Genomic DNA, 57,671 nt, shown 5'->3' with positions numbered 1-57,671 from the left:
GAGCAATCTAGTTATTATGAGGAAGCGAGGCTGGAGCAGTACCGTTTGGCTTTCGCGCCGAATAGATTTGCCTAAGTTGCTGTTCAAGTCCCCCGGAGGTCGGAGTACCACGAGGCGTTCCTTTTCCAAATTAAATGAGTTAATAGACTATCTTGCTACTAATCTGTAAGTAGATTAAGCAAATTTGGCGGCCGCTTCTGAGAGAGCCAGTGTTTCTATGGGTTATTTGAGCGGAATTGGAGATTTTTTTGGAATAGCCATTTTTCCTATTGGTTATTTTTATGATTTCGGCAATAATCGGATCAACTCACAAGAATAAGGGATAGCTGGATTGGCTATTTGGGCGCAATGAAACCGAATTATTCAAATAACCTGTAGTAACATGGCTTATCCGTAACAAGTGACGTTCGATTTAAGCCCGAACCTGGTAAACATACCTCGATCGCAGAAAACGAACCGTCAACAACGTCAAACTTAGAAGGAGTCTGGTGTGTGATGATGAGCCCAGCAAACCCAACCATTCCAACAGAACATATTCCCAGAGCGCTTACGATTGCCGGCTCGGATTCTGGCGGCGGGGCTGGTATTCAAGCCGATTTAAAAACGTTCCAGGAGCTTGGGGTGTTCGGAATGAGCGCCATTACCGCCATTACCGCTCAGAACACATTGGGTGTTCAGCATGTATTGGCAATCCCTGTAGAAACCATAGCGCAACAGCTAGATTCTGTTCTGTCTGATATTGGGACTGATGCTGTGAAGACGGGTATGCTGTTCTCTGCAGATATTATCCTTCTAGTAGCGCAAAAAGTACGTGAATATGGGGTCGAAGGCAATCTTGTCGTAGACCCTGTAATGATTGCCAAAGGCGGCGCCTCCTTGCTGCAAATCGAAGCCATACAAGCACTCCGCACTGAGCTGCTCCCGCTAGCGGCAGTGGTAACCCCGAACTTGCCTGAGGCTTGCGCCCTGCTCGGCTTGCCTGGCATAGACAGCATCGATGCGATGATTGATGCAGCTCGGCAGCTGCATACGCTTGGTCCCCGCTTCGTGCTGCTCAAAGGCGGTCACCTCGAAGGTGACGAAGCCGTTGACGTGCTGTTCGACGGGTCGGAAGCGGCTCTGTTCCGCTCCCCTCGCATCAACACCCGTCACACGCACGGCACAGGCTGCACGACCGCGTCGGCCATAGCCGCCGGTCTTGCCAAGGGGCTGCCGATGGCTGCCGCTGTGAGCGAAGCCAAGCGCTTCGTCACGGCGGCCATCGGCGCAGCCCTGCCACTCGGGCGCGGGATCGGCCCGACGAACCATGCCGCGTACCGCCTGCAGGCGTCAGCGGACGAGGGCCGCTCATCAAGGCGATGATACATCAAATAGTTTTATATCGTCTTTATACACCTTAAAAGTGAACTCAGCTGCAGAATGTTTCTGTAGAACGGAAATTCCGCTTTGGAGATGAACTCAGCTACCGAAAGTTGCTATAGCGCGGAAAATCCGCTTTAGAGATGATCTCAGATGCAGAAAGTTTGCAGTAGCGCGGAAAATCCGCTTTAAAAAAGTGAATTCAGCTGTCGGAAGTTTGCAAGAAGGACCTGGCCATTGGCCAGGTCCTTCTTACATCTGTTCTATACTCGCGTCCATCCCTTACACACGAAACAAGGCACATCCATCAATTGGCACACATGGCTCATTGTCCAGGTTTAATCCAACTGAACGGCCGTTGTTTGCCACATCGAGGAGCCAACGAGTAAAGTTAGCTACCTTCATTCCTTCTATCTCTTCCATACTGAAAAATCCGGCTGCATCGACTTCCACATTGTCTGGTCTAGGCTCACCACCGACGTATTCCATAGAGAAAGCGACGTAAAGGTTATGAATACTTCTCGGTTGATCGCGAACAGCTACGATATTAGTTACAACTGCTTCAACGCCAGCCTCCTCCAACACTTCACGCTCGATCGTTTTGGTAAACAGCTCTAGCTGCTCAATGTAACCGCCTGGATTCGTCCAATTCCCTTTTCCCGGATCTTGTGCCCTGCGTACAAGCAAATATTTGCCGTCTCTCTCCACCAAAGCGCCTACACCGATACTATAATTGCCCCAGTGCACGTAACTGCACTCCGTACATGCTTTGCGCTCCTCGCCATCAACAACTCTTAGCTCTAAAGCTGCACCGCATGACATACAAAATTTCGCATCCATCTACTTTCACCTTCGTCTCGATGTGATCAGAACCTTGACCTATTATACACCGAACGAGCCGTTTGGGCAGTAAAAATGTAAGGCCATTCCCCAGTAAAAGCAATCTAATACAGATCAACTGACAATTGATGTGCAGCCTCACCAAAGTATAACGCTCATCACTGTTAGACAACTTTTTCCATAGGTGTTTCATCCAACTGTGAATACACCAGCTTTTTATAAATGGTGTCTCCCCTCATGAGTTCGCTATGGGTTCCTTGCTCGGCGACTCGCCCCTCATGCATCACATAGATCAAGTCCGCATTCTGTACGGTCGAGAGCCGGTGGGCAATAATAATCGTTGTAAGGCCGCGGCGAAGCTCGTCGATTTGCTTTTGAACCTGCCGTTCGGTCTCGAGATCAAGCGAAGAGGTGGATTCGTCTAGAATAAGTATTTCGGTTCTGGCGAGTAATGCCCGTGCAAGCGCAAGCCGTTGCTTCTGTCCGCCTGACAAATTGATGCCGCGCTCGCCCAGCTCTGTATCATAGCCCTTGCTAAGAGACCGCACGAATGGATCAATGCTGGCCAGCTCGCATGCTGCTCGCATCTCTTCCTCGGACTTCTCCCTTCCCATCAATACGTTGTTGCGTATCGTATCCGGGAAAAGATAGGGCTCCTGGAATACGACCGACAGTCTATCCATCCACGATGTTCGGTGAACCTGCTGCAGCGGCATCCCATTCACCCTGATACAACCGCTGTCAGGCTCATAAAACTGAATCAGCAGTTGAGCAATGGTCGACTTGCCCCCGCCGCTCGTCCCCACGAAGGCAACCTTTTGGCCGATCGGGATTTGGAGTGACAATCGGTCAAGCACAAGCTTGGAATCATCGGAGTACCGAAAGGTTACCTGATCCAGCTCCAAGCTAGTAATGGGCCCTTGGAGCTCTGTCTCTCCATCATCGATTTGAGGTCCTTCGATGATGCCGCGAATTCGGTCAACCATGGCAAGCCGGCTCTGGGCTTCCATGGCAAATCCGTACAGATCATGAATTGCCGTCATAAGCTGAGCGGTGAATTGATAAATGACGATGTACATCCCAATGGACAATTCACCCTTCATGACCGCATATCCTCCATAACCGAGCACAATCAGTGTAGCGCCCCATTTCAGCGGATCACTCCAGAACAGCTTGCGGTTCTCGAGCTTCCCCTCCTTCATCGCTTTATCATAGAAGATGGAAAAGTTGTCATTATACTTCTTCCGCTCCCAATCCTCCCTGTGAAAGGCTATCACCTCTCTTGTTGAAGAGACGCCTTCCTCCACATGAACTAGAAAATTGGATCTGGCTTCATGGTGCTCACGGGAGGCATCGCGGAGAGCATTTCCGAATTTACGCCCCAGGAACAGATAAAGGATACTGAATACGAGAATACTGCCTAGCAGGATTGGGCTATTCCAGCCGATAATTATGGATACGAGGACTACTGTCAGCACATTGGATATCCCGTTCGGGACAAATTGCGTCAATGCGACCGTTATCCAGTTGATATCATTGGTGAAATAGCTGACATACTTGCCAATCCGCTCATTGTTGTACACTTTCGTTGGCGTCCTATAAATGGCTTTCATCACATCCCGTGTCATGTGGCTGAACACTTTATAGGCGTTGACCCGCCCAATATGCGTCCACAGAACGGCGAACAAGGAAGAGCTTACAAGTGCAGCAGCAAACCAGGATAAGGTTGGAACGAGCAGATCATATCGGGATTGAATAAATATATCATCGATGATGATTTTCTGTACCGCTGTTACGGCAATCTGCGCTGTGGTGGCAATAAGCAGGAAAACAAGCCCGAGCAGAAACCCAGAACGGCACTGCCACACATAGGATGTCATTAATCGGATGCTTTTCAACTTGTCTGCCCCCCTGGAATTGTTATGCTTGCCGATGCGGACGCTATTTGCTGCTTCGCATGAAGGGCCCGATTCTCTTCCTCTTCCTGGAAATGCCTGACGGCGAGCCGATAGAAGCTGCCTCGTTGCTCCATCAGCTCATCATAAGTCCCAGTTTCAGCCGAGCGCCCCTCTTCCATAAGGACGATCCGATCATAATCCTTCACCGTGGACAGCCTGTGAGCAACGGCGACGGTTGTTCGGCCAACCAGCAGCCGGTCCAACGCATCCTGCACATCTTTCTCACTCACATTATCTAGCGCAGAGGTCGCTTCATCCAGCAGAACGATGGAAGGATCCTTCAAAAACATCCGGGCAATCGCTACCCGCTGCCGCTGGCCTCCCGACAGCTTGATGCCGCGTTCACCCACCAGTGAATCGTATCCGTTCGGAAACTGCATAATGAACTCATGAGCGTTGGCTGCTTGGGCAGCTGCTACGATATGCTCCTCAGAAGCATCAGGATTCCCGAAACGGATGTTCTCCCGAATCGATGTGCCGAACAGGTACGTGTCCTGAAACACAAAACCTATGGAATTGCGCAGCTGCCTGAAGGAAAGCTCCTGGAGCGGAGTTCCGTCCAGCAACACCTGTCCCTCTTGCGGATCATAAAACCTTCCGATCAGCTTCAGCACCGTTGTCTTGCCGTTCCCGCTCGTACCGACGAGAGCGACCCGTTCTCCTTTACGGATATGTAAGTCGAAATGCTTCAGAACAGATGGCTGATTCCCATAGCCGAAGCTTACGTCTCGAAAAGTGATTTCCCCTTTTACCTCGGGAAGCTCACGAGTCTCATCCGCCTCTACCACCTCAGGTGTCTGCTGCAGGAATTCATATAGTGACTCTGCTTGCGAAATCACCACACGCTGTTCCGTAAACACCATGACCAGAGAAGTAACAGCCCGCATGAAAAGTAGATAATAGAGTACAAACGCGATGAACGCCCCAAGGGTCAATTGGCCGTCTTGAATATCTCTCGCTCCAAACCAGAATACAAGCAGAAGCCCCATGTAGGTCGTCAAGTTCCGCAAATTCACGCACAGATTCATATGAAAATAATATTTCACAATGAGACCTACAATGTGGCGAGTTCCATCCATCAGCCTGTTCAAATCCCATCTCTCAGTCGAGTGGGCCCTTAACTCCGATACGGCGGACACGCTGTCGTATATTTTTTTGTTGTAATGCATCCGGTATGACTTCGTTTCGTTCAAATATTTGATGCCAATGTGCTGGAAGTAGGGACTGATGATGTAGTAGGAGAGAAAGCACGGGATCGTGAGCAAGCTCAGCTTGGCATTAGAGAGCAGCATAATAACGGAATATAACACCAGGATAAGGATGCGCTGAATCATCTCTGGAAAAGCGAATCGGTACATCCCAATGACCGCATTGACCTCGGTATTAAGCAACGACAGCGTCTTCCCGGCTGGATTCTGCTCATAGTACGAGAAACCAAGCTGCCGCAAATGCCGGAACAGGGTGTATTGCAAATCTCGTCCAGCCTTCATGGAGAAAACCCGCTGCAGCAAATTTCGGGCAGCAGTCAGCGCGATCATTACCGCTATAAAGGCGATTACCAGCAAAAACAGATTGCGCAAGAGGCGGTAGTCTTGGTTCGGAATTACATCGTCTACCACCAACTGCAGAAATTTCGGTATAGCCAGCTCGGTAAATGAAATGATGAGTCCACATACAATAAATAGAGAAAGCTGCAGGCGGTAACGCGTCAAATAAGATATTGTCCATCGGTATACCCTTAATGCATGAGAAGTTCTCTGGAGAAAAGAGAGCGATGGGGGTTCGGTAGAGAGCTTGGACATAGTAACCTGCCTTTCTGGGATATAGTACCTGTATTTCAACTGTATGCCTAATGTTTAACATATTATGGAACACCTGTACGCTTGTCAACGGAAAAATTAATTAGATGAGTATATAGTCAAAACAAATAGGCTGCCGAGCGGAAAAGCTGCAGCCCGAGTATATTTTAAGTTGAAAGTTCTAAGATAAGGGAATAAATAATCTCTCTATTCCTTTACCCTATTATGGACTGGCGAATATAAACTACCCAGTGAGCTTAGCCATACAACAGCAGAAGCACGATCCTTTTCCGCGCCAAGCTGCTCGAACAAACTATAAGCATGGGAGGCTGTTATGGGTACACCATTCCAGCTGTCCACCACCAATTTCCGAATGCCGCCCAGACGATAGATGGCTCTTACTATGGAGCTCATACTGCTAGCGAGGAACGCCCTCTGTTCAGCTGAGTTATTCGGCTTGAACGAGTTCACTTCATAGAATCGCTTCCCATTTTGTTCAATCCACAAACACAGCCGTCCTTGATACAGGACCAGGAAATTGCTTGCTTTTCTTGCATAAGATATCCCATCGCTTTCTGGCCACGAAACTAACGTTCCATATGGATTGGCTGGGTCCACCGCACAAAGCACCACAACCTCGTCTTGATCCCTGTTCTGAAAAGATGCCTGTCTTAAAGCCTCGACCTCAGGAGGCGTGGAAAACTGCAGAGGCGTAATACCTCGTACCCACAAGCCCCTTGTTAACAATCCCCAAGATTCTAGTCTTCGGATAGGTTCCGACAGCACCTCGGTAGGAACATCCAGACGCTCAGACAGCATATCCCTGGTGAATATCCCGTAGCTGTTCAGTAAATGTTGGATCCACACGGTTAGCGATGCATCGGACGATGGTAGTTCTTTCACTTCTGATGAAGGATTGACTGCTTCGCGGTCTTCTTGCAAGTTATCGAGCAAATACCATCGACCCAGACCAGATTGAAACTTACGGGATGAATTGGAGGAGCTGCTCTTGGTGGATGATGGACGGCCTTGACCATGCATTCGAATCGGTGCAAATTGATCATTTGAGACATAGCCGCCCCACACCAGCTCCAACAGCTTATCCAATAACTCAGAAGGTGTAAGACCCGCGTCTCGGCTGAGTGCGGTCAGGAAGCTGGCGCCTTTCCTGCACATCATCTCGAGGAGCTGCTGCTGATCCTCGCTCACCGGATCGCTTTTCATAAGAAAAGGTCGGTACAAGTCTTTGGATTCGGTTAAGAAAAAAGCAATTCTGCCTTCTTTCTCCCCTTCCTGCTTGCGGCCAAACCACAGCACCTCTCCCATGGCGCACAGCTGATCCAGTGTTTCTTTTCGATAATCAGGCAGCCTTGATGGAAACACAAAAGACTCCCAGTGCGTCATGGGTAGGAACACGCCCTGCAGCTTCTCTATCACGAGCCTTAAACCGTCACTGCCCTTCTCGATTGTAATCGGCTGTAGCAACTGCAGCTTGAGTATATGCTCTATTAACCTCGAAGGGTCAACCGGCTCAGCATGATCCCTAAGCTGCTTTGCGGATAGTCGAATGATTTGCTCGGCCGCTTTACGACTAGTCCATAATGGCTCCGAATGATCCTGTTCCTGGTCAGAGAATGGGGATGGTTCCAGAATACGGTCAGCCGCCCACTTGTTGATTAAGGCTTGAACAAATGGTGCAGATAAGCCGAATCGTTCACTTAATTGAGTTGCCGTTACATATAACTGTTGGTCCACATATCGTCCCATAATGAATGTTACGGCTTGGGATTCCTCCGGGAAACTAGCATAAGTCGGGGCTTCATCTGCACAAATCCATCTGAGTTGACCGTGAACGGTGATCTGGATGACGCGCCCTGACTTTCTCAGATTCTCCAGCCATTCCGAGGCTTGTCGGCCGACGTGCTTGACCAGTTCAGCCTCACTGCTGTCACCCCGCTGTTTCAGCAGTCGGTACAGTTCCTCCTCATCTTCTGGTCTTGGCGCACGAGTTGCCCATTCTCCGCTTCCTTCGGGATCGAGCTGTTCCATAAGCTGCTTCAAAGCTGTCGTTCCGAATGTGCGTACTGCTGCATCTCGATTGATGGTCATCAATTGAAGTTGGATGTCCTTGGCTAACGCATCCGATTCGTACATCTGATTATTCGTATATTCAGCAAGAAATTGAAAGGCATAAGGAGAAGGAGCCAAGTTCTTGTGCACGGAGACGTGAATAGTCCCCTTCTCTATCTCTTCTAAAGTGTGGATCAACTGCTTCGTCCCCAGCAGCTCCTCCAGACAGATTTCTAATGTTTCCTGCACAAGCGGGAACTGATCTGCGAACGGCAGCGCATCTCTGAGCAGAGACTCACTGCGGATTCGCTTCACCCAGAGCGGGGTTCGCCCGTAACCCCGAGCAAGCAGCAAGGAGGTTTCGGCCAGACGCCGGAATGTCGCTCCGAATAGAGGTGAACCCGCTATCGATTCCCGAAGAAGCGGCTCGACTCGATCCGAAGTCACGCTGCGAATCAAGTCCACCCAGCTATCGTCCCATTCAGGGAAGACGAATTCGATCCCATTCTCCTTAGCATTCGAATAGAAGCGGTAAGGCAGCAGCTGGTCGAAGGTGCGCTGCAGGACAAGCTGCCATGTGCGATTCAACCGTCGCCCGAACAAGCTGTGAATGATGAGGTGAATTCGGCCCGCATCGTCCTTGTACTGTTCAATCACGATATGTTTGTCAGTCGGAACCGCACATACGCTTCGCTGCCTGATTACATTAGCCGCAAGACGTTCAGCCGCTGATTCATCCAGATAAAAGTTCCTGGTCAGCCAAGCTTCTGCAGCCGCTTCCGAATTATCATGCAAACGATCGAGCAGCTCCCCTAAAAAAGCTCCAACTCTTCTGGAAACATCATATGTGCGCCCTGGTCCTTCACCTTGCCAGAAAGGGATTTCACTGAAAGCATTGGTTGATTCCTTGACAAGCACCCGATCGTTCTGGATGGACTGGATTCTCCACGAAGCGGTGCCAAGCATGAATACGTCTCCTACACGGCTTTCATGGATATACACTTCATCCAGCTCGCCTAGTTGGGTGCGTGTCTCGTGATGATAGATGGGGTAGGCAGAGCTTTGTGGGATCGTTCCCGCACCGAGGATCGCCGCCATCTTGGTATTGCTGCGGGGCATCAGACTGCCCCAGTCAGCCTGGCTGTCGTCCGTATCGCGGGCGACATCAAGCTTGGCAGCGGCTTCCTGTTCTGTGCTGCTGCGGGCCCAATCAAGCAAAGGTTTGCTGAACGGGTAATACCCGGACAGCACCTGCAGCACGCCCTCGAACCGCGCCCGGCTAAGCGCGCGGTATCCATAACTGCGCCGCAGCAGCGCATACGCGCGATCTGCGGCCATCGGGCCCGCGGCGGCCATCGCCGCCAGCTGCTGCGCGAGGACATCCCAATCCCCAGTGGGGATGCGGATGTCCTCTATGGCGCGCGCCGCGATGTCGCGGGCCAGCAGCGCGCACTCGGCGAGCGCGCCCGGGACGCGCGCGACGATGACGCCGCGGCTAACGTCGCCGACGCTGTGGCCCGCGCGTCCGATGCGCTGGATGCCGGCCGCCGCGCTCTGCGGCGAATCGATCTGGATGACCAGATCGATGTGGCCGACATCTATGCCAAGCTCCAGCGTTGCCGTCGCCACTAGGCAGCGCAGCTCGCCCGACTTGAGCGCACGCTCGACGTCGAGCCGCTTCTCACGCGATACGCTGCCGTGATGGGACCTGGCCATCTCGTAGCCGACATGGTCATTCAAACGCAACGTGATCCGCTCGCATAATCGTCGATTGTTCACGAAGATCAATACCGATCGGCTGCCCTCCATCCGCTCCATCAACAGCTCCAGGAGCGGAGTCCATACGGATTCTTCATCATTCTTATGCTGCTTGCGATGAGAACTGGGCATTGTGACACTGATCTCGAAACGCTTATCCATGCTGCTCTCTACGATGACGGACTCACGCGGAGTTCCATCTTCCTCGAAGCCTGTCAGAAACGAGCTTACCCGCTCCAAAGGACGTATAGTAGCCGATACACCTATTCGCTGAGCCTCTCGTCCGCACCATTCTGTCAATCGTTCCAAAGTGACACTTAGATGGAGTCCACGCTTGTCTGCGGCAAGCTGGTGAATCTCATCGATTATAATCTGCTCGACCGATTGCAGCATGCTTCTTGCCTTTTCGGAAGCCAGCAGCAAATATAGCGATTCAGGTGTGGTAACCAACACATCAGGCGGATTCTTGATCATGGAAGCCCGTGTACTCTGAGATGTATCCCCTGTGCGAATGCCTACACGAATACCTGGCCAATGTAAGCCATGCTTCGCGGCATAAGCTTCCATCTCTCCGACAAAGGCGAACAAATGATGGTGAATATCATTATTAAGAGCCTTGAGCGGGGTTACATACAATAGACGGACTCCACTGTTGCGATTGGAACGTCTAGCCCCATCCTTTTCCCGATCCGAATCATTCTCCTCTTCCCATTTTCGGCTCACAATCCGGTCCAGACAAGGAAGGATAGCTGCTAACGTCTTCCCAGATCCTGTTGGCGCAGCGATGAGCACATCTTGACCATCGCGAATAGCGGGCCAAGCGCTCCGCTGAACTTCAGTCGGCTGTCCGAAGGATTCGCGGAACCATCCACGTACAACAGGATTATCAATCAGACCCTTAAGTTTGGATTCCTCATTGGTCATCAGCTGTCTCTCCTTTCGGCACCAATTATGATAGAATAATAGGGACATTTATATGATATCCATAGTTGAAAGGAATCCATTCTTCCATGACCATTCTGCATAATGATTGGGCCCCTTTACTGGAGCCCGAATTCGATAAGCCCTATTATAAGCAGCTTCGCCAATTCCTGGCTGACGAATACCGCACCCAAACGATTTACCCTGATATGCATCATATTTTTAATGCCTTACATACGACGGGTTACAAGGATACCAAGGTCTTGATCCTCGGACAAGACCCGTATCACGGCCCAGGACAAGCGCATGGCCTGAGCTTCTCTGTGCAACCTGGGATTCCTGCTCCTCCCTCATTGAAAAACATGTTCAAAGAGCTTCAATCCGATTTAGGCTTGCCCATCCCTCGTCATGGCTATTTGTTAGACTGGGCCAAGCAAGGTGTAATGCTGCTTAACACGGTACTCACCGTCAGAGAAAGCACACCAAATTCGCATAAGGGTAAAGGCTGGGAAGCGTTTACAGATCGCATTATTACGTTATTGAATGATCGTCCTGAACCCGTTGTTTTTGTTCTCTGGGGAAGTCATGCCCAGCAGAAGCTTCAACAAATCGATACAACGAGGCATTTCGTCATTCAATCCGTTCATCCCAGTCCTCTATCTGCTCATCGGGGATACTTCGGAAGTCGTCCTTTTTCTAGAATTAATCAATATCTCAAACAGCTCGGCAGCGTCGAAATTGATTGGAAGCTGTCTGAACACGAAACCGATGCGTTAACCAGCTAGTCGTATAGCTGCTTACCTGCAACCTAGAATCACTTAGTTACATGCGCTTTCAGCAGATCCACAATCCCCTGATCGCCGCTCTCACCCGCCATAGTCATCACAGAGACACCTGCTTCGTTAACCGCCTCCGGATTGGCTCCATATTCAAGCAGCAAACGAATCATGTCCGCTTGTTTGTTGTGCACTGCACCATGTAAAGGAGTCCAGTCCGATTGCTGCCTCGCGTTCACATCCGCTCCATGCTGCAGTAATAAGGCAGCGATCGTCAGTTTGTTGGTTGCAACAGCGCTATGCAGCGGTGCTACGTGCATTGCATTATAAGAATGCGTGCGCAGATCCGCTCCTTCCCTCACTAGGAAAGCAACAACATCCTCATGCCCAAAAAACGCGGCTAGACCAACAGGTGTAAAACCATCGTGCGCAAAGCTGTTCAGCAGCTCCGGTCTCTGCGCGAGTAAAGCTCTTACGGTTTCCAACTTGCCGATTGCGCAAGCTTCATACAAATTAAGCATAGCTCCTGATTCCAATAAATAGCGGACAATTTCTTTTGCCCCGTAGTAAGCGGATAGCATAATGGGGCTGTTCCCTTGCATATCCCGACTATTCACAAGCTCCGGGCGCCCCTTGCACAGCATGGTCACGGTTTCTAGATCTTTACGCTTGACCGCATCGAATATGGATTGCTGCATGCTTACGCCTCCTAAGCTACTAACACCTGCTTTAAATTAGTATAACGGATAAAGGCGGACAACAACAAACAAAACTACCGTTTGAGATCAACGGTAGTCATCCTTCTCATGCGGGTGCCGACGTCCGATTCGCCTGCTCCTTATTCCTTTAGCGATCCGAGCATTGAGCCCTTGACGAAGTATTTTTGCAAAAACGGATAAACGATTAGAATCGGCAGCGTCGTGATGTACATAACGGTGATGGGTACCCTCCTGTGTATCCTTTTAACTTCTGCTCTCGCCTTCACTCTCACCAGGCCGATGATGCCGGGAAGGAAAATGATTTTAAACCATTTGCTGTGCAGCAGCCCTGCAAACATGTTGTAATCCTGAAACGCCTCGGCAAATTTCAGGAACTACTCCAGCGTCTTCGGCACGTCCATTTTTAACTGATCCAGCATGTCTTGGCGATAGAAGATGACTCGATCGGCGGGCTCTCCAGTGAGTACGGGAATGCCGTAAACTTTGCCGTTTTTCATTACTTTAGGGCTGTTCCAGGCGACCTCAGGGACTTTCTTCTTAAGGTTCGGACCGTATATAATGGGTCCTTCTGTAAATGATTATTGAGACATGGATGTCGCCTTAACATGGAATAATCAACGAAAGCTTGTAGTTTTCCATACCGGTTCGGAAGGACCCTCTAGGCTTTCATATTTTCGGTACTCTGATGGCGTCGTTCCGGTATATTTCTTAAATGTTTTTGAGAAATAGGCATAGTCCTCGAATCCGACGGCCTCGCCCGCTTCATACACTTTCACAAACGGATTTTGCAAATACAATTTGGCTTTCTCCATTCGAAGTTGGGTTAAATATTGGTTAAATGAAACCCCCGTCTCTCTCTTGAATGTAATACCAAAGTGATTGGGAGAGATCTCAAAATGAGCAGCGGCATCCTTCAAGGAAAGCTCTGCTTTCATATAGTTTTCTTCGATATACGCAGTAACGCTCTTGATCATGCGATTGTAGCCCCACCAGTTCCGGGAAGACCGGATATGATCGACTGAGCCAGTTAGGCTGGTACGCAGCGACTCGTAAAGGTCCGCGTTGTTCAGCGGATTCTCCGGCAATCGTATTGCCGGAAGCGGCAGACCGCTCTGATTCAACTCCTGCAGCTCCCCGTTTAGAACCACCATATAATAAACGAATTGTTCCATGACTTCAGGTGGTGTTTTTCCCGAATCGGGGATCAGGAGGGTTCGGATCCGCTCCAGTTCGGACCTCAGTTCCTCTTCATTTAAATGCCACAACCAGCTTGCCATTTGTTCGGCATAATTTTTCCATGGCCACATCCAGTCCTTCGATTTAGAGCGATTATCTGCCTTTTGGAAAATACGGCTGCGGATCTTAATCATGACTGATAAAAAATAGTCCGGATCTATCGGCTTCAGCAGGTAATCGGTAACTCCGCTGCGCAGCGCGCTTTGGGCATATTCGAAATCGCCGTAGCCGGAAACGACTAGGAATTCGGACCCCGAGGTTTGGGCAGAAAGGTTGCGGATTAGTTCCAAACCGTCCACACCCGGCATGCGAATATCGGTTATTAGCAGATCGGGCTTCAGCTCTAGGAACATTTGCAAGGCTTGCTCCCCATCTTTGGCCTCCCCTACAACCATGAAACCATTGGAATCTCTCTCGATCAACGTTTTCAAATTAAGCCGGACCATCCGTTCGTCATCTGCGATCAGCACTTTGTACATCCTTCACCACTCCTTTCAAGTAGGGGAGCATCATTTGGATCTTAGAGCCTTGTTCTCCTGATTGGGAAATCCGGATCCCGTACGGGTGTCCAAAAGCGAGTCGCAGTCGGGTATGCACATTCCATAAGCCGATCTTCTGGAAAGGACTGAACCCGGCTCTCATCATCTTGGCTTCCGTCACAGTTTCGAAAGCCTCATTGTATTTTCGCATCAGCTCTGATGGCATCCCAACACCATCATCTTGGATATACAGTGAGAAAAGGCCTTCTTCCGCTACACCGTTGATACATATTTTCCCGGGTGTTATTCCGTGCTTTTCATAGGCGTGCTTAAAAGCATTTTCAACGAGAGGCTGCACGGTAAGACGAAACAGATAGACATTGTCCAGCTTGTTCTCGTCCACGTTTATTTCAAATTTAAAATCTTCGAACCGCAACTCCTGAACTTTGATATAACTGATAATATGTTCAAGTTCCTCCCGCAAGCTGACAACTTGATTCGGATTGCTTACGCTGTATCGGAATATATTGGAAAGATAGACTGTCATCCGGCTGATTGGCTTTACATCAGCCATCACAGCGTACGAGTTGATGATTTCCAAAGTGTTATAAAGAAAATGCGGGTTGATCCGGGATTGCAAGGCCGACATCAGCGCATCGCTGTGCTTCAGTTCAAGCTCTTTCTCCCGTACCCTAGTCGCATGGATCTCCTCTATTAATTTTTTGATTTCATGGAACATCCGATAGAATACGACAAATGCCAGAACAAGGATGAGAGCCCCGATGAAAACAGTGAGGAGTTGAAGACGCCGTAGGCCTCCTAACATTTCGAATTTGGATGTTTCCGAGATAATTTTGAACTTCGTCAGACTTGAGACCTGGTATACCATCATTTTTTTGCCCTCGGGATCGTCTTGAATGAACCGCCCGCCACTAGATTCCATCCTTCGGGACCAAGCTTCAGGCAGAAAGGTGCCCCATTTCTCTCGGTCCGTATGATAGATGATCTGGCCGTCCTCGTCTGCTATTGCTATGTATCCGTTTTTTCCGTAAGGTTTGATATCAGCGATTTTCAGCATTTGATCCAAAGACAAGGCCATCAGAAGAGCTCCGGCTGGTTGGTACGTCACATTGTCGATCACTTTCCGATATACCGTTATAACCGGTACACCGCTTTTTTCGGCTACCCCGAGAATTTTAAAGCTATCGTCCATCAAGGGCATATCTGTCGGAACCGATACCCAGGGATGCAAGATGGATTCGCCAAAATAAGCGCCTTTTTCTGAAATGATGGCAAATCCGTATATGTCTCTCCGTAGATGGGGTACCAGCTCGTTCGAAATTCGTGCTTTTAACCGGTACATTTCGTACGGATTGTACGGATCTGACTTGATGAATTCCTGGATAAGGGGATGGCCCGGAAGGGGCAGTGAGTCCGCCTTAATACCGGCAAAGTATTCATCTAATTGAGTATTAACCCGCCGTGTCAACTGCTCGTTGTAATAGATCCCGCTCTCCTCAACGGTCTTAGCCGACTTTGCGTACCAGACTAGACAGGCGGACAAAAAAGGAATACAAAATAAAACTACAAAAAAAATAAGTAGATTTTTCTTGATGGATAAGGGCTGGCGAAACTTATTCACAGCAACCTCACTTTCTTAGGACCAAGGTAGAATCACCCGTACGGTTTTGTTTACACAATCTTCACAAAAAGAAAGCGTTTACTAGTTTAAAAGACTTAAAAACATGTGATATCGCTATCACATGTTCCGCACGTTAAATCGACCAGTTGGACTTCTGAATGGTCATACTTAGCATGCTACCTATTCGAGAAATGTTTATATAAACTCGTTTTTGTTTGTTTCGGTGATATTAGAGTATTAGAAGGGAATCAGGTTGTCAACTGTTCGACGGTTCTTAGAGCACTACATTACATTATCTTAACTTTATATAACAAGCTTTTTTACAGAAGTTTAATATGCATTCTGTAGAATTCGTATTGACAATACAACAGATGCATTTTACATTTTAAGTACAAAACGAGCATTTCCGAATACATTATTTATCCATTTGAGCATTTATCTAAGGAGGTATGGAGAATGAGCACCAATATCGAGCCCCCTCATCGTGACTCTGCAGCAGACCGTATAATCACTGGCTACGATGGGAATGGCAGGCGCGGCCGTAATGCTGTTAGCCTTCCACTTCCTTCGCTTACTACATAACAGATTCCGAGCAGGAAGGGTTTTTCCTATACGACCCAGCCGATTCACATTCCGAAGACAACACTGGAACGGTACTTGTAAGTGCGTCAGGTATGAGATACAAGCGCGTCGTGGACAATTATACGGTTAACGCTAAGTGGTACGGGGCAAATGGTGACGCCAACGCAGATGATACGATTGCTCTTCAATCCGCTTTAAACGAGGCCCTGCGCTGACAGCAAATGGAAACCTGCAGGATTTATCCGTAAACCCGAACACTTCGTTTGAAGATTTGACTTGATGCAAAAAGACTGCCGCCAAGACAGAGGTCTTGGCGGCAGTCTAAGTTATACGGTTCTAATCGCGAGTTGAGTTGAAACGTGCGGAATGTCCTTGTTCACTCATCTTGCGTTCTTTACCCCCGTATAGTCTTAATCTGTAATTACGCTGAATAAATTTGCGGGTTCTGACGGCGGCATTCTTCCATAACGGCCATTTGCTGACGAACTTGTTGAGGTGTAATCTCGGACTCAGCACCCTCAGTCAACGAAGAATAAAGCTTGGAATATAACGTAATGGTCATGTATTCGAATGCTGCCACTCCCTCTGGCAAGCTGAGCTCCCAGGAGTCTTCATACCAAGTCAATTTCTCATTGCAGTAAGCAGGGTTTCCATTAGCGTCCATCAGCGGCGTCTTTGTAAGCACCTGTTCAGGAGCTTCGTCGGACTTGAAATACTTCCAAGTCAGCTTCTGCGTGTTACCTGTTAATCCGCCGTTCGTGCCTTGAATCGTGAATTGTGCTCTCGGGAATGCAGAGCAAGATGAAATTTCCAAGTCAATTACAGGACGGCCTGGACCTCTAAGTATTATTTTTACATAATCCTCAGCATCTCCATATGTGTTGGCGCGATCCATAATACAAGTCACCTGAGGCATAAGATCCGTTCCGAACAATTGCAAGGCTTGGTCAACTGGGTGAGGGCCTGTATTCAACAAGTTGCCTCCGTTGTTGCTCTGAAGGGTTTGCCAATCCCAACGGCGAGCGAATCCATTGCTTGTGAAATCCACTTGCACAATGCGTCCCAATGCGCCTGATGCAATCAATTCACGCATTTTCACAAAAGCAGGCATGTATCTCGATTGTTGGAATACAGCCAGCGTTGCTCCTGATTTCTCGGAGGCTGCGATCAATTGATCCACTTCTTCAGGAGTCTTGGCTAGCGGCTTCTCGCACAGTACGTTAACTCCACGGTTAAGCAAATCAAGCGTAATCGGGAAATGCAGGTCGCTAGGAGAAGCATTAACAACCAGATCCAATTGCTCGGATTCAACCATTTCCTCCCAAGTCGGGTAGGCGTTGCAGCTGAATTCTTCGACCGCGCGCTTTCGGCGATCCTCCAGACCGTCTGCTACTGCAACAATCGTATACTTATCTTTCAGACGAGCCAAACCAAGTCCGTGAATATTACGCCCGCTTCGGCCTTGTCCGATGATTCCTACTTTAAGGAGTTGATTGCTCATAATGTGTTGTCCTCTTTTCACAATTAGGATGAGTGCATGCAGTAAATCCATTCAAACTTAACAACTAAGACTTCTACATGTTACTATACCCCTCAGCAGCCTACGCTTCTTGCACTATTTTTGTACTTGCTTTGCTTTATTTTACGGTCATAACAGATGGGTTAGGCACGGGTGCGAACAACTTTTTGTACTCCGTCGGGGTCAATCCTGTCCGCTTTTTAAATGTGCGTATGAAATGGCTAAGATGGCGGAATCCAACCTGAAAACATACTTGTGTCATCGTGTGGACGTCATGCCGAATTAACTCCATCGCTCTTTCAATTCGAACCTCATGGACAAATTCCACGAACGATTGTCCCGACTCTTTCTTGAAGGCGTGACTAAAGTAAGCGGGGGTCATATTCACCAATTCCGCTGCTTTCTCTAACGGTATATCTTCACTATAATTGTCACAAATATATTTAATGACGGAGCCGAACGGTCTTTGGTTAAGACGCACTGGGTTCGTACTGTGCCGTTTTGGTGCTTTCCTTGATTCCCTGTCAATAATGATCAACAGCTTCATTAAATTAATTCTTGTGGAAAATTCGTAACCAACCTCTTGATGCTCAAATTCATCCTGAATATCCATTAATAGATGCTCCACAAGAAGCTGCTTATCCTTACTAATGTGCAGCCAAGGCAGCAAGGCTTCGGAGCTGTCATCCTCTTGCCGGTGATCGCGTGTATACCATGCAATCGAATCCGAGAATGATTTCAATTCATCATGGACCAGAAGAGGCATAAAATCGACAAGCACAATCTCAAATTCTTTACCCTCAAAAGCATTCAAGCTATGCTCGATACCCGGCGGAATAATGAAAATGTCACCTTTACCAACCGTAAGCGACTTCCCGCGAAAGCGGTGGCAGCAGACGCCTTTCATTACATAGGCAATTTGAATGTAATCGTGCTTATGCAGCGGCTGACGCAAATCCTGCCTGTTGTAGCGTATGAATTTGAAAGGAAATCCTTCTACTTTCTGGTTTTTATACTCGTACAGCTGAGTACCCAAAGCGATAATCCTCCCATTCTAGAGCGGTTCTCACTATCTAGCATAGTACATATCCGCCTACGGAACAACCGCTAAATTGTAACCGATGGTACTATTCTGATGTTTATGAAAACCCTTTATAGGGTTAACATTACTACAAGTAGACATTAATGAATAGGAGGGATATACGATGCAGCAAGTTCGAGTAAAAACTTATTATTTTCGAGATGACGGCAATATTCCTAACCATCCAAAATGGCCTGTAATACTATATCCAGGAGTGTGGAAAGACTCGCCCGAGCAAACGGAATCCAGGTTCAACGGTAATAGCTGGACGAACAGCTGGACGAATGGAGTTTATGACTACCATCACTACCATAGCAACACGCATGAAGTTTTGGGTGTCATAAGCGGTACTGCAGTTATTCAACTTGGCGGTAAACTCGGAAGGAAATTCGAAATCGAGACAGGAGATGTTCTTCTGCTTCCCGCTGGAACTGGGCATAAACGAGTATCAGCCAGTGAAGATTTTCGAATAGTAGGTGCTTACCCAAAGGGACTGGATTACAATCTTCACACGGGAAAGGAAGATGAGCGTCCTGAAGTACTGGATGAGATCAAACAAGTGCCAAGCCCGCAGAAAGATCCGATCTATGGGGATGATGGTCCTGTACATGAGTATTATATTTAAGACAATATGGATTACATTAAAAGATGAGACCCTTACAAGAGAAAGTATGCGGGTCTCATTTTGTTTTGCTTAAATAGTGGTGTATACTAAAAAATACTTACTTACAAATAAGTCGGTACTTGTTATTCATCCTGTTTATCATGGAGGCTATATAGATGAAGCAAATACAAGAAATCCCCCTTTCTGTCCTGGATTTATCCCCAGTTGTTACGGGCAGCACTCCGGAACAATCGTTCCGCAACACATTAGATCTTGCCCAACACGCTGAGAAGTGGGGGTACAATCGGTATTGGCTGGCTGAGCATCATAATATGCCAGGTATTGCTAGTGCTGCTACCTCCGTTGTTATCGGTTATGTGGCTGGCGGAACTAGTAGAATCAGGGTTGGCTCGGGCGGGATTATGCTGCCTAACCATGCCCCATTAGTCATTGCCGAGCAGTTCGGCACATTGGAATCGATGTATCCCGGCCGCATTGATCTTGGACTTGGACGAGCTCCAGGCTCAGATCAGCCAGCTGCTCGTGCGCTTCGACGCGGCTTAGGCAGCGATGGCAATGATTTTCCCGAGCTGTTGAGCGAGCTTCGCGCTTATTTCAAGCCAGGCTCGCCAGGTCGTCCATTGGGTGTGCGCGCAATCCCTGGAGAAGGACTGAATGTGCCGATCTGGCTGCTCGGTTCAAGCGGGTTCAGTGCCGAATTAGCCGGAAAGCTTGGCCTGCCTTTCGCCTTTGCCAGCCACTTCGCTCCAGACTATATCATGCAAGCCCTGCAGATCTACCATAGCAATTTCAGTCCATCGGAAGTACTTGACAAGCCTTACGTCATGATCGGAGTTAACGTGTTTGCAGCCGATACGAATAAAGAGGCGCAACTGCTCGCGACTACTATGCAGCAGCAATTTCTCAATATCGTCCGGGGACGCACCGGCCAGCTGCTCCCTCCAGTACCTGATTTCGACAAGCAATTATCCGATCAAGAGCGAGCGGTTCTAAATAGTTATCTGCGTTACAGCGCTGTTGGGAATCGCGATACCGTGAGGGAAAAGCTGCAATCGATCTTGGACGAGACCCAAGCCGATGAGCTCATCATCTCCGGGATGATGTATGAGCATCAAGCACGATTGAGGTCGTATGAGATTGTGGCCGAGATCGCGCTTGGGAAGTAGAAGCATTCAAATATAAAGCACTCAAATAAAAAGCACTCAAATATTAAGGACTCAAATAAAAATGACCAGAAATTCATCAATCAGGTCCTTGGAGTTGGATTGATATCAGATTGATAAGCACAGATGGTATTAACTGGAATTTTCTAGGCATTCGCAAGGAATCCGCTGTTTTTCTGGTATTCCCTGGCATACACCGGTATTCGCTGGTATTCGCTGGTATTCGCTGGAATTTGCAGGGAATACGATGGAATTCGCTGGGATTCGCTGGGGATTCGCTGGGGATTCGCTGGGGATTCGCTGGGGATTCGCTGGGGATTCGCTGGGGATTCGCTGGGATTCGCTGGAATGTGCAGGGCATTACATGGAATTTACTATAGTTGTTTGGAGTTTACTGGAGCCAGCGGCATTCATTCCCATTTTTAGGTCCCGCGCGAGGGCCGTTAGCCAATCCAGCTATAGGCTATTTTGACGGAACAGACGGATTCTTATGAGATAGCCAGTCTTACTATGGGTTATTAACCTGGTTTCAGCGAAAGTGAGCTCATTTCACGGAAATAGAGGATAGTTGGACTGGCTATTTGAAGAAAAACGCCAAAAAGATCAAAATAGCCAGTGGTAAGATGGCTTATTCTCTATCTTTACTCGGGCTGCTGAGTCTTATGCTGGCGCTTGTCGGAAGAGGTTCATCTAACATGCTGAATAACTTGTTACAATGTTCTACTAATCCCGTATGAGATTCCTTTCCTATCTGCTCCCTGGATCATACTTCAGGGCCCTCCGCGACCAGAACCATTCACAAAGGTGGATCTTTGGTTGGACCGTCGTCATGTAACACCACCACGCGCAATGGGAACTGCGCGCGTGAATCTGTGGTCGAACCGCCGTCATGTAACACCACCACGCGCAATGGGAACTGCGCGCGTGGATCTTTGGTCGAACCGCCGCCATTTAACTCCCACCGTCGCAATGGGAACTGCGCGCGTGGATCTGTGGTCGAACCGCCGTCATTTAACTCCACACCGCCGCACTGGGAGCTGCGCGCGTGGTGCGAAAAGAGCCTCGCTCTTCTACTAAAAACTTATGCTTTCCACTGAAACAACATAAAGATGACCCTAGTCACATGCGGACTAAGGTCATTCTTTCTTTTTATGGAATAAGGGGCAGCTCCAGCTTCGCATTCGGATCATAGATCGTATACGTAAAAGGGTAGATGATTACATCTTCTTCTCCCAGACCCGCGTATCTTTCTAAACTGCTATTGCCGCTCATCCCTACCGGGCCCTGCTTCTCACGTTCGCCAGTATCGACTTTCTTGCCATTCACCAAGATTACCGTTTGAACGATCCCGCCAAAATTAGCGGCATCACTTGAGGTTTCTACAAGTAGATCATTTCCATCCCGATAATAAGTGTAGCGAACATTATATCCATCCAAGACGGTGGTCACCATTTGTTTAGCAACGCTGGGACTGACGAGCTTAACCTGGTAATCCATTCCTCCCCTTTTTTGAATGCTCACGCCACTTAAGATCATTTTCATTGGCTCTCCAGTTACCTTAAGTCTAGTTGGAACTTCAAACCTGTAGCTATGCCCTTTCTCCTCGATGAACATTCCGCCATTTATGAGCTGATCTCCCACTTGAAGTTGACGTTTACTATAGGTGAACAACTCCACCCAGTTGCCATCAAAGCCCTCTGCTACAGTATTTACTTTGATCATAGATGGAGTAACTACAAGCTCATCCAACTGCTGCCTGCCAGGACCATCATCAAATTTCCCTGTTAAGGAATGCTTGTATGTGTTTTTGCTCGCAACAGCTGTGTCTAGCTTAAATGGGACCGTCCATTCCCCCTCCACTCGACCAGCAGTTTCTAGATAACTTATAACGAATTCAAGATCGTCACCCATTGATTCATTCAGTAAAAAAACTTCTTGTTTCTCCGATTGGGACTTGCTTGGGGGAGGGAACACCGTACCGAAAGAAGCCAAGATGGATTGTCCGCCAGACTTAATTATTAAATGAGGGTTAAGTCTAGAAAATTTCTCCGGTGCAAGGGGCATCGTGTAACGAATTGTTAGCCTGTCCTTCTCCCTTTTGAAGGAGGTTACAGTTAGTGACGGAATCTCACTAGCAATCTCGCTGATCTTCTGTGGGAATGCCAACTGGGCATCAATTGCTACACTTCGTTCAGAGCGTCTTAATAGTTCGATGTCTTTAACGGTAAAAGTTAGCTGCTGGTTCTCTCCCTTAGGAGGAGTGTTCGTCTCATAATAACCGACTAATCTCCCACTAGCTGGATCACGTACGTTAATCGCATTTCCAACAAATTTTTTTCCATTGGCGCTGCTTAATTCTACGTGGCCGAAGGCTGCTGTCTCAAATAACGGGCTTTCCGGCAAGGAATAACTATAATTAATAGTAAGTCGATTGTCATCCGTTACGGCTGTATGTACGGTTAGCCCCGCCCCTTTATCAAGTGCCGACTTCTCAATCTGTTGACCGAAACCTCGCTCTAATGCCGTGATTACTCCAGTACTATTGAAGCTCTTCGTCCATTCCCACGAGACATTCTGGGCCATTACGGGTACAGCAACCGCAAGTACAGCTGCAGCAGTAATCGCAATGGTCGTCGTTCGAGTTCTTTTTCTCACTTGAATACCGGATGGGTTCATCCTCTTGGCTTCAATCCGATTCCACATGATCTCAAAATCGGGATAACGTATCCCATCCTTATCTGCCAACGATTTAACGTACTGCTCCATGCTCTCGTTCAAGAATTATTCCTCCTTCTTTATAGAAAAAGTTATTTTTCTCAGCAAACAGTTTCATCTGTTTTAATCCGCTATGAATTCTCGATTTGACCGTTCCAAGAGGTACATTCAAAATTTCTGCAATTTCATTATTTTTCAGTTCATTGCCATATTTCAGTGTAAGAACGATACGGGTCTTTTCAGGCAACTTGGCGAGCATCCTGGATAACTGCTCCGTATACTCCTTGAGTTCCACCACTTCTTCAGCCTTTCTATCAGGACTACTGGATCGTTCTAGCCAAAACAACACCGTTTCTTTGAATTGTCTACGTCTCATTCTACGAAGGGAGTCACTGCAACAGCGAATCGCAATTCGAAATAACCACGGTTTAAGATGTTCGATTTGCGATCTCTCTGCCCTGAAAGCTTTCATGAACACTTCTTGACAAACGTCCTCAGCCTCAGAGTAATCATGGAGAATGTAATAACATATTCGGTATACATCCTGTCTGTAGGCTTCGAATAGTTGTCGATCTGTCAATCCGATTCACCTCTTTCTTTTTCTGCATCTATCATATAAACCGTTCTGCTAAGAAAAAGGTTCATTTTTGTATATTCTCGCCATCATCTACTCGTTAAAATAACGCTCCAATGCTCTTTCTGCGCGATATCGGGATAAATTAAACGAGGGCCATGCCCGATTATCTCGTGACAGATTAGCCAAGTTCCTGCGCAGTCCACTTTCCATTGCCGGGTGTTCATCCTTACTAAACCGAATGAGTAAAGCAGTTGCATCCGTTGATAAATCCCGTAGATAGGCGGTATCGATTTTTCCACTGTCCCTGAAGCGCTCGATGTTCTTCGCCGCAATGATACGATCCATCCCCACATAGTTCATAATTACATAGGCAACCAGACTGATTACAATATAAGCCTTTGCAATAGGAACCGATTGGAGTCGGATTCGAAGCCCTGCGATGATTAACAATAGACCAAGGTAAAGCATAAATGCATGCACTAGAAATCGGATATAGGTATACCCGTATACTTGTTCATATAGGACTAGACGCATATAAGCGGAATAAAGCATAATCCCCGAGCATCCAACCAAAATGTATAACATCCCGTTGTTGAATTTCTTCAGCAAGCCATGAGCATCTCCGGCACAGACTAGGGTCACCAGCATGATGATAAAGTTAATAAGCGATACAACGACTAGCTCGAAAAAACCGCTTCTTGCATACTCCGCATAGGAGCTTCCTTCTGGCAAAACCCCATCAAGCCCGCCGAATAAATAGGAGAATTGTACAACTACGAACATGACATATACCAGATTGATCGAAATAAGCACAGTGACGATGATGATGGGATCTATCTTCCCTATCTTGTTGCTACCAGTAACGACTGACTCCATTTGCCCATCTTGATCGCTCTCTACCTTCCTTGGTTCCATAAAACCCCACAAGTACCCGAAGAGGAATAAGCCTATGAGACAAGTCCAAATGAGTCGGGCTATTCCTTCGCCAAAAGATAGATTGCCCATCCAATCGGGGATCGTCGACATCAACTGGTTGAAAACCCCGTCTGCTGAAGCAAGCAGCTTAGTTATTATTATTAATAACGGTAGTGCTATCGCTAATCCGATCATTACTTTTCCCAATACATGTTTATGGCGATCCCCCATCTGTCGTAAAAGCGAAGATTTCAGAATCGTAATAGCAGTCGGCCAATGGCGAAATGTTTGAGGAATGAGATGATCTAACGCATAAGCGGCGATCCTGATGCTCCCCCATTCCAAATGTCTGTCGCTTAATAGAAGCGTCATATGTAAGAATATTAATGCCGGAATTACAACCAGGTTAAGGGCATGAAAGAATGGATTATTGAACAACAAATACGTCATGGCAAGCAGCAGGATCGTCCCGAGTAACAACCATGTAAACCGCGATTGATTGTTCATTTGGTCTTTGGCATAGATCCACATATACACGTATAACAAAATAACAAAAATGGGGTAAGATACTCCAGGTTCATTTCCATAAAATAAATACTGATGAATAACAGCCAAAACAAACGCTGCAAGCAGTACGATAAGGGGTCGATTTGTTGCGGGTGCGGATTTCAACTTTATCTCCATTCCAAATACCTCCAACTTCTTATTCACTAATTCCTATTGTAGATGCTAAAATAAGAAAATAAAGAGAAACAATTCAGTTATAAATTTCGTATTTTAGGGGTTGATCTTACCTTGAAGCTGCATAGTCAATTCCTGCGGCTGTATTCACAGCATGGGAGCAAAGAGACGATTGAGATTACTTTACAGGAATTAGCAGCTTCCCTGGAATGCACGCATAGAAATGCTATGATCCTTGTCTCGAATATGGTCAACCATGGGTGGATCTCCTGGACTCCCAGGCGTGGACGAGGACGCCGTTCCCTCTTGCAATTCCTCGTGCAGCCGGATGAAATTGCTGTGCAATCCATGATGCAAGCGATAAACCGTACCGACATCACTCGTGTATTCAATGAAATACGAACCCATGCACGATCAACCACAATCCATGAACATTTGCAGGGGTGGTTGCTTTCTTACTTTGGCCATCATTCGGAGATTAGAAAAGACAAACAAATAGACACTCTTCGAATTCCAATCCGCCAACAAATTCACACCATTGACCCTTTATATACGAATCTATTAGTTGAATCCTTTGTGGCAAGTCATCTATTCGATGGTCTGGTTAGAAGATCAAGCGAGACTCATGAGATCCTTCCCCATCTTGCTCATGCTTGGGAGGTAGACGGCAGCCGGAAACAATGGACGTTCTTTTTGCGAAAAGAAGTGCTGTTTCATACGGGACGAGTTATGACGGCTGAGGATGTAGTTTATACACTGGAACGATTAGTCCAAACATCACGAAGAACGTTGTATAGCTTTATTTTCAAACAAATCAAATCCGTGCGAGCCGTCCATTCCAACTTGGTGACGATCGAGCTGAAGGAGCCAAACGAGCTATTCCTCCCCTTCCTGTGTACAAGCCGAGCCGCTATAGTCCCGAGAGACTTAGAGCAGCTGGGAGATATTAAATTCGGGACGAATCCGATTGGGACAGGTCCTTTTAAGATTGCGGAATTGAATGAGAACATCTGCAGTCTGGAAGTATTCACCCCTTACTTCAAAGGGAGAGCGCATCTGGATCGTGTGGAGATCGTACATGTGCCTCTAGATATGCAGCATGATTCTTCTGAGCCTCTTGCTCCCTTTCATGTCGTTCATAATCCCCCTTCTTCAGAAGGAGAGGAATGGAGTCAGATCCATTCAAAGACGTCTGTCATGAAATTTCTCACTTGCAATACGAAGAAACAAGGCTTGCTAAACGACCCCGTTGTTAGAGCTCGCATTTTAGCGTGTATATTGGGCGATAATGAGCCAACATGTGGAATAGCATCGGGGAATGAGAATGAGAACGATCATGCCGATCCATTTACATTGCAAATCTCAACGATTCCGCAGTATAAGCAGGATGCGGATCTCGTTGCCCAGAAGCTAATTCGCAGCGGATACTCTTGTATGGTTAAGTCAACACCACTGGAGGAATTCAAAGGGCCTGTGCGATTGGAATCCGATCTGATTCTGTTCTCATTATTGCGTGATCAGGATGAACAGCTTCGCTTGTTCGATCTTTATCTGACGATAGCAGAGCATGTGCAAGCCCATGTGAGGGTAGATATAGAGAACACCCTTAGAGCAATAACTCAACAATCCGATTCGCTAGCAAGAGCGGTGTTATTCGCGCGAATCGAAGGGCAACTCATCCGTGAGCATCAATTGTGCATCTTGCACGAAAAACCAGTTCAAACCGCCTACCTCCCCTCTGTCCGCGGAGTTACATTTAATTCGCAAGGCTGGGTAGATCTAAGAAATATTTGGTTCCCCATCAGAGAGAAAGAACAGAGATAGGTCAGATGAGGACATTAAAAAAACCATGAACCCGGATATACACTGGATTCATGGTTTACAGATAGGTTTTAGAATAAAGATTAAAGCACGAGACCTTTTTTGAGAATGATATTTGCATACTTGGATAGCTCACCCGTAGCGACAATGGCATAAGCGTGTTTAGCGCGCTCGTAGAAAGCAAAACGTTCAACAAACTCCATTTGATAGTCATTACCTGATGCAGCCATTACAGACTGATACGTTTCCCATATTGCAGGTATAGGTGGATCTCCTGGGACAACTTGCATAAGGGCAACCGGTGCAGGCACGTACATGTCAAGAGGCAACAGCTCCATAACGGCAGTCAGCAAAGGGGGAACCGCATGTCCATCGCAACGGATTAGCCGCTGTGCATGACTTGCAGCTGGAAAATGAGCATCGGCCAATACGATCTCATCCCCGTGACCCATCTCCATCATCACTTTTACTAATTCTGGGGGGAGAATCTTGGGAATGTTCTTCAGCATTTTCTCATAGCTCCTATCGTTCCATATGATCGTCTGGCTGAGCTGCTTTCACAGAAAGCCCGCCATCAACCATCAACAGATGGCCGTTAATCTGCATCGCTTCTTCTGACGCAAGGAATACAACAGCATCACCGATCTGCCTGGATGTTCCCAGACGTTTCATCGGATTAGCCTGCACTTCCTTAAGTCGAATCGAATCGTCTTTCAAATAATCGGTGCACATATCGGTATCCACGGTACTCGGACCGACGGCATTGACATTCACATTGAATTTGCCCAGCTCTATCGCCATCCCTTTAGTCAGCATGTTGGCAGCCGCTTTGGAGGATTGATAGTGAGGAATAACCGGGCTTGTGACAACTAAGCTGGCTGTCGAGAGAATATTGATTATTTTACCGTAAGCCCGTTCGATCATCCCCTTCGCTGCTCGTTGAGAACACAGGAAGATCGATTTCACATTCGTGTTATAGGTTCGATCCCAAGTCTCTTCGGTTACATTCAAGAACGACTCGAATGGAGCAACCCCTGCGTTATTCACTAATATGTCAACAGGACCAAGCTCCTTCTCGACTTGCTCGAACATTCCGAGGACATCCGATTTCTTCCCAACATCAGCTTGCACGACAATAGCTCGTGCTCCTAGCAGCTCAACTTGAGACTTAACAGCCTCAGCCAATATTCGAGAGCTATTCGATGTATAATTAATCGCCACATCGGCGCCTTCCTCAGCAAGCCGCAGCACGATTGCTTCTCCGATCCCTCGGCTTCCTCCTGTTACAAGGGCAATGCGACTCTGCAATCTTTTCATCCAGACTTCCCTCTCTCTCTCTATAGGCTAGGTCCGATCCGATTAATACTGAATTCAATATGGCCAAGAATCTCCGCTTTCGTCTGTTTCCCATTACTGACCTCTTGGATCTCCTGCCAAATCCGCTCGCCTGCCGCTTCCATGCTAAGAGTACCGTCCAATAGCTCGCTCACATCAACATCCATATTGTCGGTCATGCGCTCATACATTTTCTTATTGCCTGTAATTTTGATGACCGGAACGACTGCGGCACCTGTCGGGGTACCGCGCCCGGTTGTAAAACAAACGATATGCACGCCGCCTGCCGCCATCCCGGATACACATTCAATATCATTTCCCGGCGAGTCCATGAAATAAAGCCCGCTTGCAGGTATGAATTCGGCGTATTCAATAATGCCTTCGATTGGAGCAGTACCGCATTTACTAATACAGCCAAGCGATTTCTCCTCTATCGTCGTAAGTCCTCCGGCAATATTCCCCGGACTAGGATTGCCTCCGCGCATATCAGCACCCATTCGTTCCACTTCCTTCTCGAAGCGATCAACGATGGAATACAGCTTCTCAGAAACTTCCGGTGTGCGGCATCGTTCTGCGAGCACGTGCTCAGCTCCAATAATTTCCGTAGTCTCACTGATGACAATACCGCCGCCTGCTGCGATTAACGAATCTGCAGCAGCCCCAAGCGCCGGATTGGATGCAAGGCCAGATGTAGCATCTGAACCGCCGCATTTAACCCCCACCTTTAGTTCATGGAAAGGGATGGCTACCTTCTGCTCCTGATCCAGCTCAGCTCGCATCTTCCTTGCTAGCTCCGCTCCGTGTTGGATCGCTTTCACAGATCCGCCGATCGATTGAATATCGAACACCTCTATTTTCTTGCCAGTAACCCTAATGGCTTCAGCTAGCGCAGTCGGATCGATCACCTCACAGCCAAGACTTATAATAATAACACCGCCGACATTCGGATTCTTCCCTGTCCCTGCGAGAACGTCAAAGGTCCGATCCTTATCGGCTCCGATCTGGGAACAGCCATGCTGATGCGGAATCGGAATCGTATCTGCCACAAGCTGAGAAATTCGGTTCACGACTTGATTCGCACAGATTACGGTCGGGATAAGCAGGAGATGATTGCGAATGCCTACCTCCCCATTCGGTCTGCGATAGCCTTGGAATGTATTCATACCGGATCCGCTCCTTTCGCTGACTTCGCTGATTTGTCTGATGCAGCCTGGTCTCCTCGACCGCGGATACCTTCCACGTTATGCACATGCACATGGGTACCTTTCGGTATCGGAGCGGTTGCTCGTCCAATGACTTCCCCGTACTTACGAATCGAGACGCCTTCCTCGATCGACTCAATCGCAATTTTATGGCCAAATGGAATTGCTTCCACCACGAACAGCTCGAATAACACGCCCTGCCTCATACAAGAAATCCTAGAACCCGCCTGCAAATCCTGAATTGCTGTAGCTACATGATCTTTCCCGTCCATGACAAGCGCCTCAGCGCCTGAATGAATATGCTCTGCCATAGTCATTCCTCCATGATCTTAAATAAATGTTACCGATAACATAAACATAAACCGCTTTAGTGTTGCTGTCAATGCTTTTATTCGGTAAGATGATGAGGTAACTTTTCTAGTAAAGGACGATAATATGGTCACCATTTACGATATCGCCAAGAGAGCCCAAGTATCCGCTATGACCGTCTCCAGAGTTATCAATAACTCTGGCAGAATAAGCGATAAGACCAAAGTGAAGGTCAAGAAAATTATGGAGGAATTAAACTATGTGCCGAACTCTACCGCCCGTAGTCTGGTGACTCAAGAAACGAAAATGCTCACGCTGCTTATTACGGATATTACGAATCCGTTCTATACTACGCTTGCCCGAGGAGCAGAAGATGCTGCCATGCAGCTGGGCTACAAGCTGTTGTTCGGCAATAGTGACGAGAACCTGCAGAAGGAGAAGGAGTATGTAGACACCATTCTGTCTACCCGTGTGGATGGAGTGTTATTCGCGCCTGCCGGGGATGCTTCTTCCGATCATCTCGCATCACTCAAGCGTCATCGCATACCATTTGTTCTGCTTGATCGTGAAGTACCTGGCATTGAATCGGATATGGTAATTGGTGAGAGCAAGGAAGGCGCGCGTCAGCTAGTAGAGCATCTAATCTCGCTTGGACATAAGCGGATCGGACTCGTCAATGGTTCTAGCGATGTATCGACGGCTAGGCAGCGTTATGCTGGTTATTGGGAGGCTTTGAAGTTAAATGATATTCCTTTTGATGAACGTTTAGTGATTGAGCTAGGTTATAAGCAGCAACACGATACTGCCCTCCTCGATCCGCTGCTTCGATTGGAACATCCGCCTACGGCCATTTTTGCTGCGAACAATTTCCTCGCGGTTAGCATCGTGACAGCGCTCCGGAGCAAACATATCCGTGTACCCGAAGATATGTCGATCGCTTGCTTCGATGACTTCGGGATCGTCTCCCAGTTGAATCCCTTCTTAACAGTTGTCGCTCAGCCCGCTTATCAATTCGGCTATCTGGGTATTCAACTGCTCGTGGATCGGATACAGAATAAGTCGACGGCAGAATGGAAGAAAATTATTCTGCCGACCGAGCTTATTTGTCGGGAGTCAACGAAGCCGTTGGTTCGTTGAGATCGTTGGTAGGTGCACGACAACTTAATTCGCTTGTTCGGCTTAGATGCCTTGTTGAATCAAACGTTTAATCAAGCGTTCTTTCCGAAAACGACCCCTCCGTCTATGTAAAGCGGAGAGCCCATCATAAATTTGCTATCATCTGAAGCTAGGAACAAAGCGGCTTTGGCTACATCGTCAGGTCGCCCTAGATCCCCGCTCAGTTGGCGTGTTTTCAAGGATGCAATCGCTGCTTCTGGATCATCGTAGGAAGTTTTCAAGTAATTTTCAACAAAAGGTGTAAGAATAGTGCCAGGCAATAGTGCGTTAACACGAATGTTATAGGGTGCATAATCGACTTGCATCGATTTGGTCAGGGACAGAACGGCTCCCTTCGTTGCTGCGTAGGATGCACGTCTTGCTAATCCAATCTCGGCAATGCAGGAGGACATGTTGATGATCGATCCGAATTTCTGTTCCATCATGTGAGGAAGCACGTATTTACTAGGCAAATACACCCCTTTGATATTAATGGACATGATCCGGTCCCATGCATCCGGCTCCAGCTCATGCAAGGCCCCGACACCGCTGATCCCAGCGTTGTTGAACAGAACATCGATACGGCCATACTTGGTAATCACTTCTTGCACAAGCTGGGATACTTCCTCCGGGTTCGTTACATCTGCGCGAATGAAATCTGCCTGTCCGCCAGCTGCACGGATCAGATCGACAGTTTCGTTGCCTTTATTCGTATCCAGATCATTAACAATGACCGTTGCGCCCTCTTGAGCGAATAATAGGGCCGAGCTTTGACCAATCCCTGAGCCTGATCCCGTAATGATACATATTTTGTTAGCTAAACGCATGTTTCTAACCTCGCTTTATAGTATGGTTGTCATACATTCAACGCTGTGATACCGATAACATAACAACAATAGGGCAAAAGTGTCAACCATACTTTTCTTGATCATCCAGCCAACAATGAAGCAGTACTTCATGCCGTACATGGCAAGCAGCCCCACCGAGATGAGGCTGCTTGTTAGTGTTTGGCGTCCTGGAGCCAGATGCATTATAATAGTCAAGACAAGCTATTATATTTTGAAAGGGTGCTGAATTTGGGTCTCGTAGACATAGGCGGTATTGAAAAAGATTTTTTCATTACCTCTGCACTTTTTATTTTGCTTATTCTAACCTTTCTCGGACTTGGGATTCTTCGGTTTTTCCAGCAAAAGGTCCGGCAAGGCGTCGTCCTGATCGCGCTAGGAGGAGTGAGCATCGGCTTATTCGTCTGGATCATGAACAAGTGGATCCTATAGAAGATCCGCTCACGAGATTATGATGTCTTATGGTAAATTGCTGGCCCCCATTAAGTAACGGTCGCATTCCCTTGCGGCTTCTCGGCCTTCATTAATGGCCCACACCACAAGACTTTGCCCGCGTCTCATATCTCCAGCCGCGAACACGCCATCCACGTTGGTGGCGTATTTGCCGTACTCTGCCTTGGCATTGGATCGTTCATCCTGCACAACCCCCAGCTGCTCCAGAAGCGGGTTCTCCGGCCCCATGAAACCCATTGCAAGCAATACGAGCTGTGCCGGATACACTTTCTCGCTGCCAGGCACTTCGACTGGCGAGAATCGACCCTGCGCATCTTTTTGCCATTCGATTCGGACCGTATGCAATTCCTTGAGACGCCCCTCTTCATCGCCAACGAATCGTTTCGTCGAAATCATATACTCGCGAGGATCAGCCCCATATAAGGCTGCAGCTTCCTCTTGCCCATAGTCCAGCTTATAGACTTTGGGCCATTCTGGCCAAGGATTATTGGCGGCCCGCTTCTCAGGAGGCTTGCCCATAATCTCGAACTGTGTGATACTATTGCAGCCATGGCGAATCGAAGTTCCTACACAGTCTGTTCCCGTATCACCGCCGCCGATTACAATCACATCTTTGCCCGCAGCGGAGATGTAATCTCCATCCTCATGATTGGAATCCAATAAGCTCTTCGTATTGCGTCTCAGAAATTCCATGGCCGGATAGATGCCTTCTAATTGTCTGCCTTCAATCGGCAAATCCCGTGCTTTGGTAGCTCCCCCGCATAATACAACGGAGTCGAACTCGCTTAACAGCACCTTCGCATCGCTGTTTACACCTACCTCAATACCTGTTCGGAATAAAACTCCCTCCGCTGCCATCAGATCAACCCGACGCTGCACAATAGCTTTATCCAGCTTCATGTTAGGGATCCCGTACATAAGCAGTCCGCCTATGCGGTCCGCCCTCTCGAACACCGTAACGGTGTGCCCGGCTTTGTTCAATTGGGCAGCGCAAGCGAGACCGGATGGTCCAGAGCCAATGACCGCTACCTTCTTACCCGTTCGAACGGCTGGAGGCTGCGGCACAATCCAACCTTCGTCGAAGCCTTTGTCCACAATGGCCTTCTCGATGTTCTTGATCGTAACCGGGGAGCCGTTCAAGCCTACCGTACATGATCCTTCACACGGTGCCGGGCATACGCGGCCCGTAAATTCCGGGAAGTTATTCGTCTTGTGCAGCCGGTCGAGCGCTTCTCTCCACAATCCCCGATAGACAAGATCATTCCATTCCGGGATCAGATTGTTTACCGGACAGCCTGATGCCATCCCGGCAATCAACTTGCCTGTGTGGCAGAACGGAATGCCGCAATCCATGCAGCGTCCCCCTTGGGTCTGCAGGTTCTCCACAGGCAGCTTCGTAATAAATTCCTTCCAATCCTGTTTCCTTAGAAGGGGCGGTCGTTCCGCCGCCGTCTCGCGCTCGTATTCGATAAATCCGGTCGGTTTACCCATCGTTGTTACCGTCCCCTCCTTTAGTTCCCGCTCACTCGGGATAAGTCGTCACGATTCTCTTCGAACGCGACCATAATCGCTTCTTCGTTGCTAAGCCCATTGAATTTCCCGCGTTCTATAGACTCGAACATCCGCTTGTAATCGCGAGGGATAACTTTTACGAAGCTCCAGATAAGCTCCTCCCAATGATTAAGCACTCTATGGGCAACCGAGCTGTCCGTGAATTTGGCATGATTGCGAATCATATGAAGCACGTCGTTGATCTCATACTGGGCTTCCAGATTCTCGAATAGGACCATTTCTTTGTTGCATCGCTCCTTGAATGAACCATCCTCATCCAATACGTAAGCGATACCGCCAGACATGCCTGCTGCGAAGTTGCGTCCTGTCGGTCCAAGCACTACCACGCGGCCGCCTGTCATATATTCACAGCCATGATCGCCGACTCCCTCTACAACAGCACGAACTCCGCTATTCCTGACGCAGAATCGCTCACCCGCAATTCCGCGGATATACGCTTCCCCATCGGTTGCGCCATAGAAGGCAACATTCCCAATAATCACGTTGTCCTGAGGAACGAATACCGACTGCACGGGCGGGAAAATAATGATTTTACCGCCGGATAAGCCTTTGCCCACGTAGTCGTTGGCATCGCCCTCTATCGACAAGGTCATCCCGTTCGGCAAAAACGCGCCGAAGCTCTGTCCTGCCGAGCCGTTGAAGTGGAAGCGTATCGTATCGTGCGGCAGCCCCTCCGCGCCGTAACGGCGCGTTACTTCACTGCCCACGATCGTGCCCGCGACCCGATTCGTGTTACGAATCGGCAGGATCGCATGCACGTGCTCTCGGCGCTCGAGGGCAGGCTCGCTTAAGGCGAGCAGCTGCTTCATATCGAGCGACTCTGCGAGCCGATGATCTTGCGGCACGCTGCAGTAGCGGCCGATGTGCTCCGGCACATCGGGGCGGTGCAGCAGCGCGGACAAGTCTATACGGCGCGCCTTCCATTGTTCACGCTCGCCGGAAGCGGGCACAACATCGCCTTCGCCCAGGAAGGCGGCTGGCTCGAGCACATCGGTGCGTCCGATCATTTCATTCACGGAGCGGAACCCAAGCTCCGCCATAATCTCGCGCATATCCTGAGCGAGGAACCGCATGAAATTAGCGACGAACTCCGGATCGCCTGAGAATTTTTTGCGCAGCTCCGGATTCTGCGTCGCTACACCAACCGGACATGTGTCTAAATGACAGACACGCATCATGACACAACCGACTGCTACAAGAGGAGCGGTTGAGAACCCGAACTCCTCTGCACCTAGCAGTGCTGCGATAACGACATCCCGGCCGGTCATCAGCTTACCGTCTGTCTCTACAACAATCCGATCGCGCAGTCCGTTCAGCAAAAGTGTCTGATGGGTTTCAGCCAGACCCAACTCCCACGGCAGACCCGCATGTTTGATACTCGTACGCGGCGAAGCGCCTGTTCCTCCGTCATAACCGCTGATCAATACTACATCAGCGCGTCCTTTGGCCACACCAGCGGCAATCGTGCCTACGCCGACTTCCGAGACGAGCTTTACATTGATGCGAGCCCGCGGATTAGCGTTCTTCAGATCATGGATCAGTTCAGCCAGATCCTCAATGGAATAAATGTCGTGATGCGGCGGCGGGGAAATCAACCCTACTCCAGGAGTAGAACCTCGCACCTCTGCTATCCACGGATATACTTTCTTGCCTGGCAGCTGACCGCCTTCTCCAGGTTTAGCGCCTTGAGCCATCTTAATCTGAATTTCATCCGCATTCACAAGATAATGGCTGCTCACGCCGAATCGGCCTGATGCCACCTGCTTAATCGCACTTCGCCTCAAATCGCCATTCGCATCAGGGGTGAATCGGCTTGGATGCTCACCGCCTTCGCCCGTGTTACTCTTGCCGCCGATCCGGTTCATGGCAATAGCCAACGTCTCATGCGCTTCGGAGCTGATCGATCCGTAAGACATCGCCCCCGTTTTGAATCGACGGCAGATAGCTTCAACTGACTCCACCTCTTCCAGCGGAACAGCTTCCCGTTCTCCCTTGAACTGCAGCAGCCCTCGCAATGTAGCAGTTTGACGGGAATGATCGTTAACCATCGCAGCATATTGCTTATACAAGCTGTAGTTATTAGTCCGTGAAGCATTCTGCAGAGCGTGAATCGTCTCGGGTCTATACAGATGCAAGTCACCATCTCTGCGGTATTGGTACTCGCCTCCAGCATCTAGCGTAGTGTCGCGTCCTTCTAGCGGGGAGAATGCCCTGCGATGCCGCGTCAACATTTCCTCTGCTATGACTTCCATTCCTATTCCTTCAATACGCGTTGGGGTCCAGGTGAAATATTGCTCCACGAAGGACGATTTCAGACCGATTGCTTCAAAAATCTGTGCTCCTCTATAGCTCTGTATCGTAGAGATCCCCATCTTCGATAACACTTTGACAACGCCCTTTGTAGCTGCCTTAATATATCGATAGATTGCTTCCTCGTGCGTAACCCCTCTAAGCATGCCCTGACCAAGCATGCCCTCCAAGGAATCAATCACCATATAGGCATTAATCGCACTCGCTCCATAACCGAGAAGAAGGGCGAAATGATGAACCTCACGCGGTTCTCCTGACTCCACTAACAAGCTTACTTTCATCCGGGTACCTTGACGAATAAGATGGTGATGCAAGCCGGAGACTGCCAGCAGGGTTGGAATCGCAGCTAGTTGTTGGTTCATCCCTCGATCGGAAAGGATAAGCAATGCTGCTCCTTGATCAATGGCTGCATCTGCTTGTCTGAACAGCTCGCGCAACCCTTCTTCTAATCCAGCAGCCCCTTCGTTTGCAACGAATAAGGTCGGAAGAGTGAATGGAAGAAAGCCTTCCCGTTCGTTATGCTTCAGCTTAGCGAGCTCTTCATTATTAAGAATAGGAGTTTTGAGACGAATATGCCGGCAGCTCTCTGGCTCTGGACGAATCAGACTGCGTTCCGGTCCGATTGTAGTACCGATCGCGGTTATCAGTTCCTCACGGATCGCATCAATGGGGGGATTCGTAACCTGTGCAAAAAGTTGCTTGAAGTAGTTGTATAACAGTTGAGGCCGATTGGATAATACTGCTAGGGGCGTATCAATCCCCATGGAACCAATCGCTTCAACCCCAGAGGCCGCCATCGGCTCAAGCACCTTGGACAATTCCTCGAACGTATATCCAAAAGCCTGCTGCCGCACCAAAAGGGTATGACGATCGGGATCCGGTAAAACAGGCGCGTCCGGAAGCTGTTCCAAATTAATCATTTGCTGATCGACCCAATCCTTATAGGGATGTTCGGAGGCAATCGACTTTTTCAGCTCCTCATCCGATACGATACAGCCCTTTTCTGTGTCAACGAGCAGCATCCGTCCTGGACGCAGCCTCTCTTTGGAAATGATATCCTCCGCCGGAATATCCAACACTCCGACCTCTGAGGAAAGCACAATCAGATCGTCCTTCGTCACATAATAGCGAGCAGGTCGAAGTCCATTGCGGTCCAGAACAGCTCCAATTACAGAACCGTCAGTGAAACATATCGCAGCAGGACCGTCCCACGGCTCCATCAAACAGCTATGATACTCGTAAAACGCTTTCATTTCAGAATTCATGCTCTCATGGTTCGACCACGGTTCAGGAATCATCATCATAGCTGCATGCGGCAGCGAACGACCGGAGAGCATCAAATATTCCAAGCAGTTATCGAACATTTGCGAATCGCTGCCCTCTGAATCAATGATTGGCAGCAAGCTTTGGAAATCATCACCGAACAAATCGGTCTCATCCATTGCTTGGCGCGCCCTCATCCAGTTCACATTGCCGCGAAGCGTATTGATCTCTCCATTGTGGATGATATACCGGTAAGGATGAGCCCGCTCCCAGCTTGGGAACGTATTCGTGCTGAAGCGGGAATGGACCAATGCCATAGCCGTCTCAAAAGTCGGATTAAGCAAGTCGGTATAATACCCGATAACTTGATCCGGTGTGAGCATCCCCTTGAACACAATGGTTCGACTAGACAAGCTTGGCACATAAGCATCGGGTGATCCCATAGCGCGGAATGCATGCTCCGATTTCTTTCTAACTACGTACAGCTTACGCTCGAATGCCAGACGATCAGCGTTATTAGCCCCCCCAACTTCCGATAGTCCTATAAAAAGCTGACGAACATAAGGCTCCACCGACTTGGCCGAATCGCCCAATGTGGAATGATCTGTAGGCACATCGCGCCAGCCTAATACCGTGAGCCCCGTCTCACGAACAATAGTCTCCATCGTATCAGCACACGTATCGCGCCTGGCTTGGTCCCTTGGCAAAAACAGCATGCCAACTCCATACTTCCCCTCGTCAGGAAGCTTGATCTGATGCTCGTTACATACTTGACGAAAAAAGGAATGCGGGATTTGCATCAAGATCCCGGCACCGTCACCTGTATTCGTCTCACATCCCTGTCCGCCGCGATGATCCAAGTTGCACAGCACCTTCAGCGCTTGGCGTACAATGTTGTGGGAACGGCGCCCCCGGATGTCGGCTACAAAACCGATTCCGCACGCGTCGTGTTCATAATTCGGGTCGTAGAGCCCTTGCTTGCTTGGGTATCCTCTTCTCTGCATACGTCGCACCTTTCCAATATAAAGTTTGTCTTTTTTATGTCTTGAAATATGTTTCTTAAAACATTAGCATATTTTGGTCCTGATTTATAGATAAAAATGGAATACGTTTTCAATTTATTTTCTATCTTTCTACTTGTACGCAATTGTAAAAGACCTACACGGGTTTTCCTTCTTATTTCGTTAGTTTGGCCGTAAGTGTCCTGTGGAGATCAGATAGCAAGTGCTCGTATAGGCTATTAGGTCGGGAAAGACGGCTTTTCTGGGATAGCAAGTTTTACTATTGGTTATTGGCAGTGTTTTGAGGAAAATCGATTCACAATGCGGAAATAGGGGATAGACAGGTTGGCTAATTAGTGCCTGAGTGAAGAAATGGCCCAAATAGACAGTAGTAACATGTCTTATGGGTAAGTGGCGTAACACTATAATCACACTCGGCTTCGAGCAATCGAGACCTGAATTAGTAACGTTTGGATTAGTTAATCAAGCTTTGCAAATAGTAAAGGAGAACTTACTAATTTGTCCTTCAATCGTGTCGCGGGGCGATTAGTCAACCCACCTTAACTAAATCCAAAGATAAACTAACTACTAGTAAAGGCGGGTTAGCTATTTTCCAGATTCTCCTCTTATATGCACCGATTACTTCCGATCCTCTACGCCCAACTCTTACATTATGCAGATGTCTGCCCCGCACCGGAGTCTGGCGCTCCCCTACCAAATCATTACCTCAGCAGTGACTCCGCACCATCGATATACAGCTCAGTCCCCGTTATATGACTGGACTGATGGGAAGCCAAGAATAGCACTAGATCCGCTATCTGCTCAGGTTGACCCGCTCGGTTCTCCAGAGGCTGACTGCCTTCCGGGAACTCAATAGGGATCTCAATTTCCTTCAACTCCTTGGTTGGATGAGTGTTATTCTGGATGTTGGTTTCAACGGAGCCTGGACATATGACGTTCACCCGAATCTTGTACCGTGCAAGCTCCAATGCCACCATCTTGGCAAAAGCAACCTGTCCCGCCTTGGAAGTAGCATAGGCAGACATCCCTGTACCGGAGAATGTGCGGTTACCGTTGATGGAGCTAGTTATAATGATACTTCCTCCATTTGTTTTCATATAAGGAACGGCATATTTAACGGTTAGGAAAGTCCCTTTGAGGTTCGTATTCAAAGTTTTGTCCCACTCTTTGGGATCTAATTGTTCAATCGGGGCAAGGGTTCCATTGATCCCAGCATTGGCAAAGACGATATCCAACCCGCCCCAGAACTTCACAGCTAACTCCATGCCCGTCTTCATTTGCTTAGGATCAGAAACATCAGCCTCGATCACACATGCCTCTCCTCCGTCCTTCATAATCTCAGCTCGCACACTTTCTAATCGTTCATTATTCAGACTTAGCAGACATAGCTTGGCCCCTTCACGAGCGAGTAACAACGCAGCTGCTCTCCCAATTCCAGAGCTGGCACCCGTAACAAGCGCAACCTTGCCTCTCACTAACATGGAAGATCCTGTATTTGTATTATTCCCTTCGCTCATGCTCGCTCCAACCTCCTTTATTGTCCACAGACACACGAACACCTTTACTATTCTTAATACCACACTAGAAATGGAATGAATCATCTCACAAAAACGATTGGATAATACGGTTTGTAGGGACGCAAAAAAAGCAAGTCATTCCGCGGAATGACCTGCCTGATGGATCACAACTATATTACAAACGTGAGCGCCTGTAAGCGGTAGCCGCCAGGATTGCAGTACCGATAGGCAAACAAGCTTCATTAATGTTCAGCTTCGGATGATGCAAACTGTAAGCCAGCTCGGCTCCTTGCTCAGGGCCGGAGCCGAGCCAGAAGAACGAACCGGGAATATGCTGCAGATAACAGGCGAAGTCTTCTCCGATCATCGTCGCGTCAACATCGATTCGCTTATCTGAACCGAGTATCTCATGCGCAACAATCCCGAGTTCATTCGCACAACCCGAATCATTAATCAGTACTGGCGTACGTTCATGAAATTGCAAGCTCCCTACACATCGATGAGCATTTGCCACTTCGGTGACGATTCGGCGAAGCTGCTCGGGAAGCAGCTGGCGAACCTTCGGTGAGAATGTCCGAACCGTTCCTTGAAGCAATGCTCTTCCAGGAATTACATTACCTGCATTCCCGGCGACGAAGCTCCCTATCGTGACTACTACCGGCTCGAAAGGCGATATCTCGCGGCTGACAATTGTCTGGAGTGCGCTAACGACCGCTGCCCCAGCAACGATCGGATCGACGCATTGATCAGGAACAGCACCATGCCCTCCCTTACCATCGATCTCAATCACGATTAAGTCGGATGAGCCCATCATCGGCCCCGAGCTTATCCCGACTCTCCCTGCTGACAATGTAGGCAGATTGTGGAGACCATAGATCTCATCCACTCCATCCAATGCCCCGTCATTAATCAAGCATTGAGCGCCAAGTCCTACCTCTTCCGCACATTGAAACAGCAAACGGACTGTCCCGGCAAGAGTTGGCTGTGCTTGAGCAAGAAGCTTCGCTGCGCCAACTAACATCGATGTATGAGCATCGTGGCCGCAGGCATGCATGACACCTGGACGAATGGAAGCGAATTCGAATCCAGTCTCTTCCTCGATCGGCAAAGCATCCATATCGGCTCGCAATGCAATCGTCCGGCCCGGCTCTGTCCCTACCAAATCGGCGATAATCCCATGACCGCCGACACCAGTACGTACGCTGTAGCCTAGCTGCCTAAGCTTCACGGCCACTCTGCCGGCTGTCTCCGCCTCGTGGAAGCTCAGCTCCGGATAAGTATGCAGCTCCCTGCGGAATGCGATGAGCTCTTCCTTGATGCCGTTAGCCCCGTTCAGAAAATCATTCGATGACCACACCATTTTTCGCATCCTTTACTAAGTGGTTCCCACGAACTAATCCCACTGCCGCTTCACGAATTAAACCTTCAATGTCTCCGTGGAACGGACTAGGCAGTCCAAAATATTGGATCGACTCCCAAGGCTCGTAGCCGCCTTCGATCAACTGAGCAGCAGTCGGAATATAGGCGATCACCCCATTGCTATAGGCCAGAGGTAATACTGCATCAGGAAACTGTTCCTTCAGGTAGAGCCCGTATTGAACGACGACTTCTCCGTTCAACGCCACGAGCTCCAATCCTTCAGCCAGCTTCATATATGTCAATTGCATAGGCATATACGAACGGTCTTCCGGCGATTGCTCCAGCCATTTACGGTGCATTTCTCCATCGAAACCAGGAAGGTCAGAGCCTGCTCGGAGAGTCGCTTCATCAGGTACAATCTGGTAAGGCAAGCGAATATTCGTTTCCCTTACTTCAACAGGACATAGCGCTAATGCTTGTGCATCCCTCTTACATATAGCCAGCACTTCATCACTAAGCGCCTCTCCCAATCGCCGAACATCGCTATCGTCACCGCGAACAAACTCCCCGTTCTCGGACGTCAGATTAGGACGAATGTCGCCGCAGCAGCCTTGTAGAAATGTAGCAATTACACCTCCGCCTAAAGCCTTTTCAACCTGCTCCATCGCCACCCCTGGAAATTCAGAGTTCACAAGATTATCACCGGTAGTAGTTGGGTGACAGGTGAAATGAACGAATAAGCCTTTTGCCATACCGTCACTAACTCGATTGAAGGTAATCACCGTAACCTCTTGGTCATTCGGTCCATCTGGATTCGGAGCCATGACAATTTGTCCATTCACCGCTTTGCGTCGGTGAATCCCGATCGAACAGCTTCCTAACCCTTTTGCAGCCTGGACTGGCTCCAAGTTAGAGTATGCTTCCTCGACCGCCTGCAGAAGTCGAGACTCAACTAAACTGGAATAGTCTGCATCGATTTGACTCGATACTATTCCTCCGCGCATGTGAGGACCGCTATGAGTATGTGTAGCATTGTAGATGACCGAAGCCCCTGCTAAACCGTACCTGGCTTCAATCTCTCTGGCAAAGACCGGGACAACATCAGCTGCGATCGCAATGAGGTCAGCCTGCACCACTAATGTTCTAACTGCTGCACCGGTCGAAGAATCTACCTGTTGAAAGAACGAAACCTTTACATACAGAGGTCTTGTAATCCCCTCGAAGGATCCCTTTCTGAATGCAAATCCAGATAGCGGCACCGGTACCAACGGCGTAATCTCAACCTTTGCAACGCCTAATGCTAATTCATATCCCATCGCAATCCGCTCCTTTACCGTCATAAACTCACAATTGTGTATCGGCGGTTATCTCTTTCTAGATTATAATCCTTTTTTGAATATCCTACTATTTATTATCCTTATATCGAATCGAGCTTTTATTAGCGAACCTGAGGTACATCCAGCCACACACTTCCTAACTCAACAGATTGCTGAGCTATTAATCCTGGCAAAGTATATTCCATGGCCCGATACACGTCAATGGGAGACGGTTTGTGCCCTTCTAATGCATCAATAAAATCCCGCAGCAAATAATACTCCGTCGTACCGTGACCTCCACGCCTCGCCTCTTCAGATGCAGATTCATCACTAACAGGACATAGGATCGGCAATGCGCCTTTAGCATAAAGAGGATCACCTTGAAGATAGAGGCTTCCCTGCTTACCTTGGTCTGCCCCTCGCCCATTCTCGATCTGCCCATTGGATCCATATACGGAGTAGAAATGGTGGCCTGGGTGTTTGGCTGCCACCGAGCTCCGGAGCAGTTTGATGGTTGCCCCGTTGGCCGTCTCAAGCAGAGCGACCTGTATATCTATGCATCCCACTCTGCCATCCGGTACGATCGTCTTGGATTGCCCGACTCCCATAGCACGAACGACACGATCATCCAGCATATTCAAGATCGGCCCTAACGAATGGGAACAATAGTGCAAGGGTGCACGTTCATCTCTCCAATATCGCTTACCCGTAACCGGATCTATGATGCGATCACGGATTTCATGTACATACTCACACTCCGCATAGAAAATCTGTCCAAGCTTCCCGCTCTGAGCAAGGCGATTCCACTCCTGGAAAAAGTGAAAGTATACCGTGTTCTCAGCCATCATGTAAGTCAGACCAGTCCGTTCGACTGCTTCCACAATACGAAAGCAATCCTCAACTGTGTTGGCTGCCGTTACCTCGCATAACACATGCTTGCCTGCTTCCAGCGCCTGTACGGTATGTTCGGCATGAAACGGGACCGGAGAGCCGATCATCACAAAATCAGTATCCGCTTCAAGAAAAGCCTCATAGTCCGTAAACCGTGCGGCATGAGCAATCCCGAGCTCGTCGCCGTCTTTTGCAAGCACCTCTGAATCTCTGTCACAAACTGCGGTGACCTCCACTTGCGGATGATGCATATAGGCTGCGGAACGTCTGGAACCGCCTAATCCGACTAATCCCATTTTCCAAGTCTTTGCCATTTCTTGCCCTCCTTGTTTCACTTACAGAGTATGATGTTTGATGCTTATTTTATTATGAAGGCTCTGGATTGCTTTGGACACACTGCCTGCCAGCTCCGAATCCTCCAAGTAATGCGCTGTTACAATATCGATAGGACGGCCTGTCAGTTGAAGAAGTAGATGTCTCACTTGCGGGATGAAAAGATCATGATCTCGCAATATAGTCCCTCCGACAATGAATTGCTCGGGATCAAAGATTGATTGTATATTCGCTAGCAGGCAGGCTATCTTCATCTGATCTTCCTCTACAAATCGGCGTGCAGTCTGATCCCCTTTTCTTGCTGCCTGCAGAATCTCTTCCTTGCCGAGTGCGACTAACCACCGCTCCAAGTACCCCCCCTCTGGGCGATACCCGTTCGCAAGTTGCTTGGATGAATCGATGATCATATCGCCAATTTCACTCGCCGCGAATTTGGCCCCTCGATACACTTGTCCTTCAATCATAATGCCCAAGCCGACCATAGCCCCCAATGTAACGAACACTATGCTTTGAGGCTGTTTCTCTAACACTTCCGCTTCACCCAATACCCCCATGTATACATCATTATCAATAAAAACGGGGGCTTCTAACAGACTCTCTATTTGTTCTTTGAACTGCGTGCCTTTCACAAAAGGGAAGAATCGGGCATTCATTACTTCACCTGCTAGCGGATTCACGATCCCCGAAAAAGCAATGCCGACAGCTGATAAATCACCCTTCGCAAGACCTGCTGCTCTCAATAGCTCCTCTGCGTGTTCCTTTATCAAGGAAACAAGCACATCCAGGGAGTCCGGGGATTGGAAAGAACTGCGTTGAAGAAAAGCTTTCATATTGTTCGCTAATACGATTTTGACTGTTGGGTAAGCGACATGGATCCCAATCACATAAGCCCCTCTGGAATTAATCTGCAAATAAATGGGGCGTTTCCCGCCGTTAGAAGGACCCTGCCCTACTTCAATAATCGACTGTTCAGCGAGCAAATCGGATACAAGCTTGGAAACCGTGGGACGGCTCATATTCAATCGTTTGGCAAGCTCGGATCTTGATAATGGGCCATCTCGACGAACCATCTCGACAATGATCCCAGTGTTGATCTGTTTCAACAGCTCCGGTTTGCCGGAAATCATGCTTCACACCACTCAAGCATCGCTTGAATGTACACATTGGCAAGCTGACGGAGACTTTCTATCTCGACATATTCATCTGAGGAATGCGCGTTCTGCCCTGTTGGTCCCAGAATGACGGCCGGTGTATTGGAGTAAACATTGAATATGAAAGCGTCGCAGGCAAAAGGAGCCATCTCAGGCTTGATGCTCTTGCCGCCGCCTGTAGATTGGGATACAAGCTTGGTCAAGAGAGGAGTTAGCTCCGTATGAGCCATCGTACCTGGGATACAACGGGTAATTTGCTCCCACTGAACCGTATAAGGCAGCATTGCGGGCTCTTTGCATAACTCTCGGATCCGGTTTCCGAACGATTGCTCCATATCCTCTAGAGATTGACCAGGGTAACATTCAAGCCAAATCTCAAGAAAACAGGTTTCCGGTATCCCATCCGCTTCTCCAGGCTCAAAATCTCCAGCTTTAACAAAAGATAACACTACATTCGGTTTGGTGCTCGGTGTTGGTCCTGGTGTACCGGGTGGAGCATCACCCAACTCGTTATGATAACGCTCGATCTCATTGATGATACGGGCAAGTCCATAGATCGGGTTAGAGAGCTGCTCCCCGCCGAACCCCATTCCGCCCTTCCCATGTACCGTGATGCGCCATGTTACACCTCCAAGATGAGAGGGGCATACTGTCATATTCGTAGGTTCAGGGATGATTGCAGCATCAGCTTGCAGTCCCCTTAGACGGGCAGCAAGTGTACCGTTGGCACCGCCCATTTCTTCATCCACGACGCTCTCGAAATATAGATCTCCCTTTAGCTTCACACCGTGCTCCTTCAAATAATGAAAAGCGAACAATACAGCAGCCATTCCGCCCTTCATATCGTTAGAGCCTCTGCCGTATAGATGATTCCCTTCGACCACTGGGGTGAAAGGTGCATATTTCCCCCCGTGGCTGCCTATGACTACATCTGCATGAATAGAGAAAAGCAGGGATTTTCCGCCTCCGCTCCCTATCTTATAAGCATGCAAATTCGGCCGATTCGTATAGTCTCTGCCAGGCCAATAGGCGGGATGCTCACTTAAACCTTCCACGGATTCCAGATCATAGAGTTCACCGCCAAAATCAAGCTTTTCCAGTTGTTGCAGCAAGTATTGCTGAACCGGCTTCTCCATCCCGTATGGCGGGCTATTCTCGCTCGGAATTGCAATCAAATCACTAGCTAGCTTAATGAGCAATTGTTGCTGCCCACGGGTCCATGTGTCGATCTGTACATTTCGATCCAATTCCATCACCTCATTCTCTTCGTCTAAATTGTTCCATCTGTACCCAGGATTTGTTATCTCAGTATCTTTGTAAACTTTACTAACTAACTTAACAGCATTGGGTATTCTTTTTATAATAATTGGATATTCCGATCGTTTATCTAACTTTTCCTCTTCCTGCGATTGGCCATATTCCTACGATTTCATCTTGCCGTACTGCAGCAACTTCATCCATCATATTGATAACGGCACAGCAATGAACGGGAATAATGTCTAACGTGTCCCCCACCTCTAATCCTTGCTCCTCAGGGGATAGACGCAGCATGCCGTGTTCCTCTGTGAACCATTCAACCGTGATACCCGGATGCCCTACTACCAAGCCTCTTCCTGTCCCTAACGGGGAATCTTCTCCATCCATCGTGAATACTTTGGTGCCAGCATCTACTACAGCGCGATCTGGCTCGGGCCGACTCACAATCGTGACCTTGACCGTCAGTGCGCAATCCGCAAGCTTGTGGGCTCCGATCTTGACCTGCATAAGATCGCCAAAAATGTAAGTCCCGGGACGCACTTCCGTAACGCCATCTACTAAAGCGGTGTACCTGGCTGACGGAGTTGACCCTGCACTAACCGTATCAACGAGAAGTCCATGCTTATGGAACAGGTCTGCCGTCTCCACGATGGTCGAGCCTTCATCATTGCTTATTCCTTTCAGAATGGCTTCATCCGGAGCATCATATGAATGTCCTGCGAATGTAAGCAGGCCTTTTAGCTTAATTCCTGGCAATTCATTGATTTGAAGAGCCAGATCTAAGGCTGGCTGGCCCGGTTGAATTCCTACACGCTTGAAGCCGCAATCGATCTCAATAAGGACAGCAATTGTTGTACCTTCTTGTGCGGACATCTCGGAAATCGCTTCTGCTACTACCAGACTATCCACTGCTACAGTTATAGAAGCTTGCTTTGCGAGCTTTACCAATCGTTCTACTTTGGAGGCTCCTACAATAGGATAGGCGATCAGAATATCCTTAATTCCGCCTTCGACCATTGCTTCTGCCTCTCCAACCTTCGCAACCGTAATTCCGATTGCTCCAGCATCCAGCTGCATTTGTGCGAACTGAGGCATTTTATGCGTTTTACCGTGCGGTCTAAGACCTACTCCAGCCGCATTCGCAACTGCCTGCATATTGGCAATATTGCGCTCCACGATATCCAGATCTAACACTATAAAAGGTGTATCCAAGTTGTGTTTATTCATATAAGCTTGGCTTCCTCCCTTGTCAGAATGTTAATTGTCCCCCGTCCACTACGAGTGATTCACCTGTAATGAAAGCGGCGTCATCGGATGCCAGAAAAGCAAATACGCCAGCAATATCAGCGGTCTTACCTGCTCGACCTAGAGGGATTTTGGTGCGAATGTATTCGGCGGCTTTTTCATCATCATCAATCGCTTCTGACATCGGAGTGCGAATATATCCCGGGCATACCGCATTTACCCGAATGCCTTTGCTGCCAAGCTCAATCGCCATCGTCTTGGTAAGCAGCACAACTCCACCTTTGGAAGCATTGTAATGAGCATAATTGGCTTCTCCTACGATCCCGTTAGTGGATGCCATATTCAGAATGACACCGCCCGTATTCTGAGCCACCATCTGACGTGAAGCTCTTTGGGCTACCAAGAACATTCCGTTCAGGTTGACGTCAATCATTTTGCGCCAGTTGGATTCCTCGATATCTAGAAAAGGCTCTTCCCACGCAATGCCTGCATTATTAACGACAATATCAATTTTGCCAAAAGCTGCAACCGTCTTATCAATCGCCTGCTGCACTTGTTCGGAGTTTGATACATCCGTCTGGATCGAGATTACTGGATATCCTGACGCTCGAAACTCAGATTCTGTCTGGCTCAAATCCTGCAGAACATTCGATACAAGAGCAACCGACGCTCCTTCTGATGCGAATCGCTCTGCTGTTGCTTTCCCAATCCCTCGTCCAGCGCCTGTGACAAGCACGACCTGACCCACGAATCTATTCATCGGTTCCACTCCCTTGGTTGGATACATTACTTAAGCACGCAATGGCATCAATTTCTACTAAAATGTTGTCCAATCCTGCTTCCACACACGTTCTAGCAGGCATGGGGGCCTGAAAATATCGTGTGTAAACCTCATTAAATCGGCTGAAATCGCTCATATGCTCCAGATACACCGTTACCTGAACGACATCATCCATCGAGGAGCCTGCCGCCTCCAGAATAAGTTGTATGTTCCTCAGTGTAAGATCAGCCTGTTCTTCAATCGTGTTTCCTACAATGTTGCCTGTCCCCGCTTCAAGCGGTCCTTGACCTGAGACGAAGACGAACCCGTTGGCTATTATAGCTTGTGAGTAGGGGCCGTCACCTGCTGAAGCAAGCGGTGCATGAACGCTTTTTCTCATTTTACGATCACCTCATTTTCAATAGTTCAAAAACAATTGCGATATTACAAAAACTTACGAGTTCAATATAACATCACACTCAAATAAGCGTCAATGCTGAATAAACCAGAAAAACCCCCAGAGATGATTCTCCAGAGGTACATGCCGGTTGAATTCAATCAGGCACTCAAACTTCCCGATTCCAATCAAATCCTATTTCACGCAGAAAAGCACGAGCTAGTATCATATGGCCCGTTAACGAAGGATGGACACGATCCCAGGCTAATTCAGCATTATAGCGTTGGGAGAGAATAAACTGGAAGGCCGCTTGTGTATCTATGAACAACGTCCCGTATTTCTCGGCAGTCCTGCGCACAACCGCACCGTATTGATCCATTAAACTGCGCATTGCATCATTCTCATTGGCTTCCAGGAAGTAAGGCGTCATTAATATAAGCCCCTTCAGACCAGGCAATGTCTGACTGACCAGCTTCTCCAACGTCGCTTCATATTCCTCCAACAGTACATGCGTCTCCGTTAATAAAGGCTGATCGAACTGTCGCCACACATCATTAATCCCGATCATGATCGACAGCCAATCCGGTTTCAATGCAAGCACATCGGCAGTCCATCGATCCTTCAAGTTCCGGACCGTGTCGCCGCTCGTTCCCATGTTGACCACACGAATTCCCAGATCCGGATAAACGGACTGAATAAGTGCGTTGACCTCTGCAACATAACCTCTCCCTAATGCTTCCCCTCTGCCCTCGCCTACTGGTCTAACCCGTCCAACATCTGTAATCGAATCACCGATCATAAGCAGTTTTGCACCTTGCTGCAGCTTCATCTAACACCCTCCCGAATAAATATGTATGTATGATTCAATTACTCCTTCGCTTCTTCTAGGATGACGTTATTATTATAGCTCTCCCGCTTAGCTTTTGTTTAGCATTATTTTTACCCCTCTAGACGCAAGCCCAATACATATAGGCGATCGCCACATAGGATAGGGAGAACAGATTAAGCAGAGAGGGGAAGCAACATGTATAACCCACAACCATTTCCTTTTCCATTCCCATTACCAACACCTTCGCTGCCATCACCTCCCTATATACCTGGCGGAGGCGAAGGTCAAATCCAACAAAAAGCTAGAAGCCTAATCGGACAACCAGTTGGGATCTCACTCCGAAATGGAACAGGCGTTGCCGGTGTAATCTGCCGAGTTCAACGTGGAGAAGTTTATGTTATGCAATATTTGTACCAAAAGCAGTTCGCAACGTTTCACTATCCGTTCAATCAAATTCAAGATATCAACCCATACCCGAGCTGCCAACAATACGGGCCTTATTATTGATCGCACGACAAAAATCCGGATTCGGTCTCTTAGGAGATCGATCCGGATTATGAATATTGCGTGAGTTTATTATTAACTATCCATTATGTTCCGCATAAAGCCTGCTCGTCTCGCTCCATGATTCGCCTGGTTGCAAAAGCACTAAGCCCGTTTGGTCCCGCGGCAAGCTTAGATTCGGCGCGTTCACCATGTTAATCTGCGGCTCTGGACAGAAGAACCTGCCTGCTGCGTCATTATTCCAAATCATCCACTGCTTGTAGCCAAGTCCGGCATCGTAGACGAAGCGGACTCCTTCACGCCTGTCTGTGATTACCATCCGATTGCCGCCTGCGCCCGGCACAGCGTTATAGTGATTATCCATTGGCTCGGTGAAGGGGGAAGCGCCTCTTTCTTCCTGTTTGAAGCTCCGTTCGAACTCGGACAAGGGTTGCGTGTGCCCTGTTGGCAGCATGCGATTATCCAGTTCCCAACGGTTGCCAATAGTCATGGAGAATGTAATATCATCTGCTGTACTTCCTTGTGCAAACGGTGCATTAACCGCAGTATGGAAACCAAGCATACAAGGCATCGGTTTATCGCTTAGATTATCCACTGTAATCTGGAGTCTAAGACCCGCTTCTGATAGAGCATACAATACTGCTATTCGGAAGTGATGAGGGAACCAGGAATAGGATGAATCCGATTCGGAACGAGTGAAGGTGAACAATGCAAAGCTTTCCTCTTCATCTTGGCCAATCTCAACTGTTTCCCAAGGCTGGTCATAACATAATCCATGCAAGTGATTCCCGCGGTCAGGTTCATTAATTGGAAAGTTATACTTAACGCCCTCAATCTCGAACTGTCCGCCATCATAACGATTGGGAGGGAACAAGATCGGAATGCCATGCACCATTGGCCTAGCTTTGAAGCTGTCCATCTCCTCTAACTCAGGCTCGCGGATGAACTGATAGCCTGTCGTAATGTCACGAAATGCAATCAGATTGGCACCGACACCTGGTAATATAGCTGCTTCATAAGGCCCTGTCTTCAACCAAACTGCCCTTTCACCTTGATAAATCCCTTTGCTTGCTGCTGGATTCATAGTATGTACACTCCTCTAATTCTTTGAGATTGCTCTATGTCTCTACTACACAGATTCATCGTTAATTAATGTTAGTCCGCAGGAAGGGCATACTCGGACATCCTCAAGAACGCGTTGACCGCAAGCCGGGCATGGCTCTGCCTCTGCCTCGTTGCCATGAACGCCATCAACAGGAGAGGGGTCTGATGGTAATTTCCAAGCCTTCTCGCCCGGTGAACCAGAGGACGCAGTAAGAAGCTTCCCCACCGCTACACCATCGATCTCCATAACCTGCAGCTCCTCCGTCGGCAACCATATAATACAGCCGTTCGAGTCACTTAATGCAGCCAGCTGGATCTCACCATGCTCTTCGTTCGGGAACAAATCACCTCCGAAAAAGTTGGAGTTGCTTGAGCTGTAGGCCCCATAACCCGTTCCGATCAACACATAACGAATCCCCGTTTGTTTGTGCAGGACTAGTATTGCCATACAAGCTCTCGCCTCCTATTCATCCCTTTTCCTTACTATGGCTTGTCCAGCCTCATCGAGATAAAGCACCCATCTGGGATCATTCTTCAATTTTACATTATATCTTTTCAGCTGTCCTTCCTCCACTTCAAATGCTGCCCAATCCTCTACCCTCTCTACACCTTGGTCCTGTAGAAAACGGACAAGCTGGTCTGCTGCTTCATCTTCCCAGTCCCAGTACTTCGTACCGTAATAAGTTAACTTGTAGGAATTCGTGAGCATTCCTGTCCAGACTTGACCCGTTTGTTTATTTATCGCGATATATGGCATAGGGTTGGATGCCTCCTCAAAGTGGTATGGGCACAATTCCGTTTGGAATTGTGCCCAGAATTTGCTTACTCGTTACCTATTATAGATATGGGTTCTCATGTTTAGCCTTCAGGATATTCCAACGGCGCTCCACTTCATGATCGAACGATTCCAGCATATCTGCATTTTCCGGCTTCAGCATATGCTTGGTTTTGCCCATGGTCTTGAGCCAATCGATCATTGGAACCTTCTTGTTCTTCTCCTCAGGATTGTAAGTGATCGTCGTTACACCGTGCTCGATCTCATAGAGCGGGAAGAAGCAGCAGTTGACCGCGTGATCTACGATCGTAGTTCCATCCTGATCGTCTGACAGCCAGTTCAGCGGACAAGCAATCAGAATTTTTCCGTATACAAGCCCTTCGTTCTGCGCATACCACTGGGCTTTGGCCGCTTTCTTAACCAAATCCTGCGGGAATGATTCGGATCCCGTGAAGACATACGGGATATGGGTCGCTGCCATGATCTGGGCCGTATCTTTGTGATGGAACACCTTGCCTGCTTGTTTCGATCCCACATTAGATGTAGAGGTACGGTGACCCATAGGAGTAGAGTAGGATAATTGCGCACCTGTATTCATATAGCCTTCATTATCGTACTCAAGAATAATCATCTTATGATTCCGAAGAGCAGCTCCAATGGCCGGGCCCATCCCGATATCCATCCCGCCGTCACCGGTTATCATGACGAAGGTGAAATCTGCTGGCAAGTTGTACTCGTCGAGCTCACCTCTGCGCTTACGCTCCCAGAACATCTCCACAACACCAGACATAGTTGCAGCGCCGTTCTGGAATAAGTTGTGAATGTACGTCGCTTTATGCGCAGAGTAAGGATAGCCAGTCGTTACAACCATCGCACAACCGGTATGGAATAACGCAACGATATCGCCTTCGATTCCTTTGAAGAATAGCTCAAGACCTGAGAATATGCCGCATCCAGGACAAGCACCATGCCCAGGAGCGATCCGCTTGGGCTTCTTCGTCAAGGACCGAAGCGGTGGAATCCGAACGGCAAGCTTACCTGTCTCTTCATCCGGCTTTACCGTAATAAGACCTGTATTCAGCTCTTCATATTTCATTGGATTGAGTACACGCTTTGGTGCTTTCTCAGTCGTGCCTGCAGTATGTCCGTAATAGTCAAACGGCTTCTCTACTTGGCCCTTCTCAACCGCATCGATCGCGAATTGGAACAGACTGTGCCCATCTTCATTATAAAAGTCTTTACCGCCAAGACCGTAAATTCGGCTGATGACCATCGTGCTGATGTTACCTTCCGTGAACAAAGCAGCCTTGATCTCGTTGACCATGTTGCCGCCATGTCCGCCATAAGAATCAGCACGGTCTCCTACAGTTACTGCCCTTACATTCTTCAATGCCTGAGCGATTTGCTTGGCCGGGAATGGACGAATCATGTTGGGGGCGATGGAGCCTGCTTTGATCCCTTTCGCGCGCAGCTGGTCCACGACGTCCTTAATAATCTCGGATGCTGAATTCATCAGGAACACCGCTACTTCTGCATCTTCCATTCTATATAGATCCAGGATTGGATAATCACGGCCCGTTAATTCCAGGTATTCCTGACGGATCCGATCATACACATGCTCGGCATTATACATCGCGACAGACTGTTGATAGCAGTTATTGATATAATCCGGTTCGTTCATATAAGGCCCGACCGTAATCGGGTTGTTCCGGTCCAATGTGTCCGGGTATCCGCGCTGAGGCTGCTCCCCAATGAAGGCGTGTACATCTGCCTTATGCGCGAACGTTTGCACCTTGCGCTTCTGGTGAGAGGTGAAGTAACCGTCAGACGCTACAAGCACAGGCAGGCGTACTTCAGCATCCTCGGCCAGCTTGATCGCCATTATGTTCATATCATATACAGCCTGGGGATCCCGACACATCAGAATCGGCCAACCTGTGTTTAGTGCATAGTATAAGTCCGAATGATCGCCATGAATGTTCAGCGGTCCCGATACGGAGCGGCAAACCAAGTTCATAACCATTGGGAATCGCGTGCCGGACTGCACCGGCATTTGCTCCAACATGTACAAATATCCGTTGGCGCTTGTCGCATTGAAGACACGGCCGCCAGCTGTTGAGGCTCCAAAGCAAACTCCTGCCGAACCATGCTCACCATCGGCTGGAATGAGTACGATATCATGTTGACCGTTCGATTTCATCAGATCGAGGAACTGGGCCACCTCGGTTGAAGGTGAAATCGGGAAATACCCCATGACGTGATAATTAATTTGATGCGCAGCATAAGCGGCCATCTCATTACCGGATTCATATACCATCCGTTGCTCGACTTTGCCTTGTTTCATCTCTTGTTTAATATCAATTGCCACTTTTCTCTACCTCCCCTATGTAACACTGGTTTATTCTCAATTGACAGCCAAATCGAAACGGTGCGGCACTCGATGTTGATCCGCATATCCTTCTTCCTCGCGTTCGCTTGACAGAGCTTCAGTCGGACAAGCTTGTACGCATTTCAAGCAACCTTTGCAATACTGATAATCAATTCCTTGTAGGAACATTTGAGGGCGGCCCTTCTTATCCGCGAGCTCATCCCAGACAAAACAGAAATCCGGACATACGTTGTCACAAGCAGCGCAATGAATGCATTTATCATCATCAAAATGAGGCATCATTCCAGCGCGGGAAATACTGATATCCTTCAATATACTATTCCCGGGGTTCGTAATGGTGCCCCCCATCGGCTGCGTCTCGTACCCAAGTACAGGGGTATCATGACGCAGAAAAGCCGGCATCTGCTGTCCTTCCGGTAATGTGTATGTCTCGAATTTCACTTCGTGGTAGCCCCGGTCGAACGTACGCAGAGCCGGTTGAACGGCTTGAGGATATTTTTTCTCCAGCGACTTGCGAATTACGCCCTTCATCGTCTCAGGATCAAGGAAATCACACTGCCGGAATAACGCTCCAAGCATGGCCATATTGACTCGATTCTTCTCTTCCAGAGCTATGCCGATCGCATCTACTACAGCTATAGTCCCGCCAATCATGTTGAATTTCTCTTTCAATTCTGCTGGTGATTTCGTAGAGTTAACTAGTACAAGACTGTCTTCATAGATACCGCTGACAACGTTTACAGTTTTGGCAAGTGATTCATGAAAAATCCCAACTACATGGGGTCTTTCAACAGGTGAAGTGTCACGAATATTAGTCTCAGGCAGACAAAAACGAATGTGAGCCTTAACGGCTGAGCCCTTCTTCTCGGAACCATACGAAGAAAAGCTAACTCCATTCAAACCTGCCCCAACGACGCCAGATTCTGCTAACATTTTGCCAGCTAGATTGGCTCCAAGTCCTCCAATGGATTCCAGTCGAATCTCAAAGAATCCAAGATCATTCACTTTGGGTAATGTGATCAATGCGGGCGACTCCTCTCAACTGTCCTATTTATGTCTAAAAATAAATCTATCATATCTTTAATACTTTTAATATACCTTTAATATACCTAAAGATGATAAAAAATTAGAATTTTCCTTATAATTGTGAATGTTCAGTGTTTTATTGAGAATGAGTAATATCTAATTGAGAATGAGACTTGTAAGTTTCACTTATCTTTCCCAATCCTACCTCACTATCCAACCTGATCCATGTTTCAAAATGCCTCTTCCCTTCCTGTAAAAGGATGACACGCGCTCCTCTTGGAAAGCCTTCCTTGCCATATGTATTGAACCCCGTTGCTCTTCCATATGCAAGACGGATTCCGTGCAGCTCCCCGATATAATCATTCAGATGATCATGCCCTACAAACGTCCCCATCACATCCCCTTGCTCCAGCATGGCTGTGAATAGACCAGAATTCACTCTGGAGGCGCATACATTTTCTTGCTTGTTGCCCATGCATTCTCCTTGCTCCCATACCTCTTGATACTCGTGCAGCGGAATATGAAAAAATGCAAGACTGGGGAGCGGAACGGTTGAATGCCCTGTCTCTGCTGACAAACGATCCGATTGTTGCTTGTACCATGCAATCTGATCCGTGTGAATCCAATCGTAACCGCCGATATTCTCAGGTGCATAGCTTCCAGAATCGAGGAAATATAATGCGGCAGCGCACTTGTCCGTTTCCTGCGAGCTATGTACGTTCAATACAAAGTTACCTACTCCACTTACTTCAGATGGCCCTGCCTGGGACATGCAATGTGAAAAAGAGGTCAGAATCTCCATTAAACTTTCTCGAGAAGCTTCCCCTTCGGAATCGTGATTACCGAAAACTGCAGCCCACGGAACTTTACTACGGTCAACAGCGGCTACAGCATTGCGCAACGACTCCAGAGGGTTCTGGCAGTAACTGCTATCAATGAGATCCCCGGTAAAAACCACTAGATCAGGCTGTTCGGCTTGCAGAACCCGTTCCATCAAAGCATTTGAGCTCAGATCCTCAGTCTCGCCATTGCGCCAGTGCACATCGGTGAACTGAACGATTTTAAAAGTACGATTGTCGCGAAATTTCAGCTTCGATTTCATCATGAAACGTCTCCCCTGATTGATGTGGATGAATAGATAAACTCATTGTAAAGACGTTTGCGCGAAAAAGAAAGAGATTCACAGCAAGTATTTGCATGCGAATCTCAGAATAAATGTTTAATTATCATAGGCAGGTGCAGCAGCTTCCTTGGGACCATAAAGTTTGGCTTCCTCGCTTAACTTATCCAGTTTCATCCTTTTATTTGAATGTTGTGAATTTGCAGTTGCAGGAGGATAAGTGGTAATGAGTTCTTTGGTATAATCCATTAATGCTTCATAAGCCTGGTAGTATGGAAAGACATTCATGACAACATTGGAAGCACGCGGATCGAGCTGACTCGTATTAGGTTGGAGCACTCTTTCCAAAAGAACAAAAGGTACCCGTTTCCCGTCCAACATCCTTTCTTGAAACCGGATAATTATATCGATTGACCGAATGAGTCGTTTGGCTTCCGGATGAGTCAGATCTGCTTTTTGTAACGCCTTGATCAAATCCCGTATACGCTCTACCATAGTTTCATAGATTCGAAATCGGGAACCCTGACCAGTCTCTGACTTTTTCCCAAGCCAACGGTCTTCCCGTATTAATTGGGACACTGCTTGCCCTTTCTCTATATAATCACGCACCTCATCAAGCTGAGTACGCATCTGCGGCTTGTACGGAGTCATACGCCCATTCTCCAGATCTATGCGAACGTAGTAAAGCAATGTCCGCAGCATAGCTTCCGATTTGCTTAGGAGCACCTCTTCCCGCTCACTGTGAACAGGACGGCGAAGCAGATTCACCACTGTCCCTACAGTCATTCCAATTAGAACAAGAGCAATCTGATGGAATGCGGCGCTCCCGAACAATTCATCAGCCGTTCCCATTGTATTCACGGCCACGATGACGGCTAGCGGCAACGATGCGGTCTGTTTCAATCGGACATGAAGCGCCATGACGAGGAAAGCTACCGCTGCAATGAGCGGAGCGCTGCTCCCGATCAACTCCACCATCGAGATTCCAAGCAAGGC

General features: G+C 48.3%; 48 protein-coding genes and 2 pseudogenes (2 of these 50 cut by a window edge). 13 read left to right on the top strand and 37 right to left on the bottom strand.

Annotated elements, in window-relative coordinates; genetic code table 11:
* On the top strand, positions 1–75 hold the 3' end of the coding sequence (gene thiO, locus AC58QD_RS14245; RefSeq protein WP_497334264.1) for a glycine oxidase ThiO. The gene continues 1,071 nt to the left of window position 1, outside the view; only the last 75 of its 1,146 coding nucleotides appear in the window; the start codon falls outside the window, past its left edge; its stop codon occupies positions 73–75.
* 420 nt (positions 76–495) lie between these two features.
* On the top strand, positions 496–1,362 hold the full coding sequence (gene thiD / locus AC58QD_RS14240; protein WP_497334262.1) for a bifunctional hydroxymethylpyrimidine kinase/phosphomethylpyrimidine kinase: 867 nt from the start codon (positions 496–498) through the stop codon (positions 1,360–1,362).
* 279 nt (positions 1,363–1,641) lie between these two features.
* Here thiD and AC58QD_RS14235 read toward each other — a convergent pair whose 3' ends face one another.
* The 4 genes from AC58QD_RS14235 to AC58QD_RS14220 form a co-directional block, all read right to left on the bottom strand.
* Positions 1,642–2,199: an NUDIX domain-containing protein gene (locus tag AC58QD_RS14235; protein ID WP_497334260.1), complete on the bottom strand. Its 558-nt coding sequence runs from the start codon at positions 2,197–2,199 to the stop codon at positions 1,642–1,644.
* A 164-nt stretch (positions 2,200–2,363) separates the two neighbouring features.
* Entirely contained in the window at positions 2,364–4,097 is a 1,734-nt protein-coding gene (locus AC58QD_RS14230) for an ABC transporter ATP-binding protein (protein ID WP_497334258.1), read from the bottom strand.
* Entirely contained in the window at positions 4,094–5,869 is a 1,776-nt protein-coding gene (locus AC58QD_RS14225) for an ABC transporter ATP-binding protein (protein ID WP_497334256.1), read from the bottom strand. Before AC58QD_RS14225 ends, AC58QD_RS14230 begins: the two co-directional genes overlap by 4 nt.
* Positions 5,870–6,163: 294 nt before the next feature.
* Entirely contained in the window at positions 6,164–10,708 is a 4,545-nt protein-coding gene (locus AC58QD_RS14220) for a DEAD/DEAH box helicase (RefSeq protein ID WP_497334254.1), read from the bottom strand.
* 86 nt (positions 10,709–10,794) lie between these two features.
* On the opposite strand from AC58QD_RS14220, the gene AC58QD_RS14215 reads away from it, so the two are divergent.
* Positions 10,795–11,490 (top strand): uracil-DNA glycosylase, encoded by a 696-nt coding sequence (locus AC58QD_RS14215; RefSeq protein ID WP_497334252.1) that lies wholly within the window; start codon positions 10,795–10,797, stop codon positions 11,488–11,490.
* Positions 11,491–11,519: 29 nt separating this feature from the next.
* On the opposite strand, the gene AC58QD_RS14210 is transcribed toward AC58QD_RS14215, so the two are convergent.
* The 4 genes and pseudogenes from AC58QD_RS14210 to AC58QD_RS14195 form a co-directional block, all read right to left on the bottom strand.
* Positions 11,520–12,179, bottom strand: coding sequence for an ankyrin repeat domain-containing protein (locus AC58QD_RS14210; protein ID WP_497334250.1), 660 nt, complete (start codon positions 12,177–12,179; stop codon positions 11,520–11,522).
* 140 nt (positions 12,180–12,319) lie between these two features.
* Positions 12,320–12,412 (bottom strand): annotated as a pseudogene (locus AC58QD_RS14205) (carbohydrate ABC transporter permease); the annotation flags it as partial.
* Between the two features lie 402 nt (positions 12,413–12,814).
* Positions 12,815–13,915 carry a response regulator transcription factor gene (locus AC58QD_RS14200; protein WP_497334248.1) on the bottom strand — a complete coding sequence of 367 codons (1,101 nt, stop codon included), beginning with the start codon at positions 13,913–13,915 and terminating at the stop codon, positions 12,815–12,817.
* On the bottom strand, positions 13,890–15,557 hold the full coding sequence (locus tag AC58QD_RS14195) for a sensor histidine kinase (protein WP_497334246.1): 1,668 nt from the start codon (positions 15,555–15,557) through the stop codon (positions 13,890–13,892). Before AC58QD_RS14195 ends, AC58QD_RS14200 begins: the two co-directional genes overlap by 26 nt.
* Before the next feature lie 456 nt (positions 15,558–16,013).
* Between AC58QD_RS14195 and AC58QD_RS14190 the strand changes: the two genes are divergently transcribed.
* The 3 genes and pseudogenes from AC58QD_RS14190 (at position 16,014) to AC58QD_RS14180 (ending at position 16,354) form a co-directional block, all read left to right on the top strand.
* Positions 16,014–16,139: a hypothetical protein gene (locus AC58QD_RS14190; protein ID WP_497334244.1), complete on the top strand. Its 126-nt coding sequence runs from the start codon at positions 16,014–16,016 to the stop codon at positions 16,137–16,139.
* Positions 16,136–16,195 (top strand): annotated as a pseudogene (locus tag AC58QD_RS14185) (hypothetical protein); the annotation flags it as partial. The gene AC58QD_RS14190 and the pseudogene AC58QD_RS14185, both read left to right, overlap by 4 nt.
* A 36-nt stretch (positions 16,196–16,231) precedes the next feature.
* Positions 16,232–16,354, top strand: a complete 123-nt coding sequence (locus AC58QD_RS14180) for a hypothetical protein (protein ID WP_497334242.1) — start codon at positions 16,232–16,234, stop codon at positions 16,352–16,354.
* A 206-nt stretch (positions 16,355–16,560) separates the two neighbouring features.
* On the opposite strand, the gene AC58QD_RS14175 is transcribed toward AC58QD_RS14180, so the two are convergent.
* Both AC58QD_RS14175 and AC58QD_RS14170 read right to left on the bottom strand, forming a co-directional pair.
* The gene (locus AC58QD_RS14175; RefSeq protein WP_497334240.1) at positions 16,561–17,640 is read right to left on the bottom strand and encodes a Gfo/Idh/MocA family protein; all 1,080 of its coding nucleotides are present in this window, start codon (positions 17,638–17,640) and stop codon (positions 16,561–16,563) included.
* Between the two features lie 136 nt (positions 17,641–17,776).
* Complete coding sequence (locus AC58QD_RS14170; protein ID WP_497334238.1) at positions 17,777–18,694, bottom strand: AraC family transcriptional regulator; 918 nt, start codon at positions 18,692–18,694, stop codon at positions 17,777–17,779.
* A gap of 169 nt (positions 18,695–18,863) precedes the next feature.
* Here AC58QD_RS14170 and AC58QD_RS14165 point away from each other — a divergent pair, with 169 nt between their 5' ends.
* The 3 genes from AC58QD_RS14165 (at position 18,864) to AC58QD_RS14155 (ending at position 20,907) form a co-directional block, all read left to right on the top strand.
* Positions 18,864–19,364, top strand: a complete 501-nt coding sequence (locus AC58QD_RS14165; RefSeq protein ID WP_497334236.1) for a cupin domain-containing protein — start codon at positions 18,864–18,866, stop codon at positions 19,362–19,364.
* Between the two features lie 155 nt (positions 19,365–19,519).
* Positions 19,520–20,530, top strand: coding sequence for an LLM class flavin-dependent oxidoreductase (locus AC58QD_RS14160; RefSeq protein ID WP_497334234.1), 1,011 nt, complete (start codon positions 19,520–19,522; stop codon positions 20,528–20,530).
* Positions 20,531–20,640: 110 nt separating this feature from the next.
* The gene (locus AC58QD_RS14155; RefSeq protein ID WP_497334232.1) at positions 20,641–20,907 is read left to right on the top strand and encodes a hypothetical protein; all 267 of its coding nucleotides are present in this window, start codon (positions 20,641–20,643) and stop codon (positions 20,905–20,907) included.
* Between the two features lie 769 nt (positions 20,908–21,676).
* Here AC58QD_RS14155 and AC58QD_RS14150 read toward each other — a convergent pair.
* The 3 genes from AC58QD_RS14150 to AC58QD_RS14140 form a co-directional block, all read right to left on the bottom strand.
* Positions 21,677–23,305 carry a DUF4179 domain-containing protein gene (locus AC58QD_RS14150; RefSeq protein WP_497334230.1) on the bottom strand — a complete coding sequence of 543 codons (1,629 nt, stop codon included), beginning with the start codon at positions 23,303–23,305 and terminating at the stop codon, positions 21,677–21,679.
* Positions 23,277–23,822 (bottom strand): RNA polymerase sigma factor, encoded by a 546-nt coding sequence (locus AC58QD_RS14145; RefSeq protein WP_497334228.1) that lies wholly within the window; start codon positions 23,820–23,822, stop codon positions 23,277–23,279. The genes AC58QD_RS14150 and AC58QD_RS14145 overlap by 29 nt, the downstream gene beginning before the upstream one ends.
* 87 nt (positions 23,823–23,909) lie before the next feature.
* Entirely contained in the window at positions 23,910–25,418 is a 1,509-nt protein-coding gene (locus tag AC58QD_RS14140) for a DUF4153 domain-containing protein (protein ID WP_497334226.1), read from the bottom strand.
* A 111-nt stretch (positions 25,419–25,529) separates the two neighbouring features.
* On the opposite strand from AC58QD_RS14140, the gene AC58QD_RS14135 reads away from it, so the two are divergent.
* Positions 25,530–27,239, top strand: coding sequence for an ABC transporter substrate-binding protein (locus AC58QD_RS14135; protein ID WP_497334224.1), 1,710 nt, complete (start codon positions 25,530–25,532; stop codon positions 27,237–27,239).
* 80 nt (positions 27,240–27,319) lie between these two features.
* Here the strand turns inward: AC58QD_RS14135 and fucU are convergent, their stop codons facing one another.
* The 4 genes from fucU to AC58QD_RS14115 are packed head-to-tail and all read right to left on the bottom strand — an operon-like array spanning position 27,320 to position 30,084.
* Positions 27,320–27,745 (bottom strand): L-fucose mutarotase, encoded by a 426-nt coding sequence (gene fucU / locus AC58QD_RS14130; RefSeq protein WP_497334222.1) that lies wholly within the window; start codon positions 27,743–27,745, stop codon positions 27,320–27,322.
* A 13-nt stretch (positions 27,746–27,758) separates the two neighbouring features.
* Complete coding sequence (locus tag AC58QD_RS14125) at positions 27,759–28,553, bottom strand: SDR family NAD(P)-dependent oxidoreductase (protein ID WP_497334220.1); 795 nt, start codon at positions 28,551–28,553, stop codon at positions 27,759–27,761.
* Positions 28,554–28,573: 20 nt separating this feature from the next.
* A complete protein-coding gene (locus AC58QD_RS14120) occupies positions 28,574–29,734 on the bottom strand; it encodes a UxaA family hydrolase (protein WP_497334218.1) in 1,161 nt (386 codons plus the stop codon).
* Complete coding sequence (locus tag AC58QD_RS14115) at positions 29,731–30,084, bottom strand: UxaA family hydrolase (protein WP_497334216.1); 354 nt, start codon at positions 30,082–30,084, stop codon at positions 29,731–29,733. The genes AC58QD_RS14120 and AC58QD_RS14115 overlap by 4 nt, the downstream gene beginning before the upstream one ends.
* A 124-nt stretch (positions 30,085–30,208) precedes the next feature.
* Here AC58QD_RS14115 and AC58QD_RS14110 point away from each other — a divergent pair, with 124 nt between their 5' ends.
* Positions 30,209–31,219 (top strand): LacI family DNA-binding transcriptional regulator, encoded by a 1,011-nt coding sequence (locus AC58QD_RS14110; protein ID WP_497334214.1) that lies wholly within the window; start codon positions 30,209–30,211, stop codon positions 31,217–31,219.
* Between the two features lie 71 nt (positions 31,220–31,290).
* On the opposite strand, the gene AC58QD_RS14105 is transcribed toward AC58QD_RS14110, so the two are convergent.
* Complete coding sequence (locus tag AC58QD_RS14105; protein ID WP_497334212.1) at positions 31,291–32,064, bottom strand: SDR family NAD(P)-dependent oxidoreductase; 774 nt, start codon at positions 32,062–32,064, stop codon at positions 31,291–31,293.
* 249 nt (positions 32,065–32,313) lie between these two features.
* On the opposite strand from AC58QD_RS14105, the gene AC58QD_RS14100 reads away from it, so the two are divergent.
* Complete coding sequence (locus AC58QD_RS14100; RefSeq protein WP_497334210.1) at positions 32,314–32,514, top strand: hypothetical protein; 201 nt, start codon at positions 32,314–32,316, stop codon at positions 32,512–32,514.
* 27 nt (positions 32,515–32,541) lie between these two features.
* Here the strand turns inward: AC58QD_RS14100 and AC58QD_RS14095 are convergent, their stop codons facing one another.
* The 12 genes from AC58QD_RS14095 to AC58QD_RS14040 form a co-directional block, all read right to left on the bottom strand.
* Positions 32,542–34,026: a glutamate synthase subunit beta gene (locus AC58QD_RS14095; RefSeq protein ID WP_497334208.1), complete on the bottom strand. Its 1,485-nt coding sequence runs from the start codon at positions 34,024–34,026 to the stop codon at positions 32,542–32,544.
* Positions 34,027–34,046: 20 nt separating this feature from the next.
* Positions 34,047–38,684, bottom strand: a complete 4,638-nt coding sequence (gene gltB / locus AC58QD_RS14090; RefSeq protein WP_497334206.1) for a glutamate synthase large subunit — start codon at positions 38,682–38,684, stop codon at positions 34,047–34,049.
* Between the two features lie 719 nt (positions 38,685–39,403).
* Positions 39,404–40,183 (bottom strand): SDR family oxidoreductase, encoded by a 780-nt coding sequence (locus AC58QD_RS14085; RefSeq protein WP_497334541.1) that lies wholly within the window; start codon positions 40,181–40,183, stop codon positions 39,404–39,406.
* A gap of 211 nt (positions 40,184–40,394) precedes the next feature.
* Positions 40,395–41,579, bottom strand: a complete 1,185-nt coding sequence (locus tag AC58QD_RS14080; RefSeq protein ID WP_497334204.1) for a M20 metallopeptidase family protein — start codon at positions 41,577–41,579, stop codon at positions 40,395–40,397.
* Positions 41,560–42,894 (bottom strand): neutral/alkaline non-lysosomal ceramidase N-terminal domain-containing protein, encoded by a 1,335-nt coding sequence (locus AC58QD_RS14075; RefSeq protein ID WP_497334202.1) that lies wholly within the window; start codon positions 42,892–42,894, stop codon positions 41,560–41,562. Before AC58QD_RS14075 ends, AC58QD_RS14080 begins: the two co-directional genes overlap by 20 nt.
* 122 nt (positions 42,895–43,016) lie before the next feature.
* On the bottom strand, positions 43,017–44,099 hold the full coding sequence (locus AC58QD_RS14070; RefSeq protein ID WP_497334200.1) for a Gfo/Idh/MocA family protein: 1,083 nt from the start codon (positions 44,097–44,099) through the stop codon (positions 43,017–43,019).
* 21 nt (positions 44,100–44,120) lie between these two features.
* Positions 44,121–45,245: an ROK family transcriptional regulator gene (locus tag AC58QD_RS14065; RefSeq protein ID WP_497334198.1), complete on the bottom strand. Its 1,125-nt coding sequence runs from the start codon at positions 45,243–45,245 to the stop codon at positions 44,121–44,123.
* Entirely contained in the window at positions 45,242–46,522 is a 1,281-nt protein-coding gene (locus AC58QD_RS14060) for a M20 family metallopeptidase (protein WP_497334196.1), read from the bottom strand. Before AC58QD_RS14060 ends, AC58QD_RS14065 begins: the two co-directional genes overlap by 4 nt.
* Before the next feature lie 130 nt (positions 46,523–46,652).
* Positions 46,653–47,753, bottom strand: coding sequence for an alanine racemase (locus tag AC58QD_RS14055; RefSeq protein WP_497334194.1), 1,101 nt, complete (start codon positions 47,751–47,753; stop codon positions 46,653–46,655).
* A 22-nt stretch (positions 47,754–47,775) separates the two neighbouring features.
* Positions 47,776–48,531 carry an SDR family NAD(P)-dependent oxidoreductase gene (locus AC58QD_RS14050; protein ID WP_497334192.1) on the bottom strand — a complete coding sequence of 252 codons (756 nt, stop codon included), beginning with the start codon at positions 48,529–48,531 and terminating at the stop codon, positions 47,776–47,778.
* Complete coding sequence (locus AC58QD_RS14045; RefSeq protein ID WP_497334190.1) at positions 48,524–48,931, bottom strand: Rid family detoxifying hydrolase; 408 nt, start codon at positions 48,929–48,931, stop codon at positions 48,524–48,526. The genes AC58QD_RS14050 and AC58QD_RS14045 overlap by 8 nt, the downstream gene beginning before the upstream one ends.
* A 166-nt stretch (positions 48,932–49,097) precedes the next feature.
* Positions 49,098–49,757, bottom strand: coding sequence for an SGNH/GDSL hydrolase family protein (locus tag AC58QD_RS14040; protein ID WP_497334188.1), 660 nt, complete (start codon positions 49,755–49,757; stop codon positions 49,098–49,100).
* A gap of 195 nt (positions 49,758–49,952) precedes the next feature.
* On the opposite strand from AC58QD_RS14040, the gene AC58QD_RS14035 reads away from it, so the two are divergent.
* Positions 49,953–50,264: a hypothetical protein gene (locus AC58QD_RS14035; protein ID WP_497334186.1), complete on the top strand. Its 312-nt coding sequence runs from the start codon at positions 49,953–49,955 to the stop codon at positions 50,262–50,264.
* A 76-nt stretch (positions 50,265–50,340) separates the two neighbouring features.
* On the opposite strand, the gene AC58QD_RS14030 is transcribed toward AC58QD_RS14035, so the two are convergent.
* The 7 genes from AC58QD_RS14030 to AC58QD_RS14000 all read right to left on the bottom strand — a co-directional run.
* Entirely contained in the window at positions 50,341–51,345 is a 1,005-nt protein-coding gene (locus AC58QD_RS14030; RefSeq protein ID WP_497334184.1) for an aldose 1-epimerase, read from the bottom strand.
* 45 nt (positions 51,346–51,390) lie between these two features.
* Complete coding sequence (locus tag AC58QD_RS14025) at positions 51,391–51,813, bottom strand: hypothetical protein (RefSeq protein WP_497334182.1); 423 nt, start codon at positions 51,811–51,813, stop codon at positions 51,391–51,393.
* Between the two features lie 15 nt (positions 51,814–51,828).
* Positions 51,829–52,122, bottom strand: coding sequence for a hypothetical protein (locus AC58QD_RS14020; protein WP_497334180.1), 294 nt, complete (start codon positions 52,120–52,122; stop codon positions 51,829–51,831).
* A 79-nt stretch (positions 52,123–52,201) separates the two neighbouring features.
* Positions 52,202–54,484, bottom strand: a complete 2,283-nt coding sequence (locus AC58QD_RS14015; protein ID WP_497334539.1) for a thiamine pyrophosphate-dependent enzyme — start codon at positions 54,482–54,484, stop codon at positions 52,202–52,204.
* Between the two features lie 60 nt (positions 54,485–54,544).
* Complete coding sequence (locus AC58QD_RS14010) at positions 54,545–55,552, bottom strand: 2-oxoacid:acceptor oxidoreductase family protein (RefSeq protein ID WP_497334178.1); 1,008 nt, start codon at positions 55,550–55,552, stop codon at positions 54,545–54,547.
* A gap of 139 nt (positions 55,553–55,691) precedes the next feature.
* Positions 55,692–56,660 carry a metallophosphoesterase family protein gene (locus AC58QD_RS14005; RefSeq protein WP_497334176.1) on the bottom strand — a complete coding sequence of 323 codons (969 nt, stop codon included), beginning with the start codon at positions 56,658–56,660 and terminating at the stop codon, positions 55,692–55,694.
* A gap of 114 nt (positions 56,661–56,774) precedes the next feature.
* On the bottom strand, positions 56,775–57,671 hold the 3' portion of the coding sequence (locus tag AC58QD_RS14000; protein ID WP_497334174.1) for an FUSC family protein. Its footprint extends 183 nt past the window's final position; 897 of the gene's 1,080 nt are visible here — the last part of the coding sequence; the start codon falls outside the window, past its right edge — the gene reads right to left on this strand; the stop codon is at positions 56,775–56,777.

It is taken from the genome of Paenibacillus sp. J2R1T-4, from assembly GCF_059692235.1.
This window is presented reverse-complemented; position numbering and strand designations above follow the sequence as displayed.

What these genes read in the sequence shown, in the direction of transcription:
- fucU (WP_497334222.1), bottom strand. Translation starts at nt 27,745, where the DNA reads ATGCTGAAGAACATTCCCAAGATTCTCCCCCCAGAATTAGTAAAAGTG.
- AC58QD_RS14160 (WP_497334234.1), top strand. Translation starts at nt 19,520, where the DNA reads ATGAAGCAAATACAAGAAATCCCCCTTTCTGTCCTGGATTTATCCCCA.
- gltB (WP_497334206.1), bottom strand. Translation starts at nt 38,684, where the DNA reads ATGCAGAGAAGAGGATACCCAAGCAAGCAAGGGCTCTACGACCCGAAT.
- AC58QD_RS14085 (WP_497334541.1), bottom strand. Translation starts at nt 40,183, where the DNA reads ATGTTAGTGAGAGGCAAGGTTGCGCTTGTTACGGGTGCCAGCTCTGGA.
- AC58QD_RS14045 (WP_497334190.1), bottom strand. Translation starts at nt 48,931, where the DNA reads ATGAGAAAAAGCGTTCATGCACCGCTTGCTTCAGCAGGTGACGGCCCC.
- AC58QD_RS14190 (WP_497334244.1), top strand. Translation starts at nt 16,014, where the DNA reads ATGAGCACCAATATCGAGCCCCCTCATCGTGACTCTGCAGCAGACCGT.
- AC58QD_RS14020 (WP_497334180.1), bottom strand. Translation starts at nt 52,122, where the DNA reads ATGCCATATATCGCGATAAATAAACAAACGGGTCAAGTCTGGACAGGA.
- AC58QD_RS14105 (WP_497334212.1), bottom strand. Translation starts at nt 32,064, where the DNA reads ATGCGTTTAGCTAACAAAATATGTATCATTACGGGATCAGGCTCAGGG.
- AC58QD_RS14075 (WP_497334202.1), bottom strand. Translation starts at nt 42,894, where the DNA reads ATGGGATATGAATTAGCATTAGGCGTTGCAAAGGTTGAGATTACGCCG.
- AC58QD_RS14115 (WP_497334216.1), bottom strand. Translation starts at nt 30,084, where the DNA reads ATGGCAGAGCATATTCATTCAGGCGCTGAGGCGCTTGTCATGGACGGG.
- AC58QD_RS14200 (WP_497334248.1), bottom strand. Translation starts at nt 13,915, where the DNA reads ATGTACAAAGTGCTGATCGCAGATGACGAACGGATGGTCCGGCTTAAT.
- AC58QD_RS14235 (WP_497334260.1), bottom strand. Translation starts at nt 2,199, where the DNA reads ATGGATGCGAAATTTTGTATGTCATGCGGTGCAGCTTTAGAGCTAAGA.
- AC58QD_RS14175 (WP_497334240.1), bottom strand. Translation starts at nt 17,640, where the DNA reads ATGAGCAATCAACTCCTTAAAGTAGGAATCATCGGACAAGGCCGAAGC.
- AC58QD_RS14095 (WP_497334208.1), bottom strand. Translation starts at nt 34,026, where the DNA reads ATGGGTAAACCGACCGGATTTATCGAATACGAGCGCGAGACGGCGGCG.
- AC58QD_RS14040 (WP_497334188.1), bottom strand. Translation starts at nt 49,757, where the DNA reads ATGAAGCTGCAGCAAGGTGCAAAACTGCTTATGATCGGTGATTCGATT.
- AC58QD_RS14070 (WP_497334200.1), bottom strand. Translation starts at nt 44,099, where the DNA reads ATGGCAAAGACTTGGAAAATGGGATTAGTCGGATTAGGCGGTTCCAGA.
- AC58QD_RS14215 (WP_497334252.1), top strand. Translation starts at nt 10,795, where the DNA reads ATGACCATTCTGCATAATGATTGGGCCCCTTTACTGGAGCCCGAATTC.
- thiD (WP_497334262.1), top strand. Translation starts at nt 496, where the DNA reads ATGATGAGCCCAGCAAACCCAACCATTCCAACAGAACATATTCCCAGA.
- AC58QD_RS14025 (WP_497334182.1), bottom strand. Translation starts at nt 51,813, where the DNA reads ATGGCAATACTAGTCCTGCACAAACAAACGGGGATTCGTTATGTGTTG.
- AC58QD_RS14060 (WP_497334196.1), bottom strand. Translation starts at nt 46,522, where the DNA reads ATGGAATTGGATCGAAATGTACAGATCGACACATGGACCCGTGGGCAG.
- AC58QD_RS14165 (WP_497334236.1), top strand. Translation starts at nt 18,864, where the DNA reads ATGCAGCAAGTTCGAGTAAAAACTTATTATTTTCGAGATGACGGCAAT.
- AC58QD_RS14080 (WP_497334204.1), bottom strand. Translation starts at nt 41,579, where the DNA reads ATGGTGTGGTCATCGAATGATTTTCTGAACGGGGCTAACGGCATCAAG.
- AC58QD_RS14015 (WP_497334539.1), bottom strand. Translation starts at nt 54,484, where the DNA reads ATGAAACAAGGCAAAGTCGAGCAACGGATGGTATATGAATCCGGTAAT.
- AC58QD_RS14220 (WP_497334254.1), bottom strand. Translation starts at nt 10,708, where the DNA reads ATGACCAATGAGGAATCCAAACTTAAGGGTCTGATTGATAATCCTGTT.
- AC58QD_RS14055 (WP_497334194.1), bottom strand. Translation starts at nt 47,753, where the DNA reads ATGAATAAACACAACTTGGATACACCTTTTATAGTGTTAGATCTGGAT.
- AC58QD_RS14005 (WP_497334176.1), bottom strand. Translation starts at nt 56,660, where the DNA reads ATGATGAAATCGAAGCTGAAATTTCGCGACAATCGTACTTTTAAAATC.
- AC58QD_RS14110 (WP_497334214.1), top strand. Translation starts at nt 30,209, where the DNA reads ATGGTCACCATTTACGATATCGCCAAGAGAGCCCAAGTATCCGCTATG.
- AC58QD_RS14125 (WP_497334220.1), bottom strand. Translation starts at nt 28,553, where the DNA reads ATGAAAAGATTGCAGAGTCGCATTGCCCTTGTAACAGGAGGAAGCCGA.
- AC58QD_RS14120 (WP_497334218.1), bottom strand. Translation starts at nt 29,734, where the DNA reads ATGAATACATTCCAAGGCTATCGCAGACCGAATGGGGAGGTAGGCATT.
- AC58QD_RS14030 (WP_497334184.1), bottom strand. Translation starts at nt 51,345, where the DNA reads ATGAATCCAGCAGCAAGCAAAGGGATTTATCAAGGTGAAAGGGCAGTT.
- AC58QD_RS14140 (WP_497334226.1), bottom strand. Translation starts at nt 25,418, where the DNA reads ATGGAGATAAAGTTGAAATCCGCACCCGCAACAAATCGACCCCTTATC.
- AC58QD_RS14035 (WP_497334186.1), top strand. Translation starts at nt 49,953, where the DNA reads ATGTATAACCCACAACCATTTCCTTTTCCATTCCCATTACCAACACCT.
- AC58QD_RS14050 (WP_497334192.1), bottom strand. Translation starts at nt 48,531, where the DNA reads ATGAATAGATTCGTGGGTCAGGTCGTGCTTGTCACAGGCGCTGGACGA.
- AC58QD_RS14180 (WP_497334242.1), top strand. Translation starts at nt 16,232, where the DNA reads ATGAGATACAAGCGCGTCGTGGACAATTATACGGTTAACGCTAAGTGG.
- AC58QD_RS14210 (WP_497334250.1), bottom strand. Translation starts at nt 12,179, where the DNA reads ATGCAGCAATCCATATTCGATGCGGTCAAGCGTAAAGATCTAGAAACC.
- AC58QD_RS14065 (WP_497334198.1), bottom strand. Translation starts at nt 45,245, where the DNA reads ATGATTTCCGGCAAACCGGAGCTGTTGAAACAGATCAACACTGGGATC.